The organism is Neisseria sp. HMSC068C04 (assembly GCF_001810105.1).
Classification (GTDB): Bacteria; Pseudomonadota; Gammaproteobacteria; order Burkholderiales; family Neisseriaceae; genus Neisseria; species Neisseria flavescens_B.
In genome coordinates this window covers 1-56824 of the sequence record NZ_KV799966.1, presented here as the reverse complement: position 1 = coordinate 56824, position 56824 = coordinate 1, and the positions used below count along the sequence as shown (strand labels likewise).

Annotated in this window: 54 protein-coding genes and 3 tRNA genes (1 of these 57 cut by a window edge); 24 read left to right on the top strand and 33 right to left on the bottom strand. The window is 48.0% G+C overall.

What is annotated here, in order from left to right:
- Positions 1-1719: the 5' portion of an ATP-dependent zinc metalloprotease FtsH gene (ftsH, locus tag HMPREF2700_RS07360; protein WP_070591271.1), read on the bottom strand. 243 nt of this gene lie to the left of the window's left edge; the window shows 1719 of its 1962 coding nt (coding positions 1-1719); it begins with the start codon at positions 1717-1719; the stop codon falls past the left edge of the window.
- A gap of 70 nt (positions 1720-1789) precedes the next feature.
- Positions 1790-2410, bottom strand: a complete 621-nt coding sequence (locus HMPREF2700_RS07355) for an RlmE family RNA methyltransferase (RefSeq protein ID WP_070591269.1) — start codon at positions 2408-2410, stop codon at positions 1790-1792.
- Positions 2411-2521: 111 nt separating this feature from the next.
- On the opposite strand from HMPREF2700_RS07355, the gene yhbY reads away from it, so the two are divergent.
- The 6 genes from yhbY (at position 2522) to HMPREF2700_RS07325 (ending at position 11773) form a co-directional block, all read left to right on the top strand.
- Positions 2522-2809: a ribosome assembly RNA-binding protein YhbY gene (gene yhbY, locus HMPREF2700_RS07350; protein ID WP_049333825.1), complete on the top strand. Its 288-nt coding sequence runs from the start codon at positions 2522-2524 to the stop codon at positions 2807-2809.
- 224 nt (positions 2810-3033) lie between these two features.
- Positions 3034-4461, top strand: coding sequence for a tetratricopeptide repeat protein (locus tag HMPREF2700_RS07345; RefSeq protein ID WP_070591268.1), 1428 nt, complete (start codon positions 3034-3036; stop codon positions 4459-4461).
- 599 nt (positions 4462-5060) lie between these two features.
- Positions 5061-7724: a pyruvate dehydrogenase (acetyl-transferring), homodimeric type gene (gene aceE / locus HMPREF2700_RS07340; protein WP_070591266.1), complete on the top strand. Its 2664-nt coding sequence runs from the start codon at positions 5061-5063 to the stop codon at positions 7722-7724.
- Between the two features lie 145 nt (positions 7725-7869).
- The gene (gene aceF / locus HMPREF2700_RS07335; RefSeq protein ID WP_070591265.1) at positions 7870-9483 is read left to right on the top strand and encodes a dihydrolipoyllysine-residue acetyltransferase; all 1614 of its coding nucleotides are present in this window, start codon (positions 7870-7872) and stop codon (positions 9481-9483) included.
- 77 nt (positions 9484-9560) lie between these two features.
- A complete protein-coding gene (lpdA, locus tag HMPREF2700_RS07330; RefSeq protein WP_070591263.1) occupies positions 9561-11345 on the top strand; it encodes a dihydrolipoyl dehydrogenase in 1785 nt (594 codons plus the stop codon).
- A gap of 89 nt (positions 11346-11434) precedes the next feature.
- Positions 11435-11773, top strand: coding sequence for a P-II family nitrogen regulator (locus HMPREF2700_RS07325; RefSeq protein ID WP_003683576.1), 339 nt, complete (start codon positions 11435-11437; stop codon positions 11771-11773).
- A 256-nt stretch (positions 11774-12029) separates the two neighbouring features.
- Here HMPREF2700_RS07325 and HMPREF2700_RS07320 read toward each other — a convergent pair whose 3' ends face one another.
- Positions 12030-12518: a choline/carnitine O-acyltransferase gene (locus HMPREF2700_RS07320; protein WP_283129693.1), complete on the bottom strand. Its 489-nt coding sequence runs from the start codon at positions 12516-12518 to the stop codon at positions 12030-12032.
- 118 nt (positions 12519-12636) lie between these two features.
- Here HMPREF2700_RS07320 and mpl point away from each other — a divergent pair, with 118 nt between their 5' ends.
- The 3 genes from mpl to HMPREF2700_RS07305 all read left to right on the top strand — a co-directional run bounded on the left by mpl (position 12637) and on the right by HMPREF2700_RS07305 (position 15721).
- A complete protein-coding gene (gene mpl / locus HMPREF2700_RS07315; protein WP_070591261.1) occupies positions 12637-14013 on the top strand; it encodes a UDP-N-acetylmuramate:L-alanyl-gamma-D-glutamyl-meso-diaminopimelate ligase in 1377 nt (458 codons plus the stop codon).
- A gap of 223 nt (positions 14014-14236) precedes the next feature.
- On the top strand, positions 14237-14890 hold the full coding sequence (locus HMPREF2700_RS07310) for a DUF1287 domain-containing protein (RefSeq protein ID WP_070591259.1): 654 nt from the start codon (positions 14237-14239) through the stop codon (positions 14888-14890).
- 225 nt (positions 14891-15115) lie between these two features.
- Positions 15116-15721 carry a phosphatase PAP2 family protein gene (locus HMPREF2700_RS07305; protein ID WP_070591258.1) on the top strand — a complete coding sequence of 202 codons (606 nt, stop codon included), beginning with the start codon at positions 15116-15118 and terminating at the stop codon, positions 15719-15721.
- 114 nt (positions 15722-15835) lie between these two features.
- Here HMPREF2700_RS07305 and HMPREF2700_RS11450 read toward each other — a convergent pair whose 3' ends face one another.
- From HMPREF2700_RS11450 to lon, 5 genes are all read right to left on the bottom strand, one after another.
- Positions 15836-15964 (bottom strand): FeoB-associated Cys-rich membrane protein, encoded by a 129-nt coding sequence (locus HMPREF2700_RS11450; protein ID WP_003683546.1) that lies wholly within the window; start codon positions 15962-15964, stop codon positions 15836-15838.
- Entirely contained in the window at positions 15961-17829 is a 1869-nt protein-coding gene (locus tag HMPREF2700_RS07300) for a ferrous iron transporter B (RefSeq protein WP_070591256.1), read from the bottom strand. Before HMPREF2700_RS07300 ends, HMPREF2700_RS11450 begins: the two co-directional genes overlap by 4 nt.
- Positions 17830-17856: 27 nt before the next feature.
- Positions 17857-18126 (bottom strand): FeoA family protein, encoded by a 270-nt coding sequence (locus HMPREF2700_RS07295; RefSeq protein WP_070591254.1) that lies wholly within the window; start codon positions 18124-18126, stop codon positions 17857-17859.
- A gap of 351 nt (positions 18127-18477) precedes the next feature.
- Positions 18478-18747, bottom strand: coding sequence for an HU family DNA-binding protein (locus HMPREF2700_RS07290; protein ID WP_003683413.1), 270 nt, complete (start codon positions 18745-18747; stop codon positions 18478-18480).
- Positions 18748-18932: 185 nt separating this feature from the next.
- Entirely contained in the window at positions 18933-21392 is a 2460-nt protein-coding gene (gene lon, locus HMPREF2700_RS07285) for an endopeptidase La (protein ID WP_070591252.1), read from the bottom strand.
- 213 nt (positions 21393-21605) lie between these two features.
- Here lon and HMPREF2700_RS07280 point away from each other — a divergent pair, with 213 nt between their 5' ends.
- The 3 genes from HMPREF2700_RS07280 to lipA all read left to right on the top strand — a co-directional run bounded on the left by HMPREF2700_RS07280 (position 21606) and on the right by lipA (position 23596).
- Positions 21606-21881 carry an HP0495 family protein gene (locus HMPREF2700_RS07280; protein ID WP_049328369.1) on the top strand — a complete coding sequence of 92 codons (276 nt, stop codon included), beginning with the start codon at positions 21606-21608 and terminating at the stop codon, positions 21879-21881.
- On the top strand, positions 21881-22483 hold the full coding sequence (gene lipB / locus HMPREF2700_RS07275; protein WP_070591251.1) for a lipoyl(octanoyl) transferase LipB: 603 nt from the start codon (positions 21881-21883) through the stop codon (positions 22481-22483). Before HMPREF2700_RS07280 ends, lipB begins: the two co-directional genes overlap by 1 nt.
- A gap of 129 nt (positions 22484-22612) precedes the next feature.
- On the top strand, positions 22613-23596 hold the full coding sequence (gene lipA, locus HMPREF2700_RS07270) for a lipoyl synthase (protein WP_070591250.1): 984 nt from the start codon (positions 22613-22615) through the stop codon (positions 23594-23596).
- Positions 23597-23798: 202 nt separating this feature from the next.
- Here lipA and hemB read toward each other — a convergent pair whose 3' ends face one another.
- From hemB to ybaK, 5 genes are all read right to left on the bottom strand, one after another.
- Positions 23799-24800, bottom strand: a complete 1002-nt coding sequence (gene hemB, locus HMPREF2700_RS07265) for a porphobilinogen synthase (protein WP_039863499.1) — start codon at positions 24798-24800, stop codon at positions 23799-23801.
- A 32-nt stretch (positions 24801-24832) separates the two neighbouring features.
- Positions 24833-25543 (bottom strand): DUF6973 domain-containing protein, encoded by a 711-nt coding sequence (locus HMPREF2700_RS07260; RefSeq protein ID WP_070591248.1) that lies wholly within the window; start codon positions 25541-25543, stop codon positions 24833-24835.
- 160 nt (positions 25544-25703) lie between these two features.
- Complete coding sequence (locus HMPREF2700_RS07255) at positions 25704-26576, bottom strand: DMT family transporter (RefSeq protein ID WP_070591247.1); 873 nt, start codon at positions 26574-26576, stop codon at positions 25704-25706.
- A 3-nt stretch (positions 26577-26579) separates the two neighbouring features.
- Complete coding sequence (locus HMPREF2700_RS07250; protein ID WP_070591246.1) at positions 26580-27167, bottom strand: DnaJ domain-containing protein; 588 nt, start codon at positions 27165-27167, stop codon at positions 26580-26582.
- Positions 27168-27181: 14 nt separating this feature from the next.
- Positions 27182-27667, bottom strand: coding sequence for a Cys-tRNA(Pro) deacylase (ybaK, locus tag HMPREF2700_RS07245; RefSeq protein WP_049349836.1), 486 nt, complete (start codon positions 27665-27667; stop codon positions 27182-27184).
- A 98-nt stretch (positions 27668-27765) separates the two neighbouring features.
- Between ybaK and HMPREF2700_RS07240 the strand changes: the two genes are divergently transcribed.
- Positions 27766-28119: a RidA family protein gene (locus HMPREF2700_RS07240; protein ID WP_070591244.1), complete on the top strand. Its 354-nt coding sequence runs from the start codon at positions 27766-27768 to the stop codon at positions 28117-28119.
- Between the two features lie 128 nt (positions 28120-28247).
- The gene (gene ttcA / locus HMPREF2700_RS07235) at positions 28248-29207 is read left to right on the top strand and encodes a tRNA 2-thiocytidine(32) synthetase TtcA (RefSeq protein ID WP_070591316.1); all 960 of its coding nucleotides are present in this window, start codon (positions 28248-28250) and stop codon (positions 29205-29207) included.
- A gap of 92 nt (positions 29208-29299) precedes the next feature.
- Here the strand turns inward: ttcA and HMPREF2700_RS07230 are convergent, their stop codons facing one another.
- On the bottom strand, positions 29300-29920 hold the full coding sequence (locus HMPREF2700_RS07230) for a TetR/AcrR family transcriptional regulator (RefSeq protein ID WP_070591243.1): 621 nt from the start codon (positions 29918-29920) through the stop codon (positions 29300-29302).
- A gap of 385 nt (positions 29921-30305) precedes the next feature.
- On the opposite strand from HMPREF2700_RS07230, the gene HMPREF2700_RS07225 reads away from it, so the two are divergent.
- Positions 30306-32351 (top strand): TonB-dependent receptor, encoded by a 2046-nt coding sequence (locus HMPREF2700_RS07225; protein ID WP_070591241.1) that lies wholly within the window; start codon positions 30306-30308, stop codon positions 32349-32351.
- Positions 32352-32667: 316 nt separating this feature from the next.
- A complete protein-coding gene (locus HMPREF2700_RS07220; protein ID WP_070591239.1) occupies positions 32668-33066 on the top strand; it encodes an extensin in 399 nt (132 codons plus the stop codon).
- A gap of 199 nt (positions 33067-33265) precedes the next feature.
- Here HMPREF2700_RS07220 and HMPREF2700_RS07215 read toward each other — a convergent pair whose 3' ends face one another.
- The 5 genes from HMPREF2700_RS07215 to ygiD form a co-directional block, all read right to left on the bottom strand.
- Positions 33266-33643 (bottom strand): hypothetical protein, encoded by a 378-nt coding sequence (locus HMPREF2700_RS07215; RefSeq protein WP_070591237.1) that lies wholly within the window; start codon positions 33641-33643, stop codon positions 33266-33268.
- 45 nt (positions 33644-33688) lie between these two features.
- Positions 33689-34012 carry a MoaF-related domain-containing protein gene (locus tag HMPREF2700_RS07210; protein ID WP_070591236.1) on the bottom strand — a complete coding sequence of 108 codons (324 nt, stop codon included), beginning with the start codon at positions 34010-34012 and terminating at the stop codon, positions 33689-33691.
- A gap of 39 nt (positions 34013-34051) precedes the next feature.
- A complete protein-coding gene (locus HMPREF2700_RS07205; protein ID WP_003710199.1) occupies positions 34052-34426 on the bottom strand; it encodes a nuclear transport factor 2 family protein in 375 nt (124 codons plus the stop codon).
- A gap of 117 nt (positions 34427-34543) precedes the next feature.
- Positions 34544-34963 (bottom strand): hypothetical protein, encoded by a 420-nt coding sequence (locus tag HMPREF2700_RS07200; RefSeq protein ID WP_070591235.1) that lies wholly within the window; start codon positions 34961-34963, stop codon positions 34544-34546.
- A gap of 82 nt (positions 34964-35045) precedes the next feature.
- Positions 35046-35831, bottom strand: coding sequence for a 4,5-DOPA-extradiol-dioxygenase (ygiD, locus tag HMPREF2700_RS07195; RefSeq protein WP_070591233.1), 786 nt, complete (start codon positions 35829-35831; stop codon positions 35046-35048).
- A 305-nt stretch (positions 35832-36136) separates the two neighbouring features.
- On the opposite strand from ygiD, the gene HMPREF2700_RS07190 reads away from it, so the two are divergent.
- The 3 genes from HMPREF2700_RS07190 to HMPREF2700_RS07180 all read left to right on the top strand — a co-directional run bounded on the left by HMPREF2700_RS07190 (position 36137) and on the right by HMPREF2700_RS07180 (position 38787).
- Positions 36137-36763 carry an alpha-ketoglutarate-dependent dioxygenase AlkB family protein gene (locus HMPREF2700_RS07190; protein WP_070591232.1) on the top strand — a complete coding sequence of 209 codons (627 nt, stop codon included), beginning with the start codon at positions 36137-36139 and terminating at the stop codon, positions 36761-36763.
- Between the two features lie 154 nt (positions 36764-36917).
- A complete protein-coding gene (locus tag HMPREF2700_RS07185) occupies positions 36918-38156 on the top strand; it encodes an MFS transporter (RefSeq protein ID WP_070591230.1) in 1239 nt (412 codons plus the stop codon).
- Positions 38157-38298: 142 nt separating this feature from the next.
- Positions 38299-38787, top strand: a complete 489-nt coding sequence (locus HMPREF2700_RS07180) for a DUF456 domain-containing protein (RefSeq protein ID WP_063075298.1) — start codon at positions 38299-38301, stop codon at positions 38785-38787.
- 61 nt (positions 38788-38848) lie between these two features.
- Here HMPREF2700_RS07180 and HMPREF2700_RS07175 read toward each other — a convergent pair whose 3' ends face one another.
- From HMPREF2700_RS07175 to HMPREF2700_RS07150, 6 genes are all read right to left on the bottom strand, one after another.
- Positions 38849-39508, bottom strand: coding sequence for a YecA family protein (locus tag HMPREF2700_RS07175; protein WP_070591228.1), 660 nt, complete (start codon positions 39506-39508; stop codon positions 38849-38851).
- A 34-nt stretch (positions 39509-39542) separates the two neighbouring features.
- The gene (locus HMPREF2700_RS07170) at positions 39543-40334 is read right to left on the bottom strand and encodes a TrmH family RNA methyltransferase (protein WP_070591315.1); all 792 of its coding nucleotides are present in this window, start codon (positions 40332-40334) and stop codon (positions 39543-39545) included.
- A 118-nt stretch (positions 40335-40452) separates the two neighbouring features.
- A complete protein-coding gene (locus HMPREF2700_RS07165; protein WP_070591227.1) occupies positions 40453-41001 on the bottom strand; it encodes a sigma-E factor negative regulatory protein in 549 nt (182 codons plus the stop codon).
- Positions 41002-41006: 5 nt separating this feature from the next.
- Positions 41007-41606 carry an RNA polymerase sigma factor RpoE gene (rpoE, locus tag HMPREF2700_RS07160; RefSeq protein ID WP_036493687.1) on the bottom strand — a complete coding sequence of 200 codons (600 nt, stop codon included), beginning with the start codon at positions 41604-41606 and terminating at the stop codon, positions 41007-41009.
- A 187-nt stretch (positions 41607-41793) separates the two neighbouring features.
- On the bottom strand, positions 41794-43149 hold the full coding sequence (tilS, locus tag HMPREF2700_RS07155) for a tRNA lysidine(34) synthetase TilS (RefSeq protein WP_070591225.1): 1356 nt from the start codon (positions 43147-43149) through the stop codon (positions 41794-41796).
- A gap of 88 nt (positions 43150-43237) precedes the next feature.
- Positions 43238-44197, bottom strand: a complete 960-nt coding sequence (locus HMPREF2700_RS07150; RefSeq protein WP_070591224.1) for an acetyl-CoA carboxylase carboxyltransferase subunit alpha — start codon at positions 44195-44197, stop codon at positions 43238-43240.
- A gap of 204 nt (positions 44198-44401) precedes the next feature.
- Between HMPREF2700_RS07150 and HMPREF2700_RS07145 the strand changes: the two genes are divergently transcribed.
- Positions 44402-44803: an RNA-binding S4 domain-containing protein gene (locus tag HMPREF2700_RS07145; protein ID WP_003679090.1), complete on the top strand. Its 402-nt coding sequence runs from the start codon at positions 44402-44404 to the stop codon at positions 44801-44803.
- Between the two features lie 94 nt (positions 44804-44897).
- Here the strand turns inward: HMPREF2700_RS07145 and HMPREF2700_RS07140 are convergent, their stop codons facing one another.
- From HMPREF2700_RS07140 to HMPREF2700_RS07125, 4 genes are all read right to left on the bottom strand, one after another.
- The gene (locus tag HMPREF2700_RS07140) at positions 44898-46097 is read right to left on the bottom strand and encodes a hypothetical protein (protein ID WP_070591222.1); all 1200 of its coding nucleotides are present in this window, start codon (positions 46095-46097) and stop codon (positions 44898-44900) included.
- Between the two features lie 96 nt (positions 46098-46193).
- Positions 46194-47957 (bottom strand): exodeoxyribonuclease V subunit alpha, encoded by a 1764-nt coding sequence (gene recD, locus HMPREF2700_RS07135; RefSeq protein WP_070591220.1) that lies wholly within the window; start codon positions 47955-47957, stop codon positions 46194-46196.
- A gap of 132 nt (positions 47958-48089) precedes the next feature.
- Positions 48090-48773, bottom strand: coding sequence for a lipoprotein-releasing ABC transporter ATP-binding protein LolD (gene lolD / locus HMPREF2700_RS07130; protein WP_070591218.1), 684 nt, complete (start codon positions 48771-48773; stop codon positions 48090-48092).
- Positions 48766-50016: a lipoprotein-releasing ABC transporter permease subunit gene (locus HMPREF2700_RS07125; protein ID WP_070591217.1), complete on the bottom strand. Its 1251-nt coding sequence runs from the start codon at positions 50014-50016 to the stop codon at positions 48766-48768. Before HMPREF2700_RS07125 ends, lolD begins: the two co-directional genes overlap by 8 nt.
- A 214-nt stretch (positions 50017-50230) precedes the next feature.
- Between HMPREF2700_RS07125 and HMPREF2700_RS07120 the strand changes: the two genes are divergently transcribed.
- The gene (locus HMPREF2700_RS07120; protein ID WP_070591216.1) at positions 50231-50518 is read left to right on the top strand and encodes a hypothetical protein; all 288 of its coding nucleotides are present in this window, start codon (positions 50231-50233) and stop codon (positions 50516-50518) included.
- A gap of 62 nt (positions 50519-50580) precedes the next feature.
- On the opposite strand, the gene recR is transcribed toward HMPREF2700_RS07120, so the two are convergent.
- The 4 genes from recR to rnr all read right to left on the bottom strand — a co-directional run bounded on the left by recR (position 50581) and on the right by rnr (position 56177).
- Complete coding sequence (gene recR / locus HMPREF2700_RS07115) at positions 50581-51186, bottom strand: recombination mediator RecR (protein WP_049329607.1); 606 nt, start codon at positions 51184-51186, stop codon at positions 50581-50583.
- Between the two features lie 82 nt (positions 51187-51268).
- Complete coding sequence (locus tag HMPREF2700_RS07110; protein WP_070591214.1) at positions 51269-53122, bottom strand: SurA N-terminal domain-containing protein; 1854 nt, start codon at positions 53120-53122, stop codon at positions 51269-51271.
- 145 nt (positions 53123-53267) lie between these two features.
- Positions 53268-53615 (bottom strand): ArsC family reductase, encoded by a 348-nt coding sequence (locus HMPREF2700_RS07105; protein WP_070591212.1) that lies wholly within the window; start codon positions 53613-53615, stop codon positions 53268-53270.
- Positions 53616-53696: 81 nt separating this feature from the next.
- Positions 53697-56177: a ribonuclease R gene (gene rnr / locus HMPREF2700_RS07100; protein WP_141745834.1), complete on the bottom strand. Its 2481-nt coding sequence runs from the start codon at positions 56175-56177 to the stop codon at positions 53697-53699.
- 94 nt (positions 56178-56271) lie between these two features.
- Here rnr and HMPREF2700_RS07095 point away from each other — a divergent pair.
- The 3 genes from HMPREF2700_RS07095 (at position 56272) to HMPREF2700_RS07085 (ending at position 56637) form a co-directional block, all read left to right on the top strand.
- Positions 56272-56358, top strand: a tRNA-Leu gene (locus HMPREF2700_RS07095).
- A 38-nt stretch (positions 56359-56396) separates the two neighbouring features.
- Positions 56397-56483 (top strand) — tRNA-Leu (locus tag HMPREF2700_RS07090).
- 63 nt (positions 56484-56546) lie between these two features.
- A tRNA-Ser gene (locus HMPREF2700_RS07085) sits at positions 56547-56637 on the top strand.
- Positions 56638-56824: the final 187 nt, after the last annotated feature.

Here is a 56824-nt window from a genome sequence, read left to right as displayed (position 1 = left end):
ATTTTCATCCAAGATTTTGTAAGCGACTTGGTATTGCTCATCCAAAATACGGCGGATTTCCGCATCGATATCTTGTTGGGTTTTCTCGGAAATATTTTGAGAACGGGTTACGCTGCGACCCAAGAATACTTCACCTTCGTTCTCAGCATAAACCATCACACCCATTTTGTCGCTCATACCATAACGCGTTACCATCTCGCGTGCCATTTGAGTTGCACGCTCAAAGTCGTTAGATGCGCCGGTAGAAATACGGCCGACAAAAATATCTTCAGCAATACGGCCACCAAACAAGATTGAGAGCTGGCTCAGCATTTGGTCTTTGTACATGCTGATACGGTCACGCTCAGGCAGCTGCCAAGTCAAACCCAATGCGCGGCCACGAGGCATAATGGTTACTTTGTGAACCGGATCGGTAAATGGCAGGCTTTCCGCTACGATGGCATGACCGGCCTCATGATAGGCCGTTGCACGTTTTTCATCTTCGTGCATCACCATGCTGCGACGCTCCGGACCCATATAAATTTTGTCTTTCGCATCTTCAAAGTCGCTTTGATCGACTTTAACTTTATTGCGACGACCGGCAAACAAAGCTGCTTCATTGACCAAGTTTGCCAAATCCGCACCTGAAAAACCAGGGGTACCGCGTGCTAAAGAAGTCAAATCTACGGATGCATCCAAAGGTACTTTTTTAGCGTGTACTTTCAAGATTTGCTCACGGCCACGGATATCAGGCAATGGAACAACGACTTGACGGTCAAAACGGCCCGGACGCTGCAACGCAGGGTCAAGCACATCAGGACGGTTGGTTGCTGCGATCACAATAACGGTTTGGTTGCTTTCAAAACCATCCATTTCAACCAACAATTGGTTCAATGTTTGCTCACGCTCGTCATTACCACCGCCCAAACCGGCACCGCGCTGACGACCGACCGCATCAATTTCATCAATAAAGATGATACATGGCGCATTTTTCTTGGCCTGCTCGAACATATCGCGGACACGGCTCGCACCGACACCGACAAACATTTCTACGAAATCAGAGCCTGAAATACTGAAGAATGGCACGCCTGCCTCACCAGCAATCGCTTTAGCCAGCAATGTTTTACCCGTACCAGGGCTACCGGCCAACAAAATACCGCGCGGTACACGACCACCCAGACTTTGGTAACGGTTAGGCGATTTCAGGTAATCCACGATTTCTTGTACTTCTTCTTTTGCCTCATCACAACCGGCAACATCGGCAAAAGTAACTTTATTGGAATCTTTGTCCAACAAACGTGCACGGCTCTTACCAAAAGAGAATGCGCCGCCTTTACCGCCACCGCCACTTTGCATGCGCATGAAGTAGAACCATGCGCCAATCAACAACAAAACAGGCAGCAGGCTGTAAAACAGACTGGCCAGCATGCTTGGTTTTTCTTCCGGAGTCACTTTGACGCGTACTTTGTTGTCCAACAGTGTTTTAACCAAGTTGTCATCCAAAGGCGCATTGGTATAGAAGGCAGTTTTATCGGTGCGCTCACCTTTAATCAGATAGCCGCTGACAACAGATCCTTCAATATTGACATTGGATACTTCGCCACTATTAACTTGCTGAATAAATTGAGAATATTCGATTTGCTGTTTATCTTCCTGCTTATCGCTGAGTGCATTGAATGCTGCTAAAAGCATAGCACCACCCACTACCCAGACTAATATGTTTTTAATGGTATTCCCCACTGAACAGGCTCCATGGTTACAAAATAAATAAAATCAAGGGAAAGAATTTTAAAGCACCCACCCTACATTGTCAGCGTTTATTTTTACCTAATAGGTAAATCTCACTGGAACGATTGCGGGAAGCATCCGGCTTTCGAGTTTGTACACTGGCAAAAATTTCACGCATAGCCGCCGTATACTCTTGATAACCCGCACCTTGAAACACCTTCACTAAAAAACTGCCTCCGGTTTTCAAATGTTGGGAGGCAAAATCCAAAGCCAGGTCACACAAATAAAAACTGCGTGCCTGGTCTGTTACGGCATTGCCTGACATATTGGGTGCCATATCACAGATTACAAGGTCTAACGGACGATTATCTAATAAGGCTTCAAACTGTTCCAAAACAGCATCTTCCCTAAAGTCGCCCTGAATAAACGACACGCCTTCAATAGCATCCATCGGCAAAATATCCAAAGCAAACACTGCCCCTGTTTTACCGACCAGCTTGGCCGCCACCTGTGACCAACTTCCCGGCGCGCTGCCCAAATCCGCCAAAACCGTACCTGGCTTGATTAATTTGTCTTTTTGATTGATTTCCAATAATTTATAAGCCGCTCTGGCACGATATCCGTCCTTTTGTGCCATATGGACATAATGATCGTTAACGTGCTCATGCAGCCATGCTTTTGAAGATTTTGAGCGTACAGCCATCTTGATTTGAAATGCTTAAGTTAAAATCAGCATTGTACGTTATTTCCCCCGTAAATGTTCTAAATCGCGTACAATATAGCCATTATTCTTTTTAATTGGATACTTATTGATATGAGCGACAACAAATTAAGCACCAAAGAAATTTTGGCCTTGAAAGCCCAAGCACACCACCTCCACCCTGTCGTTATGGTTGGCCAACAAGGCTTGACCGACTCGGTCATCAAAGAAACCGATGCCGCATTGACAGCGCACGAATTGATTAAAGTCCGTGTTTTTGGCGATGATCGTGCTGAACGTATTGAAATTTGTGATGCACTGTGTGAAACACTGGGTGCTCAACTGGTGCAACATATTGGCAAATTACTTGTTTTATGGCGTAAAAAACCGGACGATAAATAATTTAAACTGAATAAACAACAGAAGTATTTTCTCAACCCACTTTATCATATCCTTCTGTTGTATTTATGCAGCATAAAACAAATTATTCCATTATTCTAAGTATGAAAATACAAATACGGTTGCCTGTTTTTGTAAATAACCTCAAAATTACAAAATCATAACGGCCGCACCCTGTCGGCCGATTATTTTATTCTTAATCCTTCACAAAATATAAAAGCAAACCGATGAATGCTCAACAATATGAAGAATCTTTTCTGTTAGCAGAAAAATTAATCACTCAAGACCCACCTGACTTTGCACGAGCCATCCCTTTGCTCTGCGAAGCAGCAGAAGCCGGGCATGTTGAGGCTGCATTTCAGCTGGCAGGATGCCTGATCGAACACCACGAAAATGCGCAAGATTTAGCAATTGCTGTCTCATATCTCAAACAGGCTGCCCAAGCCGGTCACCCATACGCTCGTTACAACCTTCTGCAAATAGAAGAAAGCAGAGGGATTGCAATAGAAGACTTAGTTGATGCCTATCAAGAGCTTGCCGAAGAAGGATTAGCCCCTGCCCAGCTGCGCCTGATGCGTTTATACGCAGACAATGGCAATGACCAAGAAGCAGTCAAATGGGCATTGAAAGCCGCTGAACAGCAAAATCCTCAGGCACAATACTTCTTAGCCCAACATTACCAATATTCCAGCTCCCCTGATTTGGAATATTCCCATAAACTTTATCAGCAATCCGCTGCACAGGGATTTATTGCGGCACACTGGCAACTCGGCCTTCAATACAAATTGGGGCAAGGTGTTGCACAAAACCCTGAAAAAGCAATCGAACATTTGCGTATTGCCGCCGATTACGACATTGTTCCGGCGCAAACTTCCCTTGCAGAACTCTTAGCCGCATCAAATCCTACTGAAGCATTGGAATGGTTTGAAAAAGCTGCCGAACAAGGTGACAGCAACGCGCATGTAGCACTTGCCGAAATCTATCTATTGGGCAAAAACACCGAACGAGACCCTCAAAAGGCCTATCAGCATGCTAAATTTGCTGCGGATCAAAATGATCCGGAAGGTTTGCGTCTTTTAGGTGATATCCATCGCTACGGATTGGGACGAGCAGTTGATGCGGACACTGCGCGTCAATATTATCAACGCTCGGCTGATTTAGGTAATCTTGTCGCTTACCAAAAACTTCTGTCTGACAGCGCATTGAATAACCAGCAAAACTATGAGCTGACGAAAGAAATCGCCCTCCAACGTCAGGAAGCTGAACGTTTGTACAAGCTGGCATTTGCAGCGCACTATGGCTTAAAACGCCAACAGAATTACGCTGAAGCACTGGATCTATACCATCAATCCGCAGAACGTGGACACAGCAAATCCCAAACCAATCTTGGCATGATGTATTACAGCGGACAAGGCGTACCTGTCGACTACGCCCAAGCTGCAAAATGGTTTGAAGCAGCGGCCAAACAAAGAGACACGATGGCTCAATATAATCTTGCCTGTCTGTATTATCACGGTATGGGCGTAGAAAAAGACATCAACAATGCTTGTTTCTGGTTGCAAGAAGCCATCCAACATGGACATGAACAGCAAGACGTTCTTAAAGAGCTTTTGGCTCAATGGAAGCAATTCGCTCAAAAAGCCTCTGCTGCTTAAAGGCCGTCTGAAATTCTAACTTCCTACACAAATGACATGTCAGAACTAAACAGACTGTACATGTCATTTTTTCATTTATCCTTCCTCAATAATCTTCATTTCAAATCCCATTCTCTCTTAATCTCTTTTAAAGTCTTCAGACGGCCTATTCTATTTGTAAAAAATCAGATAATATAAATTTTCTCTTTCAAACCCTAAATCCAATCTGAACTTTCAATTTACAACAAAATTTGAAAAATATTTTTCGTATTCGAATCCATTTACTCAAATATCTGATACTTTTTACTGTATCACTAAAAACAAGCTCCATAACTCTTTTAAAAAGTCTTAATTTCAACCTCTACATCCTATCAATATCTACAGCATGATTTGCCAGTTTGCCCAATTACTGATAGCATTTGCAGATTAGCCTGTTCGCAAAAAGTTCAATTCTTTCTGATTTTTCATCAACGGTTATAACGTATTGAAAAAATTACAGTAATTAAGACTTTTCGAATTTGACTCTAGGAATTTTCGTTTTTAACTCACATTTGTTCACAAACGAAAATATCGGAGTAATACTCCGTCATTGAAAAACACTCAACACAAGGATAGATATTATGTCCACCCAATTACACGATGTTGACCCAATTGAAACCAAAGAATGGTTAGACGCGTTAAGCTCTGTTTTAGAATATGAAGGCAGTGAGCGCGCTCAATACCTGCTGGAAAGTTTGGTCAAATACAGCCGTGACAAAGGCATCCGTATGCCTCACGGCACCACTACTCCATACTTGAACACCGTTTCCGTTGAAGATGAAAAAGGCATCCCTGGCGACCAAAATATCGAACACCGCATCCGTGCATTCGTCCGTTGGAACGCTGCCGCTATTGTTTTGCGCGCGGGTAAAAAAGATTTGGAATTGGGTGGGCACATCGCATCTTTCCAGTCAGCCGCCACTATGTACGAAGTCGGCTTCAACCACTTCTGGAAAGCTAAAGGCGAAGGCGAAGAAGGCGATCTGGTATTCTTCCAAGGCCACGTTGCCCCTGGTATCTACGCACGCGCTTTTGTTGAAGGCCGTCTGACTGAAGACCAATTGAACAACTTCCGTCAAGAAGTTGACGGTAAAGGTCTGCCTTCTTACCCTCACCCTCACCTGTTGCCTGACTTCTGGCAATTCCCAACCGTATCTATGGGTCTTGGCCCATTAATGGCGATTTACCAAGCACGCTTCCTGAAATACTTGGAATCTCGCGGCCTGGCTAAAACCAAAGGCCGTAAAGTATGGGTATTCTGTGGCGACGGCGAAATGGACGAACCTGAAAGCCAAGGCGCTATTGCTCTGGCTTCACGCGAAGGCTTGGACAACTTGGTATTCGTCATCAACTGTAACCTGCAACGTTTGGACGGCCCAGTACGCGGTAACGGCAAAATCATTCAAGAGCTAGAAGGCAACTTTGCCGGCGCCGGCTGGAATGTTGTGAAAGTCATCTGGGGTCGTCGTTGGGACCGCCTCTTGGCAAAAGACAAAGACGGTATCCTGCGCAAACGCATGGAAGAATGTTTGGACGGTGACTACCAAACTTACAAATCCAAAGACGGTGCATACGTTCGCGAACACTTCTTCAATACGCCTGAACTGAAAGCATTGGTTGCCGATATGACCGATGAGCAAATTTGGGCATTGAACCGTGGTGGCCATGACCCTCAAAAAGTGTACAACGCTTACGACCGCGCTGTGAACCACGCAGACGGCAAACCTACTGTAATCTTGGCGAAAACCATTAAAGGTTACGGTATGGGTGCATCCGGCGAAGGTCAAAACGTTGCCCACCAAGCCAAAAAAATGGACAAAGCGTCTCTGAAACAATTCCGTGACCGCTTTGACATTCCGGTAACTGACGAGCAAATTGACAGTGGCGATCTGCCTTACCTGACTTTTGCTCCTGACAGCGAAGAGTACAAATACCTGCACGCCCGCCGCGAAGCCTTGGGCGGTTACCTGCCTCAACGTCATCCGACAAAAGAGGTATTGGAAGTGCCTGAGTTGTCCGCATTCGATGCTCAACTGAAATCCAGCGGTGATCGTGAATTCTCAACCACCATGGCTTTCGTACGCATCCTGTCTACTCTGCTGAAAGACAAAAAAATCGGCAAACGCGTTGTACCTATCGTTCCTGACGAAAGCCGTACTTTCGGGATGGAAGGTATGTTCCGCCAATATGGTATTTGGAACCCTAAAGGTCAACAATACACCCCTCAAGATAAAGACCAACTGATGTTCTACAAAGAATCTGTTGACGGTCAAATCTTGCAAGAAGGTATTAACGAGCCAGGCGCAATGGCTGACTGGATCGCGGCTGCAACCAGCTACGCCAACAACAACTTTGCGATGATTCCTTTCTACATTTACTACTCTATGTTCGGTTTCCAACGTGTCGGCGATTTGGCATGGGCTGCCGGCGATATGCACGCACGCGGCTTCCTGCTGGGCGGTACTGCCGGCCGTACGACGCTGAACGGTGAGGGTCTGCAACACGAAGACGGCCACAGCCACGTTCAAGCTGATTTGATCCCGAACTGTGTTTCTTACGATCCGACCTTCCAATACGAAGTAGCCGTTATCGTACAAGACGGTCTGCGCCGTATGTATGCCAACAACGAAGACGTGTTCTACTACATCACCCTGATGAACGAGAACTACGCTCATCCGGACATGCCTGAAGGCGTGGAACAAGACATCCTGAAAGGTATGTACTTGCTGAAAGCCGGTGGCAAAGGCGACAAGAAAGTTCAATTGATGGGTTCCGGCACCATCCTGCAAGAAGTCATTGCCGGTGCTGAATTGTTGAAAGCCGACTTCGGCGTGGAAGCAGACATCTGGTCTTGCCCATCTTTCAATCTGTTGCATCGCGACGCTATCGAAGTAGAACGTTTCAACCGCCTGAATCCGCTGGAAGCTGAAAAAGTGCCTTTCGTTACCTCACAACTGCAAGGTCATGACGGTCCGGTTATCGCCGCTACCGACTATATCCGCAGCTATGCCGACCGTATCCGCGCGTACATCCCGAACGACTACCATGTCTTGGGTACCGATGGTTTCGGCCGTTCCGACAGCCGTGCCAACCTGCGCAGCTTCTTCGAAGTTGACCGCTACAATGTTGCCGTTGCTGCATTGAGCGCATTGGCCGAGCAAGGCAAAGTCAGCAAAGAAACCGTTCAACAAGCTATTGAAAAATATGGTATCAAAGCCGATTCAGCTCCTAGCTGGAAACGCTAATTGATGTTTCAGACGGCCTGTTTGCTTTATTCAGACATCAGGCCGTCTGAAAACCGAATGCTTGAATGGCTTGAACAAACTGTACCGATGCCGTAAGAAACAGTTTTTCAGACGGCATCAAACTGAAAATATTAAAGGAACTCAAATGAGTATCGTAGAAATCAAAGTCCCTGATATCGGCGGTCATGAAAATGTCGACATCATCGCCGTAGAAGTCAAAGCGGGCGACACCATCGCCGTTGACGACACCCTGATTACGTTGGAAACCGATAAAGCCACTATGGATGTACCTGCTGATGCAGCCGGCGTCGTGAAAGAAGTTAAAGTTAAAGTGGGCGATAAAATCTCTGAAGGCGGCGTGATTCTGACCGTTGAAACCGGTGCTGCCGCTGCTGATGCCGCTCCGGCTCCTACAGCAGAAGCTCCTGCTGCTCCAGTTGCTGCGCCTGCAGCCGCTCCTGCCGGTGGCGCTACCGTACAAGTTGTTGTACCTGATATCGGTGGCCACTCTGACGTAGACGTTATTGCCGTTGAAGTTAAAGTCGGCGACACTGTTGCCGTTGACGACACCCTGATTACTTTGGAAACCGACAAAGCCACCATGGACGTACCATGTACCGAAGCCGGTGTGGTTAAAGCCGTATTCCTGAAAGTTGGCGACAAAGTATCCGAAGGCTCTGCCATTATCGAAGTAGAAACTGCCGGCTCTGCTGCTGCAGCTCCAGCTCCTGCCGCTCAAGCTGCCGCACCTGCACCGGCTGCCGCTCCGGCTCCTGCTGCACCAGCCGCTGCGCCTGCGCCTGCACCTGCTGCTCCTGCTGCTGCCAAAATTGACGAAGCTGCATTTGCCAAAGCGCATGCAGGTCCTTCTGCACGTAAACTGGCACGCGAATTGGGCGTAGATTTGGGTCAAGTCAAAGGTACCGGTCTGAAAGGCCGTATCATGGGCGAAGACGTTAAAGCTTTCGTTAAATCCGTTATGCAAAGTGGTGCAGGCAAACCTGCCGCTGCTTCTTTGGGCGGTGGTCTGGACTTGTTGCCATGGCCTAAAGTTGACTTCTCTAAATTCGGCAGCATCGAAGTTAAAGAATTGTCTCGCATTAAGAAAATCTCCGGTCAAAACCTGTCTCGCAACTGGGTTGTGATTCCTCACGTTACCGTACACGAAGAAGCGGACATGACCGAATTGGAAGAATTCCGCAAACAGCTGAACAAAGAATGGGAACGCGAAGGCGTGAAACTATCCCCATTGGCCTTCATCATTAAAGCCTCTGTTGCTGCGCTGAAAGCCTTCCCTGAATTCAACGCCTCTCTGGATGGCGACAACTTGGTGCTGAAAAACTACTTCAACATCGGTTTCGCAGCAGACACGCCAAACGGCTTGGTTGTTCCGGTCATCAAAGACGTGGATCAAAAAGGCTTGAAACAAATCAGCCAAGAGCTGACTGAATTGTCTAAAAAAGCCCGCGAAGGCAAGCTCAAACCACAAGAAATGCAAGGCGCATGCTTTACCATTTCCAGCTTGGGCGGTATCGGCGGTACAGGCTTCACACCAATCGTGAATGCTCCTGAAGTTGCTATCTTGGGCGTGTGCAAATCCCAAATCAAACCGGTTTGGAACGGCAAAGAATTTGCTCCTCGCCTGATGTGCCCATTGAGCCTGTCCTTTGACCACCGTGTCATCGACGGTGCCGCCGGTATGCGCTTCACCGTATTCCTGGCTAACCTATTGAAAGACTTCCGCCGCATTACTCTGTAATCCGAGCATTTTCAGACGGCCTGAATAGACAGGCCGTCTGAAAAAAGAAGTCCGAACATCATTCAGAAAGATTAGACATGAGCTTAGTTGAATTGAAAGTGCCCGACATTGGCGGTCACGAAAATGTAGATATTATTGCGGTTGAAGTAAATGTGGGCGATACCATTGCTGTGGACGATACCCTGATTACTTTGGAAACCGATAAAGCGACTATGGATGTACCTGCCGAAGTTGCAGGCGTAGTCAAAGAAGTTAAAGTTAAAGTTGGCGACAAAATCTCCGAAGGTGGCTTGATTGTTGTCGTAGAGGCAGAAGGTGCAGCTGCTGCTCCTCAAGCCGAAGCGCCTGCCGCGCCTGCACAAGAAGCACCTAAAGCAGCCGCTCCTGCTCCTCAAGCTGCTCAATTCGGCGGTTCTGCCGATGCCGAATACGACGTAGTCGTATTGGGTGGCGGCCCTGGCGGTTATTCTGCTGCATTTGCCGCTGCTGACGAAGGCTTGAAAGTTGCCATCGTTGAACGTTACAAAACTTTGGGCGGCGTTTGCTTGAACGTCGGCTGTATCCCTTCCAAAGCGCTGTTGCACAATGCTGCCGTTATCGATGAAGTACGCCACTTGGCTGCCAACGGTATCAAATACCCAGAGCCAGAACTCGACATCGATATGCTTCGTGCCTACAAAGACGGCGTAGTTTCCCGTCTGACCACTGGTTTGGCAGGTATGGCCAAAGGCCGTAAAGTAGACGTTATCCAAGGCGACGGCCAATTCTTAGATCCGCACCACTTGGAAGTGTCGCTGACTACCGGCGACGTGTACGAGCAAGCGACTCCTACTGGCGAGAAAAAAATCGTTGCCTTCAAAAACTGTATCATCGCAGCAGGCAGCCGCGTAACCAAACTGCCTTTCATCCCTGAAGATCCACGCATCATCGATTCCAGCGGCGCTTTGGCTCTGAAAGAAGTACCGGGCAAACTGCTGATTATCGGCGGCGGTATTATCGGTCTCGAAATGGGTACGGTTTACAGCACTCTGGGTTCTCGCCTGGATGTGGTTGAAATGATGGACGGCCTGATGCAAGGCGCAGACCGCGACTTGGTTAAAGTATGGCAAAAACAAAACGAATACCGTTTTGACAACATCATGATCAACACCAAAACTGTTGCTGTCGAGCCTAAAGAAGACGGCGTTTACGTTACCTTCGAAGGTGCAAATGCGCCTAAAGAACCACAACGTTACGATGCCGTACTGGTAGCTGCCGGTCGTGCGCCTAACGGCAAACTCATCAGCGCTGAAAAAGCCGGTGTTGCTGTAGCTGATCGCGGCTTTATCGAAGTGGACAAACAAATGCGCACTAATGTGCCACACATCTACGCTATCGGCGATATTGTCGGTCAACCGATGTTGGCACACAAAGCCGTTCACGAAGGCCACGTTGCCGCTGAAAACTGTGCCGGCCACAAAGCCTACTTCGACGCACGCGTAATCCCGGGCGTGGCTTACACTGCTCCCGAAGTCGCATGGGTTGGCGAAACCGAGTTGTCTGCCAAAGCCTCCGGCCGCAAAATCACCAAAGCCAACTTCCCATGGGCTGCTTCCGGCCGTGCGATTGCCAACGGTTGCGACAATGGTTTCACTAAGCTGATTTTTGATGCTGAAACCGGCCGCATCATCGGTGGCGGTATCGTTGGTCCTAACGGCGGCGATATGATCGGCGAAATCTGCTTGGCCATCGAAATGGGCTGTGATGCAGCCGATATCGGTAAAACCATCCACCCACACCCAACCCTGGGCGAATCCATCGGTATGGCTGCGGAAGTGGCATTGGGCGTATGTACCGACCTGCCTGCTCAGAAAAAGAAATAAGTTCACTCAAATAAAATTTGAACGAACTTGATGGAACAAAGGCCGTCTGAATGTTTCAGACGGCCTTTTCGCAAACAAGGAGACTCAATATGAAGAAAATCGAAGCTATTATCAAACCTTTCAAACTCGACGATGTACGCGAAATCCTGACTGAAATCGGCATTACCGGCATGACTGTCAGCGAAGTTAAAGGCTTCGGTCGCCAAAAAGGCCATACGGAAATTTATCGCGGCGCAGAATACGCGGTCGATTTTCTGCCTAAAGTGAAAATCGAATTGGTATTGGCTGACGATAAAGTCGATCAGGCTGTGGATGCCATTTTGGAAACCGCACATTCCGGCAAAATCGGCGACGGTAAAATTTTCATTTATCCGGTTGAAGAGGCTATCCGTATCCGTACCGGAGAACGCTCGGAAGCAGCACTTTAATAGAAATCCTAAAATACAGAAGACAAATGCCGTCTGAAAATAAGTCGTAGCGTGGTTTGCTCAGAACTTATTTTTCAGACGGCATTATTTTTACAATTACAGCCACAGCTTTTCCGAGACCGCAAACCATCACTGCCAGCCTAAATAAATATAGAAACCCATAGACAATAAAAATGCCGCTTATCACTCAAGCGGCATTTTATGTATCAGTTTACTATGATTGAGTCAGGCTCAATCTGCGGAAAATTTCACGCTATCAAGCATTAAGAAATTCGAGCAGATTTTTTCCGCCTACTTTCAGAGCATCTACGAATGTGTTGACTTTCTCTTGTTGCTCTTGAGTATGGCTTACCGTATACAGCCAGCCTTCCGACGTGATTGTGTAGTTGATGCCCAAGCCACCCACTGAAGTCGGTACAAAAGCAAAATTTACTACCGCTCTGTTGTCGCCTACGATTGAAGTAAAAAGGAAATCGGTAGTAAAGGTTTGGTAGCCTTCATCTTTATAGAATTCAGGAAGCTCACCGCCTTCTTTAGCCGCCATCAATTTGAGGCCCAGCAAGTGACGATTTAGACCTTGACCGAGTTTGCAAGCTTTAATGCGTGCTTTATGTTCGGCCAATGCGGCATCCAATGCTTCACGAGATGGATTTTCCTGCAACAAAGTACCAACAAATGCCAGCGATTCTTCAGAAACAGGACGGACACATTCAGTACGGCCGTTTTTAAAGTGGCTGACATCCACGGCTTCGTATGCATCATCCCCTATTCTTATTGCCGCTTTACTTTTCAGACGACCCCTTTATCCAAACTCCGTTATAATGACGGCTTTAAAATTAATTCATTTCCAAGACGGTCTTATCATGAAACACATCCACATTATCGGTATCGGCGGCACATTTATGGGCGGCGTAGCGGCTATTGCCAAAGAAGCAGGTTTTAAAGTCAGCGGTTGCGACGCAAAGATGTATCCGCCGATGAGCACTCAGCTTGAAGCCTTGGGCATTGACGTACACGAAGGTTTTGATGCTGCTCAATTAGACGAATTTAAAGCTGATATTTACGTTATCGGTAATGTTGCCAAACGCGGCATGGATGTGATTGAAGCCATTTTGAACAAAGGCCTGCCTTATATTTCCGGCCCACAATGGCTTGCTGAAAACGTATTGCACCAGCACTGGGTACTCGGCGTAGCCGGAACACACGGCAAAACGACCACAGCCTCCATGCTGGCATGGGTCTTGGAATATGCCGGTCTCGCACCGGGCTTCCTGATTGGCGGCGTACCGGAAAACTTCAGCGTTTCCGCACGTCTGCCGCAAACTCCGCGTCAAGACCCTAACTCAAAATCGCCATTCTTCGTTATCGAAGCCGACGAATACGATACCGCCTTTTTTGACAAACGCTCCAAATTCGTACATTACCGTCCGCGTACCGCCATTTTGAACAATCTGGAATTCGACCACGCCGACATTTTTGCCGATTTGGGCGCCATTCAAACCCAATTCCATCATTTGGTACGTACCGTGCCGTCTGAAGGCTTAATCGTCTGCAACGGCCAACAGCAAAGCCTGCAAGATACTTTGGACAAAGGCTGCTGGACACCCGTAGAAAAATTCGGTACCGAACAAGGCTGGCAGGTCGGTACTGCCCATGCCGACGGCTCGTTTGACGTCCTCCATCATGGCGAGACGGTCGGACACGTCGCTTGGGAACTGATGGGCGAACACAACCGCATGAATGCGCTCGCCGTTATCGCTGCCGCACGTCATGCCGGCGTTGACATTCAGACGGCCTGCGAAGCCTTGAGCGCGTTTAAAAACGTCAAACGCCGTATGGAAATCAAAGGCACGGTAAACGGTATCACTGTTTACGACGACTTCGCCCACCACCCGACCGCCATCGAAACCACCATCGAAGGCCTGCGTCAGCGTGTCGGTAACACACGCATCCTCGCTGTCCTCGAGCCGCGTTCCAACACCATGAAACTCGGCACCATGAAAGCTGCGCTGCCCGAAAGCCTCAAAGATGCCGACCAAGTATTCTGCTACGCCGGCGGCGTGGACTGGAACGTCGCCGAAGCCCTCGCGCCTTTAGGCGGCAAGCTGCACGTCGGCAAAGACTTCGATACTTTTGTAGCCGAAATCGTGAAAAATGCCGAAGCAGGCGACCATATTTTGGTCATGAGCAACGGCGGTTTCGGCGGAATACACGGGAAGCTGCTAGAAGCGTTGAAATAAGCCTTTTCCAATAACTAAGGCCGTCTGAAACTGTTTCAGACGGCCTTTTACCATGTGCCAATTTAAAATCTATATTTACAAAAAATGTTTTAGTAATACTCAAATAACACTCATCCATTATTTGCCCATACATACTTGCTCAAGACCATTTTTCCATTATGCATTGCCAACCCACCCAAAAATCTGATAATAATGCAGACAACATCTAAGCCGTGCATATATCATGAAACACAAAACTACCTTTAAACCCATAGTTCTCAGTATTGCGCTTTCCATCCTTCTGATTACAACAGCTGTATTTTTTGCCCGTCATCACAACTCTATCTCAAGTATTACTACCGATTTCTTTCAACAAGAGATTACCGAACCCGAAGGACCATCACCGCAAATTGTACAATCTGCGCGCAACCAAATTGGCAAAACCCTTCGTTACGACCCGGCTTACACTAAGCTCAAATATCCAATGGGCGATGTACCAATGGAAAAAGGCGTTTGCACAGACGTGGTCATTCGTGCATTGCGTGAACAAAATATAGATTTGCAAGAGCTTGTTCATCAAGACATGAGTCGTAACTTTTCCGTCTATCCGAAACGCTGGGGTTTGAAACAACCCGATACCAATATCGACCACCGCCGCGTCCCTAACCTAATGACTTATTTCACGCGTCAAGGCTGGGCCGTTCAAGATACAAACTATCAGGCTGGCGATATTGTAACTTGGGAACTAAAAGGCAACCGTCCCCATATCGGCATTGTCTCCGATCGAAAAATCGGCGACAGACCTCTGATTATCCATAATATCGGTTCGGGAACCCGTGAAGACGATATTCTCTATCGCTACACCATTACCGGACATTTCAGACTTCCCGTTCAATAAATCATGAGGCCACTGAAAGATTCACTTCAATATCATACCCAATCTGTAGTTTTGCGCTTTTTTTGCAATCCACCTTTCGAGGCCGTCTGAAACCATAGGTGGGATAACCATCCGACAAAATATTAGAGACAGTGCGACATATTCCATATCACTGATATATATGATAGTGTGATGAACTTTTACGATTTTAATTATATTGGAATCATGGATGGAGAGAACCGGTAAGTGGATAAGCTATCGAAACTAAAGATTAAATATACAATTTTTATATCAATATTTTTTGTCGTTTTTTACAAGGGAGCTGAGTTTTATACATATACAGTCGATAATGTGCCTTCATATTTTATAGACTGGGAAAGGAATATTCCTTTCTTGCCCATATTTATGTTGCCTTATATGACGTCACCGTTTTTCTTCTTGGTCACTATATTTTTGGAAAAGAACGAAAACAGTCTGAAATTACTGATAAAAAGAGCAACCTTTTTAATCGGAGTTTCTACTGCTCTATTTGTAATATTTCCTATGAAATTTTATTTTCCCAAGCCTGAAGTCGATAACCAAATTTTAAAATCCTTCTTTTATATTTTGGGAAAATTGGACAGTAGTTTTAATCAATGCCCGTCATTACATGTGAGTTTCGCTTTTCTTTCAGCTGAGGTTTATTGTAGAGAATTCAAATCCAAATTCTTAAAATCATTTTTTGGTATATGGGGATTTTTACTCGCTATTTCGGTCTTATTTGTCTATCAGCACCATTTGATTGATTTCGTAGGGGGAACATTGATATTTTTAATCACTTGTATCCTTTTCCCAAGAAAAAAGACAGTTTAAGCATTTTGTCACAGAATCTTAGAAAGCACTACAACAACGATTGAAGCATAGTTCAAACATACAAAAAGGCCGTCTGAAAGAGTTTCAGACGGCCTTTTACCTAACCCTCTTTATTTAACCGCAACCGCCGCATTTGCCGCAGCCGCTGCTGCAGTCGCGTTTTTTCGGTTTGAACACGAATTTTCGCAAGAGGAAGAATACGCAGGCGAGCATAATCAAGCCGACGATAATATATTGAGTCATGACGATAGTATCCTTGAAGAAAGTTGGTAAACCACGAATGCGGCAAAATAAGCCATCAGGAACAAATAGCCTGTAATCATAAGCATATTTTTCGTGGATTTGGTTTCGCGTCTAATCACGGTCAAAGTCGCGGCACACATCGGAGCATACACATACCAAGCCAAGAAGGCAAAGGCGGTCGGCAAGCCCCAGTTGTTGTGTATGATAGGAATCAGTGCGTTTTGTACTGCATCTTCAGACGACGCGCTGACGGCATAAACGGTACCCAAAGCGGCAACGACCACTTCGCGCGCGGCAATACCCGGAATCATGGCGATACACATTTCCCAAGTAAAGCCCAAAGGTGCAAACAACGGCTGAATAGCATGACCAAGCGTACCTGCCAAGCTGTAATCGATGGCTGCACCGGTTGCGCCTTCAGGCGGTTGCGGCCAGCTTACCAAGCCCCACAGAACCACGGCCAACGCAAAAATGATGGTACCCGCGCGTTTCAGGAAGGCTTTTACCCTATCCCACAGGCTGGTCATAATGTGTTTAAAGTTAGGCGTACGGAAAGTCGGCAATTCCATCAAAAGCGGGAATTGTTGCACGTTGCCTTTCATTCGCGCCAAGCGTTTCATGATATACGCCGCCAATGCAGCCGACAGGATGCCTGCGATATAAAGAATAAACAATGTCAGGCCTTGCAGGTTGAAAATACCGCCCACTGTACGGTTAGGAATGACGGCGGCGATAATCAGCGCATACACCGGCAAACGTGCGGAACAGGTCAGCAACGGCGCAACCGCGATGGTAACAAGGCGTTCGCGCGGGTCGTTAATGGTTCGCGCCGACATCACGGCAGGAACGGCACAGGCAAAGCTGGACAAAAGGGGAATAAACGAACGGCCGGACAAACCGCTTTTCGCCATGATGTTATCCAACAGGAAGGCTGCACGCGGCAGATAGCCCGAGTCTTCCAAAAGCAGGATAAAGGCAAACAAAATCGTAATCTGAGGCAGGAACACCAACACGCTGCCCAAACCGGCAATGACGCCGTTGACGAGCAAGTCGTTGAGGATGCCCGGCTCCATGTTGGCGCCTATCCATTCGCCCAGCGCGGCAAAGCCGCCTTCGATGGCTTCCATAATCGGTGCCGCCCAAGTGTAAACCGCTTGGAACACCATAAACAGGATCACCAGCAGCATAATCATGCCCCAGACGGGGTGCAGCACGATGTCGTCGAGTTTTTTGTGCCATGCGGGCAGCGTCATCTGGGTGCGTACCACTTGTGCCAAAATCGATTCGACTTCTTGATAAAGTTTGTCGCTATCCAGCGCATCGAGCGTGCGTTCGGCAGAGGCGGGGTTTGCGGGGAAAGAGCGTTTGCGCGGCAGCTTCGCCACGGCTTCGCGTACAGCCTGTACGCCCGACGCGCTCACTGCAACTGTTTCCAAAACAGGTGCATCCAACAACTCGCTCAGTTTGGCCGCGTCGATATTCAAGCCCCGATTGCGCGCAACGTCGCTCAGGTTTAGCGAAACGACCATCGGCAAGCCCAAGGTTTTCAGTTCTAAAACCATGCGCAGGGTCATACGCAAGTTGGTCGCATCGGCAACGGCAATAATGGCATCGGGCGGAATGCCCATCTTGCCTACCATTACATCTTTCGCCACCGCTTCGTCGGGGCTGGTCGTGCGTAGGCTGTATGTGCCCGGCAGGTCGATAATGCGGACGGCCTCGTCGTCGAGGAAGGCGCCCTCGCGCTTATCGACAGTTACGCCCGGATAATTGGCAACCTTGGCATGTGAGCCGGTCAAACCGTTGAACAAAACGGTTTTGCCGCAGTTTGGCGCGCCAATCAAGGCAAAATAGCTTAGTTCCATCATTTTTCCTTATTCTTTCAGACGGCCTTAAACGGCCTCAACGATACGACACATAATCTTCCCGGCCTCTTCCAAACGCAGGGAAAATTGAGATTGGTTACCCAAACGTACCGCAAACGGGCCTCTCCCAAAACCACCCACTGCAATCACTTGCAACGGCATTCCGCTGGAAAAACCCAAATCTGCAAGGCGACGGGTTACCAAGGTATCCAAATCACCAAAAACAGGATTGGAAACGATGGAATCAATATGTACGACTGCGCCTTTTTTCAGGCGCGACAAAGGAACAGCAGACATAAGCCTCTCTTTTCTTTTTGTTTTAAAAATAGATTATTGAAAAAACGTGAGAAGTATGACGAGTGCGTGGCACATTTGAAAGGTTGGTTATGAGTGGCTATTCGCTACTTCTTTCAATAAGTGCGGTTTGTTTTGAGTATTGTTATTTTCTTTGCTAATGATAAATCTTATTAATGTAAAAATCAAATGTAACAAGATAAACTAAAAAGGCTGAAATCCTTTTATCATTAGGATTTCAGCCTTTTTATACACTCAACAAACCAAAGGCCGTCTGAAAACTTTCAGACGGCCTTCAAAATAAAAAACCGAATCAAATCGGTTTTTTATTCCCATTCAGGGAAAGACTCTAAATTACAGAGCGTCTTTCAATGCTTTACCGGCACGGAATTTAGGAGTTTTAGCAGCAGCAATAGTCAAAGGCTCGCCAGTTTTAGGGTTGCGGCCTTGACGTTCGGCGCGTTCGCCGACGTAGAAAGTACCGAAACCGACCAGAGTAACAGTGTCGCCGTTTTTCAACGCGTTGGTTACGGCATTAGTAGTAGCATCCAAAGCTTTTTGCGCAGCAGATTTGGAAATGCCGGCTTCTTGAGCAATTGCTTCGATCAATTCAGACTTGTTCACAATTAGTCCCTTCCTATCGTAAAAAATGATGAAATGCCCGAATACTCGGGGCTTAAGCACTTTTAAAGCACATACGCACTTTATAGCAATTCTGAAATTATCATGTCAAGTAAAAAATGTGGAATTGCCCTATTTTTGGGGCATTCAGGGCAAAACCACATTTTTTGCAACATCAGACGGCCAACTTAATGCTTGGTTGCTTTTGTTCTTGACTTCGCCTTAGAAGTTTGCGGGGTCTCGGCAACCGTCAATTCAGCCGCCCATTGCTCAGGCTGAGCTTCCAAGCCCAAAGCCAACACTTCATCAATCCATTTTACCGGATGAATAGTCAGACCGGTTTTGACATTTTCAGGGATTTCTTCCAAATCTTTGACGTTGTCTTTTGGAATCAATACATGCTTGATCCCGCCGCGCAAAGCAGCCAGCAGTTTTTCTTTCAAACCGCCGATAGGCAAGACTTCGCCACGCAAAGTGATTTCGCCGGTCATCGCCACGTCTGCACGCACCGGAATTTTGGTAAAGGCAGAAACCATCGCCAAAGTCATGGCGATACCTGCACTCGGACCGTCTTTCGGCGTCGCACCTTCAGGTACATGGATGTGAATGTCTTTCTTCTCGTAAAAATCAGGAGCCAGACCCACTGATTCAGCACGTGAACGGACAACCGACCATGCGGCCGATACCGATTCTTTCATGACATCGCCCAGTTGGCCGGTACATTGAATCGTACCTTTGCCCGGCAAGGCAACCGCCTCAACGGTCAACAACTCGCCACCGACTTCGGTCCAAGCCAGACCGGTTACCTGACCGATGCGATTTTCGCTTTCGGCCACACCATAGTCGAAACGGCGCACGCCCAGATAGTCATGCAGATTTTTCTCAGTAACTTTAATCGCTTTAGGCTTGGCCTTGCTTACTGTTTTGGATTTGGACGCTTTTTTCTTGTCCTCATTCAAAGTAACCTGCATCACTACTTTGCGGCAGATTTTGGCAATTTCGCGATCCAACGAACGGACACCGGCCTCGCGGGTGTAGTAACGGATAATATCGCGCACCGCACTTTCATCAACCACCAACTCGCCTTCTTTCACACCATTGCGCTTCATTTGTTTCGGCACAAGGTATTGCATGGCGATATTGATTTTTTCGTCTTCTGTATAACCGGACAGACGGATGATTTCCATACGGTCAAGCAGCGGAGTCGGGATATTCAAGCTGTTTGAAGTGGCAATAAACATCACATCGCTCAAATCATAATCGACTTCGGCATAGTGGTCGGCAAACTTGTTGTTTTGCTCAGGATCCAGCACCTCAAGCAATGCACTGGCCGGATCGCCACGGAAATCGCTGCCCATCTTGTCGATTTCATCAAGCAGGAACAATGGATTTTTCACACCCGCTTTCGCCATGTTTTGCAGGATTTTGCCTGGCATAGAGCCGATATAGGTACGGCGGTGGCCTCGGATTTCGCTTTCATCACGCACGCCGCCCAACGCCATACGCACATATTGTCGGCCTGTGGCTTTGGCAATCGACTCACCCAAGGAAGTTTTACCCACCCCCGGAGGACCAACCAGACACAAAATCGGGCCTTTGAGCTTGTCCATACGTTTTTGAACAGCCAAATATTCCAAAATGCGCTCTTTGACTTTTTCCAAACCATAGTGGTCGGCATTCAAAATCAAATCAGCCTTGGCAATATCTTTGCTGACACGGGATTTTTTCTTCCACGGCAGCTCAAGCAAAGTATCAATATAGTTGCGCACGACAGTAGATTCCGCAGACATCGGCGGCATCATTTTCAGTTTTTTCAATTCAGACAGACATTTTTCTTCAGCCTCTTTGCTCATGCCTGCTTCTTTGATTTTGTTTTCCAGCGCATCCAGCTCGTCGCGCTCGTCTTCTTCGCCCAATTCTTTCTGAATCGCTTTTACTTGCTCATTCAAGTAATACTCACGTTGGGATTTTTCCATTTGACGTTTTACACGGCCACGGATGCGCTTCTCGACCTGCATGATGTCGAGTTCGGCTTCCAACTGCGCCAGCAGAAATTCCAAACGATCAACAATGCCGGCAGTCTCCAGTACATATTGACGCTGCTCTAATTTCAGCTGCAAATGCGCGGCAATAGTATCGGCAAGACGGCTGTTGTCATCGATACTACTGATGGTACTGATAACTTCGGCAGGGATTTTTTTGTTCAATTTCGCATATTGCTCAAATTGAGTCAGCAAGGTACGACGCAAGGCTTCAATTTCGGGATTGTCCTTGTCGCTGTTTTCATCAATCGCCTCAACATGGGATAAAAACAGTCCGCCTGTTTCGTCAACCGTCAATGCGCGCGCACGACGGATACCTTCTACCAATACTTTAACGGTACCGTCAGGCAGTTTCAAAACCTGCAAAACTTGGGCGACTGTGCCAGTTTGGTGCAAGTCTTCAGCTTTAGGGTCTTCTGTATTAGGGTCAAGCTGGGCCAACAGAAAAACCGGATCATCATTGGCCATTGCCGCCTCAAGGGCTGCAATCGATTTAGGACGACCGACGAACAGCGGCAATACCATATGCGGATACACCACGACATCGCGTAAAGGCAAGGTAGCCAGCGCACTGTACTCCTCGAAATATTTGTCTTTTGTCGGCATAGTTAGAAATCTCAATCATTGTTAAATCAGAATGTAGCTCAAAATTGGGCTGAAGCGCTGCATTTCAAGACTTGAAAACAGCTTATCCGCACCTATTTTCGAAAACATCATTTTTAATAGCCCGATATGAACGTTTACGATAAAATATATCGGATTTCGGGCCGTCTGAAAACTTTTCAGACGGCCCTGGCAAACCAAACAAGGTAGTAAACCATGACAGACTCAACTGAAAAAAAATCACTGATTGAATTCCCTTGCACCTTTCCTGTAAAAGTCATGGGCGCAGTTCATCCGGAATTTGAATCCGCCATCTTGGAAACCGTGCGCAAACATGCTCCCGATACCGAGCCGCACCACATTACTACGCGCCCAAGCAGCAAAGGCAACTACACCAGCGCAACCGTCAAAGTAAATGTCGACAACCAAGAGCAGCTCGACAATATCTACCGCGACCTGACTTCACACGAATTGGTAAAAGTGGTGCTGTAATGAAAATCGTGCACAAAGGCTTGGTCGATTACCTGCCGACTTTCGAAGCCATGAAAGCATTTAATGCCTCGCGTGACGAAAATACCGAAGACGAATTATGGGTGGTCGAACATCCGCCCGTATTTACCCAAGGCTTGGCCGGCAAGCCCGAACACCTCCTCATCCGCGACGATATTCCCGTTGTCCAAATCGACAGAGGCGGTCAAATTACCTATCACGGCCCAGGTCAATTGGTCATCTATACGATGATCAATTTCAAACGCCGTAAAACCAGCGTCCGCCATATCGTTTCCGCACTTGAAAACAGCATCATCGCCACCTTGGCAGAATACGGCATCGAAGCAGCCGCCGACCCCAAACGTCCCGGCGTTTATGTCGGTGAGCGTAAAATCGCTTCCCTGGGCCTGCGTATCAAAGACGGCTCCGTTTACCACGGTTTGGCCCTCAACGTGAACATGGATTTAAGTCCGTTTACCCATATCAACCCCTGCGGTTATGCCGGTATGGAAATGACCCAAATTGCCGACTATGTCTCTCCGGCACCCAGTTTGGCAGAGGTTGCAGACAAACTGACCAAGCATTTACAAAAAGAGCTGGCATAAGGCCGTCTGAAAATATTCAGCTCCAACGCCATCCTTTAACAGTCCCTCTGAACCCACAAGCCCTTAGGTCATAAAGACTACGATAAGCTTTTCAGACGGCCTTTATAACGACAGAAAGAACACATCACCATGAGTGAAGAAGTAAAACACGACCCCAAACGCGGCATCAAACTAAAAGGTGCAGACAAAACTGCACGTATTCCGATTAAAGTTGTTCCATTGGAACAAAAATTGAAAAAGCCCGAATGGATCCGTGCCAAATTACCGGGCAAGAAATTCTTTGAAATCAAAAACATTCTTCGCGAACAAAAAATGCATACCGTGTGCGAAGAAGCATCTTGTCCAAATATCAGCGAATGCTTTACCAAGGGTACGGCCACATTCATGATCATGGGCGATATTTGTACCCGCCGTTGCCCGTTCTGCGACGTTGGCCATGGCCGCCCCAATATGTTGGACCCTGACGAGCCTAAACACTTGGCCGAATCCGTCAAGTCCATGAACTTGCGCTATGTCGTGATTACTTCCGTCGACCGTGACGACCTGCGTGACGGCGGCGCTCAACACTTCGCCGACTGCATCAAAGCCATCCGCGAAACCAGCCCGAATACCAAAATTGAAATCCTCGTTCCCGATTTCCGCGGCCGTCTGGACATCGCACTGGAAATCTTGGCAGAAACACCGCCCGACGTGATGAACCACAACTTGGAAACCCATCCAAGCCTGTATAAAAAAGCCCGTCCGGGTGCCAACTACCAACATTCCCTCGAGCTTCTGCGCCGTTACAAAGAAATGATGCCCCATATCCCGACCAAGTCCGGCATCATGGTCGGCTTGGGCGAAACAGACGAGGACGTGCGCGAAATCATGCGCGATATGCGTGCCAACAATATCGAGATGATTACCATCGGCCAATATCTGCAACCTTCAGACGGCCACTTGCCCGTCTTGCGCTATGTAACGCCCGACCAATTCAAAGTTTTTGAAAAAGAAGCATACGAATTGGGCTTTACCAATGCCGCCATTGGCGCAATGGTTCGCTCCAGCTACCACGCAGACGAGCAAGCAGCCGAAGCTTTGCGTGAAACCCACGGCGGGTGTAGCCACCACTAAGGTTTAATCATATAAGGCCGTCTGAAAAATCAGAGAACTGTTTTTCAGACGGCCTTTATTTGGTCAAAATGACTATACAAGATTTTTTAGATTTTAAAAAATGAACTTTAGTCGGTTCTTATAGAGCCAATCTTAAGTAATATAAAAAAGCGGCAAAACAGGATAAACACTGTTTGCCGTTTTTTTAATTTATTTCTTTATTTTACTTCTTCAACAATTTTGCCGCTTCAATCGCATAGTAAGTCAAAATACCATCGGCACCGGCGCGTTTGAATGCCAACAGGCTTTCCAAAATGGTTTTTTCGCCATCCAGCCAACCGTTTTGAATGGCTGCCTGAAGCATGGCATATTCGCCAGAAACTTGATAAGCATAAGTCGGTACGCCAAATTCGTCTTTGACTCGACGGACGACATCCAGATACGGCAGACCCGGTTTTACCATTACCATATCTGCGCCCTCTTGAATATCCAATGCTACTTCATGCAAGGCTTCGTTAGTGTTTGCAGGATCCATTTGGTAGGTTTTCTTGTCTGCCTTACCCAAATTACCGGAGCTGCCGACGGCATCACGGAACGGACCGTAAAAAGCTGAAGCATATTTTGCAGAATATGCCATGATGCGTGTATGGATATGTCCGGCATCTTCTAAGGCTTCGCGGATGGCAAGAATACGTCCGTCCATCATGTCGGATGGTGCAATAACTTGTGCGCCTGCATCAGCATGACACAAAGCCTGTTTTACCAAAACTTCAATGGTTTCATCGTTGAGGACATAGCCATTTTCATCGGTTAAACCGTCTTGGCCGTGAATGGTATAAGGGTCCAAGGCAACGTCGGTCATGATACCCAGCTCTGGGAATTTCTCGCGCAGGGTTCGTACCACTGTCGGCACCAAGCCTTCAGGGTTATAAGCTTCCTCCGCAAACTCGGTTTTATTTTGCGTTACCACGGGAAACAAAGCCAGCATAGGAATACCGAGATTCAGTGCTTCTTCAGCGGTAAACAACAATTTGTCCAAACTTTGGCGTTTGACGCCGGGCATGGATGGCACTGCCTCTTCCTGATTCTGGCCTTCCAATACAAAAACCGGATAGATCAAATCATCTGCCGTCAAAGTATGCTCGCGCATCAGGCGACGTGAAAAATCGTCTTTACGCATACGGCGCATACGGGTGTTTGAGACATAACGCGGAGGAAAATTCATAATAATTGCCTTTAAATGATGAAGTCTTAAAATCAGTCTTCGACTTGACGCATGGCCTTAACCGAACGCTTGATTTCGCTGAGCGTATTGGTTTTATAACCGCTACGTTCCTGTTCGGTCATGCCGTTTTGATCCAATTTGGCGATATTTTTCAATGCCTCGGCATACTGGCCGTCTGAAAGTTTTTCCTGTTTGATGTGCCAACGGTTGTTCACTTCGGAAGCCGTCCACAAGCCTACTTTGTTGTAGTAGAACAAAATGCTTGCCGCCAGCGTTTTCATATCGCTGTCGGGCTTGGCACTGCCGATACTGCGGCCGATACGGTTGTTGCGCTGATCGACCGCTTGGTCGGCAAGGTAACGGCTGAAGTAGTCGTCTTTACCTTCACGCAATTCCATATCCGTCAGACGCGCATTACCTGCTTTTTCTGCAATAATGCTGTCGAATTTGGAAGCAATCGCCGCCTGCCACAATGCTTGGCGTACGGCATTGACTTGTGTCCCCCTGCTGTCGCCGTTTGCTTTGTCATCCAAACCTGAACGCTCGGCAAAACGTGCGGCATTGCTGGTCATATTGATTAAGCCTTCGTCTTCCATGCCGATAACTTGGGCGGCTACGGGATGGTTAAGCGCGAATTGAGCCATTTTACTGCGGCGGCTTTGATCTTCCTGATACGATTGGCAGCCGGACAATACCAGTATGCCGAGAACGGCGCATTGAATGTGTTTTTGAATATGTTTCATGATGTAACTATCGATATTATTGTGTGAGTTCAACTTCTTTGTTTAACATAGAAACGCCCGTAAGCGCAAAATAATTTCCATACGGCCAAATCGGCGCATGAATGGCTATTTTATAATAAAAATAAGGCCGTCTGAAAATTTTCAGACGGCATAAGTATTTTTAGCCTACCAAGCTGCGAATCTGCGGCCAGTAAAACAGGCAGGCTATCGAGCAAATAGCAATGCTGATACCGGCTGCGTTAATGCTGCTGATTTTTTCTTTAAATATTGCCGCACCAATCAGCGTACCCAAAACAATCACGCCAATATTCATACCGGCAAATACCAAGGTCGGATTATCCTTCATGATTTGGTGTGCCGAAATGTAGGTAACAATATTCAAAAAGTTCAGGCAGCCTAAAATCATTCCGCCCACTATGCCCTCTTTAGTCCATTTGCTTCCTTTGGCAAACAGGTAGCCAAACATCAAGACACCGGCCAAACAAAACGCCACCAGCAAATTACCGGCAAACGCGGTACCGCTTTTGGCCACTTGTTTGAACAAAATATCAATGACACCGTAGCCGCACCAGACTCCTAAAAGCAGCATCACTTGCGTGTTGAAGCCGCCGGATTTCTTGCCGCCATCGCTTTTCCAAAGCAAGAAAAACAGTGCCGTAAATGCCAATACCAAACCGATCAGACGGCCTTCAGTCAATTGCTCATGGAAAAGCGTAAATGAAGCGACAATCGGCAGAAACAGCGATAAGCGTTGCGCTGCATCCGATTTGACGATACCTGCCGCATCTACCGATTTGCCCATAATGACAAACACGCTTGGCAGCAATATACCCAAGGCCGCAAAAAGCCACCAAGTCGGTAAAAATACCTGCGGATTGCTCAAATCAGGCTTTAACACCAGCATGGTCAAAGTGACGGCAACGATATAGTTCACCGCCACCGCCTGCTCGATATTGATTTTTTGCTTGCACGCCACTTTCAGCAGTACTGAAACCAACACGCTGCAAACGATACTTGCCAATAAATATGCCATGCTTTAGAACCATCCTTGAGTGGAGACGGGCTTATCTTCATTCAGTTTAATCAGTCCAATGACTACACGGTAAATAAACCAAATGGCAGTTACCAACAGAATCAACCAACCAATTAAGATCAGTGTAGTAAAAGTTCCCAAAACTGTGCCTACCAAAGACACCCAAAATGTCTTAATCAAATAATCGATATGGCTGGCGTAAATACTGCCTTGAGCCTCATCGCGTTTAACATACGCCATAATCACACCGACAACGGGGGTAAACAAAATTAATAAGCCCACAGCGTATGTAACATAAGCAATAAAAACATAGTTTTTCACGTCAGAGTTGGGCGTATTGACCACATTTGTCGCCATATTAGTGAAGTTGTCGGTATTGGTTTCCTGACGCTCGTACTGCATAGCCGCATCATAAGCCAAACGTTTTTCCGGATGAGACAATACTTCAAACGCCTGTCCGATGGCTTTAAACCGCTCCGCATCTTTCTGAATATCCGGGTTGGACACCAATTTGCCGTAAGCCTCGCGGATAACGCTGATATCAGCATCCTGAGACACGCCCAAAACTTCGTATAAATTCACTTGTTCCATCCGTATTCCCTCCTTTACGCGTCCACTGCAACATGAACATTTTGCGGATTGAGCGTCCGCAGGTTTTCAGGCTTCATGCCCACGATAAACCCACGTTTGCCGCCATTGATAAAAATCTCGTCCAAAGCCCAAATGCTTTCTTCCACATAAACCGGCAATGCGGTTTTCATACCGAATGGCGACGTACCGCCGACCAAATAGCCTGTCCATTTCGCCGCCTGATCCGCCGTTGCCGGCTCGATGTGTTTCAAGCCCAGTTCACGCGCCAGATTGCGGGTGGAAATATGTTTGTCGCCGTGCATTAAAACAACCAAGCCTTTTTTATGCTCATCCTGCAAAACGATCGTTTTGATGACTTGATGCTCGGGCTTGCCCGTACATTCGGCAAAACGCGCCGTACCGCCATGTTCTTCATACGCGTAAACATAAGGGACAAAATCGATTTTCTTACTACGTAAAAAGCGCACTGCCTGCGTAACCGGATATTCTGCTTTACTCATGGTTGTTTTCCGCCACCCTTTTCAGACGGCCCCTCTTAAATGTGGAACGTAAACAACTGCAATGTTACCATACCTTCTTTTTGAAATCAGGAGACAACATGGACATCCGCTATCTTGGTGCAAGTAAACGCTATTCGGAAGCCGTCGTAGCCAACGGCTTAGTTTTCCTCTCCGGCATGGTTCCCGAAAATCCTGAAGCCGATGCCAAAGCGCAAACTGAAAATGTTTTGGCACAAATCGATTCATGGCTCGCCCAATGCCAATCCGACAAAGCCCATATTTTGGAGGCCACCATCTATCTGCCCGATATGAACGACTACGCCGCCATGAACGAAGCCTGGGACGCATGGACAGCCCTTGAACGCGCTCCGGTCCGCGCCTGCGTGGAGGCGAAACTGGCTTCGCCCGACTGGAAGGTTGAAATCAAAATTACCGCCCTTCAAATCAAATAAAACACAATCCTCAGGCCGTCTGAAAACGCCGCTTCAACCAAGCAAGTACAGTTTTTCAGACGGCCTTTATTCTTTTGCGGTACAATACCGCCCTTAAATTTTTCTATTATTTCAAAGCACAAACAGCCATGTCCAAAAAAACCAAGCAAGAATTAGAAAACAACAAACTCAGCAAACGTCTGCGCCACGCCGTTGGCGATGCCATTAACGATTTCAATATGATCGAGCCGGGCGACAAAATCATGGTCTGCCTCTCAGGTGGCAAAGACAGCTACGCCCTTTTAGATATTCTGCGCCAGCTTCAAGCCAGCGCACCGATTGATTTTGAACTGGTCGCCGTCAATCTCGACCAAAAACAGCCGGGCTTCCCTGAAGAAGTATTACCGACCTATCTCGAAAGCATCGGCGTTCCCTACAAAATCGTTGAAGAAGACACCTACTCGACAGTCAAACGCGTGTTGGACGAAGGTAAAACGACTTGCTCACTGTGCAGCCGTTTGCGCCGAGGCATCCTCTATCGCACTGCAAAAGAATTGGGCTGCACCAAAATCGCCTTGGGACACCACCGCGACGATATCCTCGCCACCATGTTCCTGAATATGTTTTACGGCGGCAAACTCAAAGCCATGCCACCCAAATTGGTGAGCGATAACGGCGAACACATCGTCATCCGTCCTCTGGCGTATGTTAAAGAGAAGGACTTGATCAAATACGCCGAGCTGAAGCAATTCCCGATTATCCCATGCAACCTCTGCGGCTCTCAGCCCAACCTGCAACGCCAAGTCATCGGCGATATGCTGCGCGACTGGGACAAACGCTTCCCTGGCCGTATTGAGTCTATGTTCTCCGCCCTGCAAAACGTCGTTCCATCGCATTTGGCCGATACCGAACTTTTCGACTTTGTCGGCTTGGAGCGCGGTCAAAGCCTGAAACACGGCGGCGACTTGGCGTTTGACAGCGAAAAAATGCCGGAACGTTTCTCCGACGGCAGCGAAGAAGACGAAAGCGAAATCAAAATCGAACCTCAAAAAGCCGAACGCAAAGTCATCAATATTTTGGCAAACAAACCCAAAACCTGCGGTATGTAAACGCGTTGAAACGTTCAGACGGCCTTTCGGTAGCTATTTACTGAAAGGCCGTCTGAATATTCATATTTGAAATTTTTTCTATTCTTTTTTATCTATTCTTTCCCTGACAAACCGTGCAGCAGCAATCCTAATATATCCTGCGGTAGCTTTTGCGGCGCAGCGGCATAAAGCGCGGCCAATTGCGGATGGTACATCAATATATCTGCCTGACGGATAAACAGGTCGATGAGCTCCACCGGCAAATCGGGCTGAATCAGGCGGCGTTGTTGTAGAGTATGGAAGAAGCCGCGCATAAAAGCGTATTTTTCTTCGTTCAATTCGTGGAAAAATCGCTCCAGCTCCAAATCGGTATTCTCCTCAATGTCGCGCAGGAAGGCGGAGGAATAGAGTTCCTCAAACGATTGTTTTTGCAGGGCGAACACGGCTTCGGCGGCTTCGCGCAGGCTGCATTGCCGTGCAAGCAGATTTTCAAATTCGGCACGGACTCGGTTTTTCTGCTCGGTAACGATTTCCTGCAAGAGCGCGTTTTTACCGCTGTAATATTTGTAAAAGGTAACGCGGCTGACGGCGGCCTCGGCGCAGATGCTGCCCACAGATACGGCGGAAAAACCTTGTTCGCGAAACAGTCGGTAGGCAACATCGATGATGATTTGTTGTTTGCTGGCGTTCATAACATTAAGAAGATTTTGATTTTGTTCATAAAGGGCTTTCATTAAATTTATCCGTAAGCAGGATACTCATCATATTTCCCCACAGCGTCAATGGCAATACGGCGGCGTTTCAGACGGCCTCTTTCCTTGTTCCTTCACTGCGCTACTGAATAGAGGCTGCCAGATACTTAGTAGGCCAAATTCATAAAGGTTACAGAATCACTCTCCTCCCTAAAATAGGAGAAGGAATTTTTTTAGACAATTTATTATAAGAGAGGAATTAAAGTGAATGATAAACACTTGCATTCCTGTTTTTTATTTCTTATACTTTACATTAATAGTTTGTTTTATGTAAATGTGTAAACACAAATATTTGCATACTGCCGAAGCGGTTGGATTATCTGATGTTCAATCAGCTCCGACGTATGCCGTCTAAAAGGATAAGGAAATGCAGAAACCCTCCCTCCGCCGCCTGCCTCTATTGATTGCCGCCGCCTTTGCTTCCGAATGGATTTATGCCGCCGATGCGGCGCAAGATGCGGAACAGGTGCAGTTAGAAGAAGTCGTCGTCACCGGCGAACGCACCAACCGCAGCGGCTTTGAAACCGCCACATCCAACCGCGTTTTCACCACGCCGAACATCGACCGCAGCGGCCACAACCTTTCTGCGACCGACCTGCTCAAACAGACTGTGAACACGGTGGACTTGGGCAGCGGCAACGATTTGCCGACCGTGCGCGGCGTGGACGGCTCGGGACCCGCCGTCGGCGCGGTGGCGTTTTTCGCGGGCACTAGGCCGCGCCTGAACCTCTCTATAGACGGCCGCTCCGCCACTTACAATGAATACGCCTTCGGCACGCAGTCGCTGTGGGACATGCAGCAGGTGGAAGTCTTGCGCGGACCGCAAAGCCATGTGCGCGGGCAGAACGCGGTGGCGGGCGCTGTGGTGATGCGCTCCAAAGACCCGACCGACGAATGGGAAGGCGCGCTGCGCTTGGGTTTGGGCAACCAGAAAACGCGCAATGTCGCCGGCGTCGTGTCCGGCCCGATTGTAAAAAACAACCTTGCCTTCCGCCTGAGCGCGGAGCGGCAGCAGCGCGAAAGCTACGAACCGTTCGTGTCCTACGAACCGACCGGCAACCCGCGCCGCGTGGAAAACACCAACGTGCGCTTCAAACTCCTGCTCACGCCCGAAAACCATCCCGATTTTTACAGTCGTCTGACACTGAACCACATCCGTTCGCGCGCGCCGCAAAACGAAATCATGGGCAACACCGCCAGCCGCCGTTTTTTAAAAGAAAAGCCCGTGTTCGTAACCGGCTCGACATCGGGCATCTGGGACGTATCGTGGCAGCTTAACGATTATCTGAAACTGGAAAACAAACTGGTTTACGGCCGCTACCACAACGAGCGGCTGCACCTACCGATGACCGTCAGCCCGCAAGGCGTGCCCGCCGAACTCAAAGGCCGCGAATTGCAATGGGAACCGGTACTGCATTTTTCCAACAAAGGCCGTCTGAAAGGCCTTGCCGGACTGCACTACTTCCGCAGCAAACAAGACGAATGGGTAGATATCCGCAGCGTCGGCGGCCGCAACACCTTTGACGACCGCAACAGCGTGCGCGCCCTGTTTGCCGAAACCACATACAGCCCCAGCGAAAAATGGGACATCACGGCCGCCGCCCGCATTGAAAAAGAAACGCACAAACGAAGCGGCGGCAGCGGCGCACTGCACCTTGATTTAGACAAAGGCCAGACCGTGTTCCTGCCCAAAATCGACATCGCCTTCAAACCCACCGACCAATGGGTCAGCGGCATCAAAGCCGCGCGCGGCTACAACCCCGGCGGAGCGGGCATCACCTTCGGCCGCCCTGTCGTAACCTACACTTATGAACCCGAATATGTGAACAACTACGAGTGGTACACCCGCTGGCGCAGCGCAGACCGCCGCTTGCAACTCTCCGGCAACCTGTTCCTGAACCACTACCGCGACATGCAGCTCCCCTTCTATCTGGGCACCAACTCCGTCGTCATCCGCAACGCCAAAAAAGTCCACACCTACGGCGCGGAACTTGCCGCCGACTGGCAGGCGACCGACAGCCTGAAACTCACCACCGGACTGGGGCTGCTCAACACCAAAATCAAAAGCTATCCCGACAGCGGCATCGAAGGCAACAAACTCGGCCGCGCACCCAAATACACCGCCAACATCGGCATGAAATACCTGAACGACAAAGGCTGGGAAGCCGGCGGCGACGTGCGCTTCTACGGCGGCTACTACTCCGCCGCCGACAATGCCGAATCAGGCAAAATCGGCGCATACAACCAAGTCAACCTCTACACCGCCTACAACTTCAAACAAGGCCGCATCTCGCTCTACGCCGACAACGTGTTCAACCGCCGCCGACCCATATTCATTTCCAGCGCCGACCGCCAAGACGCACTCTACCAACGCCCCAGAAGCGTAGGCGTGAGCGCGGAATGGAAGTTTTAGGCGTGGCTGAAATGATGGAGGCCGTCTGAAAAAAACGTAGATCGGGCATCAATGCCCTACCTACGGTTACTGGAATAACGAAGGTCGTCTGAAACGGCCGTAACAACCGACTGCCGTCATTAGCTTACGCAAGTCCGCTTCGCTACCCCCGCGCAGGCGGGAATCCAGAATGGAGACTCGAAGACACTTCTTTATCCGATAAGTTTCTGTGCGGATGGGTCTGGATTCCCGCATGCGCGGGAATGACGGCACAAGAAGTCTAATCATCAACAATATCCAACCTGCACCCAACCCCAAAAACACCCAAAGGAACCCCATGCACTACTTCACCCCCGCCCAAACCCTGCCCGAAGGCACCATCTACCTGACCGACCTGACCCACGTCGCCGACTTCGCCGACTGGCTGACCGAATTCGAAACCCTGTTAAATCAAAACACCCGCTTCGCCACCGTCTGCACCCCCATGCGTCGGCAGGTGAGCGACGAACAGCGCATTGCCGACCGCAAAACCTACATCGAATGGATAAAGGCACACCGGCCGCAACTCGCCGAACGCTGCGCCGCCATGCTCCTCATCGAACCCGACGCGGCGCAACTGGCGTTCTTCCGCGAACAATCGTCCAAACTCGCCCCCGCGCTGGGCGTGAACTACATCGTCGAAGCCGACGAGCAAACCGCCCTGCAAAAAGCGGAAGAAGCGTTGAAGGTCGTCTGAAAACTGGAACGGCGTGCGTGCGTTCCGCACACACCCTACTACGCAGGCGGGCTACGCTTGCTGCAACGCGTTACCGATGAATTGTTGAGATAAAGTTTGAATGGGAATAAGCGTTTGGATAAATAAAAAGGCCGTCTGACAGTTTCAGACGACCTTAAATTTTGCCAAAACAGAGGCACGTTCTACGTTTTAAAACCGCTCAAATCCCTTTTGTCAGTTGCTCAAATTCAGCGATGCTCATGGGCGTGTGGCTTTTAATCAGCACGATTTTATCCACGCGGCGGACGAGTTGCAGGGTGCAATCGGAAAAGCGCAGGGTTGTATCCGTCCAATCCAGATAACTGTATTTGGTTTCCAGCAGGTCTTTTCGGTCGGAAAATTGGGGAATCAGGTAGAAATAATGGTGCAATGCCTGATGATAATCGGCGAAGGCAACCTCTTCAAAATAAAACCATTTCCCTTTTATTTCAATTTGTCGGGCGCGTACGAATTGACCGCGCTTGAGCAGGCGGGCAGGACGTTTGCCGACAAAACAGAAGATGAGGACGGCGAAGACAAAAGCAAAAAGAAACCACATTGTTTTAAAAAACCGTCTGAAACAGACGTTCAGACGGCATATCGATTATTTCACTTCGGTAAACGTGCCTTTGTAATTCAGGAACGTATGGTCGGGCAAAGTGATGTTGGTGTAAACGACGGCGTTGTTGAAATCTTCGACGTGGGTTACGGTCGAGCCGTCAGGCTCTGTCCAGGTAACCATAAACACCATGTCGGCGACTTCGGTTGCGGTGTAGTTTACTTTGACCTCGGGTTCGGCAACGGGTTTTGCCGTGCCGATGCTGGTAAAGGTCATGGTTTTGCCGTCTGCGTCAAAATTCAGGTGGTAAGCCAGCTCGCCGAATTTTGCTTGGTAGATTTTGCCGACGGGGGGAAATTTATTTGCCATGATAGGCTCCTTCTTCGTTAAAATTTCGTTGTCAAACAATTATTTCACAGGGAACATCGCGTTGCCGTTTACAGCTTTATCCGCAGGCACTTCTTCCTGCATCACGTCCCAATGTTCCACTACTTTGCCGTTTTCCAAGCGGAAAATATCGACGGCAAGCATAGTTTTACCGCCCCAGTTGTTGTAGCGGCCGTGAACCATCACATAATCGCCGTCTTCCATAATGATGCCTTGTTCATAGCTCATCGCTTGTGCATCCGGCGATTGGATAAACCCGCGCAATACGTCCAAACCGTTGGGCATACTTGGGTTATGTTGGATCATATCGCCCGCCCAGTAGGTTTCGGCTTTTGCCACGTCTTTTTGGTTGAAAACAACATCTAAATAATCGCTCACGATTTTTGCATTAGACATAAAAATTCCTCTTAAAATGATAGTAAAAACAGCTAATTGCCGAAGCAAAAAGCGTGTAAAGATAGCACGTTGGTTGCGTGCCGTAAACCTGCTGACAAACAAGCAGGAAACTTTTGATTAATCGGCAATCGCCGCCGCCTCAAAGCCCAAATGGTGCATCCATTCGCGCATCACCAATACAAACGCTGCCGATACCGCATGATGGGCAAGTTTTGGCAAATCGTGGGTTGGGCGGTAGCCTGCTAATACAGCGAATGCCGTTTCAAAAATCTCGGTAGAAATCTGCCGATTTTCATCCGCCAATATTTGCAACGGTTCGGCGTGATAAAGTTCAATCACACGATAATCTTTTAAAACGTCGCGGTAAGGCGAAATCAAATCTTCCACCTGCATAATGGCTTCTTCCCACGCCATTTCGCTTGGCGGATAGGGCGTGAATCGGGCTTGCAGCTTTGCAACGGAAAGCAGAATGTCAATGGTTTGTCCGCCGAATTGCAGCACTAATTTTTCCGATTCAAAATAAAGTTTGGCGTTCATTTTGCTTCCTATTTTAGTAGGCGGGCATTCTTGCCCACCGTTTTCAGACGACCTTAAATTTTGGCGGGCAGAAAGGCACACCTTACCCGATTAAAACCGAAGTCATGCTTAACGATCCTGCCATCAATTCGTCGTTGAAAAATGCGACCTTATCATTCGGCTCACGCAATGCCATCACATAAAGCAGCGGCAGATAATGGTCGGGCGTCGGCACGGCAAGTTCGGCATTTTCGCCCAATTGCCCGTAATGCACCAGCAAATCATCGTTTTGCGCGTCAATGGCTTGGTTGATTTCATTACGGAAGGCAAACGCCCAATCGTAGCCCGCCCCGATTTGATTGATGTGTTCCCAACTGATCGCGCGCAAATTATGCACGATGTTGCCGCTGCCGATAATCAGCACGCCTTCATCACGCAGCGGGGCAAGTTTTTTCGCCAGCTCAAAATGCCACTTGGCAGGCTGCAAGCGGTTAATGCTCAACTGCACCACAGGCACATCGGCATCGGGATACAGATATTTCAACACCGTCCACGCGCCGTGGTCGAAACCGCGCGTCGGGTTCATCTCCACCGATTCCGGCGCCAATAATGACCGCACTTTTTCCGCCAATTCGGGCGAACCTTGCGCGGGATATTGCACTTGGCTGAGTTCTTCGGGAAAGCCGTGGAAATCGTAAATCATCGGCGGACTTTCGCCTGACGTAACCTGCAAACGGCTGCTGTACCAATGCGCCGAAATCATCAAAATGGCTTTGGGTTTTTCAAAGGTTTGCGTCGTTTGGCGGAAGTTTTGGTTAAACGGACTATTTTTGTCCAATGCATTCATCGGATTGCCATGACCGACAAACAAAACAGGCATTTTTTTCATGATTGTTCTCCTGTGGGTTTTCAATGGTCGGTATTATAACTGTATTCAGATAAGAAATGAATAATCATTTTTGAATAGATATGTTTACTATGAGTTAATAATCAAACGGGCAAACGGATATAAAGATAAATGTAGAGTGCGCCTGTCAAAAAACGTCGTCTGAAAAACAAAGCAATGTTAAGATAAACCGCACTTTTCAGACGACCATCAAGGAGAAAACATGAAAACCATCGGCATCATCGGCGGCTACCGCTGGCAACGCGGGCGCAAAATGGCGATATTGGCGCACGAATTGGGAGACGCTGATGACGCTTGACCTCTTCCCAGAAACCGCCAACCCGCACGCCAACCTCCTGCCCTACGACGGCATCGTCAGCAATTTCGGACGGATTTTCACCATCGCCGAAGCCGACCGTTATTTTGAAATTTTGCAGCGTGATATTCCCTGGCGGCACGACGAAGCCGTGATATTCGGCAAGCACATCATCACTGACCGCGAAGTTGCGTGGTACGGCGACACGTCCTACAACTACGGTTATTCCGGCGCAAACCGCATCGCCCTGCCGTGGGACGGCGTCTTGCCCGAACTCAAAAACCGCGTGGAAGCCGCCATCACCGACATCTGCCCCACCCGCTTCAACTCCTGCCTGCTCAACCGCTACAACAACGGCAACGAAGGCATGGCGTGGCACAGCGACGAAGGACAAGGTCTAGCCAAAGACAGTGCCATCGCCTCCCTCAGCCTCGGCGCAACGCGCAAATTTGCCTTCAAACACAAAGAAAGCAAGGAAAAACGCGAAATGTGGCTGGAACACGGCCAGCTCATTTTGATGCATGGCGAAACGCAGAAACACTGGCTGCACACCATCCTGAAAAGCACCCGCATCCAAGAGCCGCGGATTAATCTGACGTTTCGGGTGATGAAAGAATAAAAAGGGGCTGCTTTTTTCCATTTCAGACAGCCCCCGAAAGTCGTCTGAAAAACTGCTTGAAAATGTAGAACAGAGCCGTAGGTCGTCTGAAACGTTTTTCAGACGACCTACCGCACCCACATCATTCCCGTACACTCGCAATAGGGAGTCATCCATGTCCCAACAAACCCCGACATCCCCTGCCCCGCGCGACTGGCTGCTGCTTATCGGTGGCAGCACCTACAAATTCACGCTGACCGGTTTTTATCTGGTCGCGCTGGTCGCTATTTTGAAAAACCACGGTTACAGCCTGAACCAACTGAGCTGGATACATTTAATCGGCGGCATCGAAGCGGCGAAGGTGTTGTTTGCCGCGCTGATGGAGCGGCGGCCGGCGGGGCGGTTCGGACGGTTTCGCGGCTGGCTGCTGGCGGCGACGCTGGGGCTTTCGGCGGTGTTCGGGCTGATGGCCTGCACCGACATGACACGGAATTTCCCGCTGCTTCTGGCCTGCTGCGTTTTGCTCTCGGCCATGTCGGCGGTGTACGGCTGCGCGATGCTGGGCTTGTCATGCATCGTCTTGCCGCACCGCGAACGCGGTTTCGGCGGTGTGATCCAGACGATGGCGGCGCGCGGCGGCAAGATGATCGGCGGCGCGCTGGTGTTGTGGCTGTATCAGGAATACGGGCAGACGGCGGCGGCGGGCTTTATGCTGGCGTTCAGCCTGCTGATGTTACTGCAACTCTTGTGCTACCGCGAGCCGGAAAGCCCGACGGCACAAGGCGGTTTGATCGCGTTGGCGGCGCGGCTGGTCTCCTTTTGGCGGCAGCCTGAAACGGGCTGGCGGTGGCTGGTTTTGCTGTTTGCCGTTGCCGCGCCGTATGCGTTTGCGGCGGCGACTTTTGTGCCCAAGCTGGCGGATTTGGGCTTCACTCCAAAACAGACGGGTGGAATTCTAGCGGTGGGTATTCCTGTTGCCTGTCTGATTGTGACGCCGTTATCGGGCTGGTTTTCGCGCAATTATCCACGCCGCAAACTCGTGTTCCTGCTCTACACGTTGCAACTGCCGCTTTTGGCGTCCATGACCGCCATCGACGTGCTCGCCCGCGTCCACTCTTGGCTGCCGCCCGTGCAAATCATTGCCCTGAGCCTAAGCTACACGCTGCTGCTGCCGGTAATACTGGCATTGGTAATGGACAAATCCGACCGCGCCACCGCCGCACTCGACAGCAGCCTGCAATTCTCCGTGGTTCTGCTCGGCAGTTACGCGGCCGGTTTCTCCGCCCTGCGGCTGGCCAAGGCTATTGGTTATACGGATGCGTATTGGGTTGCAGTGTACTTAGCTATATTGGTAGGCCTGCTTTTATATTTGAATAAAAATTTATTTAATTATCCACAGCGTGATTCACAATAATGAGTTCAGATATTTACCCATCAATTTTAATTGAATGCTCCTCCGGATAATTTTTCATTTTATTGCACAATCTCTCAAAAAATATAACAAAAAGTGCCCATAATACTGCCGTTATTACACTCTTAAATTCAAAAGGAACCTCATGACTGCTGTTCTCATAGTTCTCGGCTTGATCGCCATTGTTGTCGGTATTTTGGGAACGATTTACCCTGCCTTACCCGGATTGGGTTTGATGTTTGGCGGCGCATGGTTGTTGGGTTATGCCGGCGATTATCAAGTGTTTGGCTCGGGTACGCTGACCTTTTTGGCCATCGTTGCCGTATTCGGTACTGCGATGGACTATGTGGCGGGTGCGTTGGGTGCAAAATATACCGGCGCAAGTAAAACCGCGGTTTGGGGTGCATTTATCGGCGGCATCGTCGGCGCATTCTTCTCCATTCCCGGCTTGTTGCTCGGCCCGTTGACCGGCGCGGCCATCGGCGAATTTATCGCACGCAAAGACACATGGCAGGCAGGCAAAGTCGGTATCGGTACGTTTATCGGCTTCATCATCGGTACCGTAGCTAAAATCGGCTGCGCATTAACTATTGCACTGACTATCCTGTTTGTTTGGTTAGCCTCATTCTTCTAAACAAAAAACATTAAAGGCCGTCTGAATTTCAAGCATTCAGACGGCCTTTTTATTTCATGGTTTATTTACCGCAGCAGGCTTTGTATTTTTTACCGTTGCCACACGGACAAGGATCGTTGCGACCTACTTTTTCGCCTTCACGGCGTACGGTTTGCGGTTTATTGATGATGGCCTGCCAGTACCAGTAAATATCAAGCAGGACATGCGGCAAGTCAGATTCCAGCTGGGTCAGCTCTTTTTCATTCAGATGCAAGATGACTTCGCCGTTTTCCTCATCGTCATAGATACCGCCCAAAGCCATAATCGGATAGAACAAATCTTCAAATTCTTCCTGATCGACTGCTTCAAACCAATCGGTAGGCACAATATCCAGTGCGTAAAGATAGGCGTTACACCAAGTGTAGAAATCCGGATTGCCGGCTTCATCTTCATAAAACCACAAATCAGGCAGAATTTTTTCATTGAGCTTCATGCGCATATCGGCGGCCATTGCCATGACCAAACGTTCGATTTCAGTGCGCTCTTTTGCATCAAACAAAGATTCCTCACCTAAAATCTCAGGCAGCCAGTTGGTTGGATTCAAAGCATCCGGACCGCTCAATAAAGCCATCATAAAACCTTGAACTTCATCACAACGCATGGTGTTGTGGGCTTCAGATTTGGCATCCAACAATTCCATCAATCGGCTGCGTGCCGCTTCATCAAAAGTCAGTATTTGCATTTTTGTTCCTTAAAATAAAATCGTATTATTGTTTTCAGACGGCCTGGGCATGGATACGCTGCCGCATTTGTTCAAACAGACAAACCGTTGCCGCCATCGCGACATTCAAGGATTCGGTTTGCCCCAACATGGGAATTTTGACACAGGCATCGGCCTTTTCTTTTGTCGTTTCGCTCACGCCGCTGCCTTCGTTGCCAAACACCCAAGCACAAGGTTGACCGAGGTCCATTTCATACAAACCGATATTGCGACCGCCCAAGGCGGTTGCCCAAATTTGATGCTGATACGTTTCCATCCAAGCGGATAATTCCACTCGGCTGAAAATAGACAGCAGAAAATGCGCGCCCATCCCCGCTCGCAACACTTTAGGCGACCAGATATCCACGGAATCATTGCTGCACACGATTTGCCTGACTCCGGCTGCCGCCGCACTGCGCAAAATCGTCCCTGCATTGCCGGGGTCTTGTACCCGCTCCAATACCACGCAATCGCCGTCTGAAGGCAAGTCTGCCTGCTGCGGAATATCAATCCAAGTCATCACATCATCGGCATCGGTCAGACTGGTGATTTTAGACAGTGCTTCGTTACCGACCCAAGTAATCAATCCCTCGTCCAACTGCGCCGTAATTTCTTGAATTTCAAGATGTTGCTGTTTCTTTTCAGGCAGATACACCTGTTTGGGCGTACCGCCGCTTTGCAAATAAGTTTGCAGCAGATGTACGCCTTCCAATACGGTTTCACCGCTTTCGCGCCTTGCTTTGGCCTGCGTCAGCAGACGGAATAAATGTTTGAGCTGTTCGTTTTGAGCAGAGGTAATCAGTTTCATGGAGCGCATTATAACTGTTTTGACTTCGTTGAAGCTATGCTTTCAGACGGCCTGACGGTTTTACTTCGGAAATAAAAAACCCTTGCAATGAAGCAAGGGTTTTACATGATTTCATTTTTTACTGTACAACAGTCTGTTGATCATTTTGCTGCTCGGTGCGAACAGTCGGACGATTTTCAAGTTTGCCGTCTTTTGCCGCATTCGGCACAACAGTCTCGCCAGGTTCGGAAGCTGCTTTTTCAACAGGCGTACCGCTTACCGGAATGATATTTTGGGCAGGCTGAACATTAGGCTTCTCTGCAACCGGCATAGACTCACGAGAAGTTTGCGGTGTAAATTGCCATACTGCAACAGCAATCGCACACACGCTGGCAGCGGCTGCGAAGAATTTGAAGAAGCCGCTATTGGCCGCTTCACGCTGAGCATATTTTTCCTGTTTGCCTTCAGCTTCGGCTTGAGGCACTGTAAATGCTTTGCTTTGCATGGTTTCACCTGCAACACTCGCCGCCGCACCCTGACGGATACAGTCGCCGATAATGTGGTACTCATGCCAAGCGCGCAAGGCCTCCTCGTCTGCCAATACGGCATCCAGCATTTCATCAGTCAATGCTTCGCCGTCCATCAATGCAGACACATACTCCAATGCTTTATTTGTTTTGTCGTTCATTTTTATTACCACCTTTGATCTTCAGAAGTATCCAACAGCGGCCGCAAATCTTTTGCAATCAGTTCACGCGCTCTGAAAATACGCGAACGTACAGTACCTATCGGACAATCCACTACCCGAGCTATTTCTTCATAAGACAAGCCATCCATTTCCCTAAGCGTAATGGCTTGACGCATATCGTCTGGCAGTTGCGCGATGCTTGCTTCGACGGTCTGCAAGATTTCCCGATTCATCATTTCAGCTTCCGGCGTATGGTAATCCGCAATCTGATCGGTTAAATCAAGAACATCTCCCTCCTCATTGGCTGCTTCCGAGCTGACAAAAAACTGGCGACCCGAAGTAGTCAGAAAATTCTTTGCCGTATTGATACCGATACGGTACAGCCACGTATAAAATGCACTTTCTCCACGAAAATTTGCCAATGCACGATAAGCCCTAATCATTGCCTCTTGGGTTACATCGTGTACTTCGTGCTCATCCTGAATAAAACGGGAAATCAGTCTGTTTAGCCGACGCTGATACTTGGACATCAGCATCTCGAATGCCTTATGGTCACCTTTCTGTGCGCGCTCCACCAAAACTTGATCTATTTGGCGATCGTTCATATTCAACCTTTAATCGTTTTACTGCTTTAAACCAAAAATAGTAAAGCGTGCTGTGCACAGTAAAGACAGCAACGCTTTGAAATAGTTCCACGAGATTACACTCAATTGCCAAAGTTTATTCGTATAGATACTCTAACACTGACTATATTTCTTGATATACATGGACTTAATAAAAGTAGTTTAATTACTAATAGTTACTAAACTTAGAGTCAACCACTTTGTCTTTTGCTATATATTTGGCTAACTTTTCATGAACAGGCAGATAGCCTTCCCCTATTTGAACATCGCTTCCCACCCGAAGATTAACAACAGCAAGGCACTTGTTGCCCATACTTAAGACAATCGGCCAATATTTACGGACGAGTGGCACAATATGACACTCTTGCAATAGTTTTTCGACTGATTTTCCTCTCTCCCCCGAATAAATCACATCACCTTTGACCACATTTCGGAGTACCGCCGGCTTCTCCAACTCATCTTCTGACAAACCTCCCTTAAACGGTAATAAAACGAAACCATTTTCGAGCAAAATATCTTTCAGACGGCCTCGAACTTCCCTGCCATTACACCAAGGCAGTTTTTGAAACTCACTTTCCTGACAAACAAACAGCTGATTCCGATATGCGACTAGTTCCCCGTCTGGCAAATTCAACTGCGCCTGATCAGCGGTTTCCAATACTCGGGTAAAATCGGCAATGCTGTGATAAGAAGGCAATGATTCCGTTTGCTTTCGCAAAAAATACCAAAGCAGCCGACGACGCAAAAGCGGCGTACATTGCCGCCACGGACTGATGCTTAATATCCCGTTTGGACTAATGCGCTGGTATTCAGACTCAATTAATTCATCTAAAAGCTGCAAATCTTCCTGCAATAATCGAACATTGGCACAAATTTGCTGCTCAAAATTCGGAATACGCTGCTGCCATTGCGGCAAAGCCTGATTTCTCATCCAATTGCGTAAATAGCCGGAGTCCTCATTACTTTCGTCTTCAACAAAAGACAATCCCCATTGTTGTGCATACTCAGCCAGTTCCTGACGGGAAAATGCCAAAAGCGGCCGCCAGATTTGAATATCTTCATTCAAATCACGCCATACCGGCATGGCCGCCATACCGCGCAATCCCCCCCCGCGCACAGCCGACAACATAAATGTTTCGATTTGATCATTACGGTGATGTGCCAAAACAATAATTTTCTTCAGGCCGTCTGAAAATACCTGATATCGGGCAGTCCTGGCCGCTGCTTCCAAACCTTTTCCTTGTTTTTCCACATTGACACGGCACACCCGCAAGGCAACATTCAGACGCTGACAATAATCCTGACAAAATTTTGCCCAACTGTCGGCATTGGTACTTAAACCATGATGAACATGGACGGCACGCAAATCAAAATGACGAAATTCGCGCATCCGGTGCAAAAGATGCAGCAGGACAACAGAATCCAATCCGCCACTCAAGCCAACCTCAACAACAGTATGGCTCGGCAAATCAGGAAAAGCTGTTTGAAAATTTTTAAATAGGGAATCAGGGGATACTTGTGACATTTCAGACGGCCTGAAATTGTGAATTACTCAAAAATAGAATACAAAAAAAGCAAGCAGCGGCTTCTGCTTGCTTTTTCAGTAGTCAAACTTATTTATCGGTAAATTTACCGTAAGCCATGATGCGGTCAAAACGGCGAGAAAGCAAGTCAGGCATGGTCATGCTTTGCGCTTCGCTTAATTGCTGTTCCAAAACGGTTTTAACGTTTTTCATCGTGGTTTCAAAATCACGGTGTGCGCCGCCCAAAGGCTCATCAATCACTTTATCGATGACATCCAATTCTTGCAGGCGTTTGGCGGTAATACCCAATGCTTGCGCGGCATCTGCTGCTTTTTCAGCAGTTTTCCAAAGAATAGAGGCGCAACCTTCAGGAGAAATCACCGAATAAGTCGAGTATTGCAGCATATTGACGTAGTCGCCGACAGCCACTGCCAACGCCCCACCCGAACCGCCTTCGCCAATGATGGTGCACAATACCGGCACATGCAGGCGGGTCAGTTCGTACAAATTACGGCCGATAGCTTCAGACTGACCGCGTTCTTCCGCGCCGATGCCCGGATACGCGCCCGGGGTATCAACAAAGGTCATGACCGGAATATTGAATTTTTCGGCAGTCTTCATCAAGCGCAGTGCTTTACGGTAACCCTCAGGACGCGGCATACCGAAATTACGGCGGATTTTTTCTTTGGTATCGCGGCCTTTCTGATGACCGATAACCATCACACTTTGGCCGTTGAAACGTGCCAAACCGCCGACAATGGCATGATCGTCAGAATAATGGCGGTCGCCGTGCAACTCCTCAAAATCGGTAAAAATACCGTTGATATAGTCCAAAGTATAAGGACGTTGCGGATGGCGGGACACTTGTGAAATTTGAGCCGGAGTCAGCTTGCTGAAAATCGACTTGGTCAACTCGTTGCTTTTCTTTTGCAGTCTGGCAATCTCGTCGGAAATATCGACGGCAGATTCGTCTTGTACGAATCGCAACTCGTCAATTTTGTTGGTTAATTCGGCGATGGGTTGTTCGAAGTCCAAAAAAACGGGTTTCATAAAACAAAGCTCTCGGTAACGGTTGCTGACATGATACGCTAATCAGACGTATTTGACAGCATTTCTCAAAGGGAAACTGCCATCTTTTGCAATAAAAAATCTTTCAGACGGCCTTTAACAAAGAAATAGTATAGCTGCACTAAACGCATGAAGTGCCGTATCTTATGATAAACTTCAATCCAGTTCAATCATTTCAAACAGGCTATGAAAAACGATCATGACAATTCGTCCATGCGCTTGGACAAATGGCTGTGGGCCGCGCGCTTTTTCAAGACCCGCGCGCTGGCACAAAAACATATTGAGCTGGGCAGGGTTTTGGTAAACGGCTCGAAGGTGAAAAACAGCAAAAATATTTCCGCCGGCGACACCATCGACATGACTTTGAACTCCCTTCCCTACAAATTCAAAGTTGCCGCACTCAATCATCAACGCCGCCCGGCACCGGAAGCGCGTTTACTCTACGAAGAAGACATGAAAACGGCTGCCGAACGCGAAGCTCAAAAACAACTTGACCAAGCGAGCCGCATCAGTGCTGCTTATCCGGACGGACGCCCAACCAAACGCGACCGCCGCCAGCTTGACCGTATGAAGCGCGATAGCTGGTAAAGTGTTTCATCCATTGTTTCAGACGGCCCTATATCCATGCCGTCTGAAAACCAAAAACAGGCAGGACACCCTGCCTGTTTTTTATTTGTGATGATTAAAACTTATATTCTAACTGACCACGAATAACGTTTACGTCCTGCTTATCTGTGCCGACGGTAGGCGTAACCTGTTTGCCGGCCAAATAGAAACCTTTGAGTTTCCAGTTTTTCCAAGGAATATAGGTCGCACCGATTTGTACGCCTTGGACGTTTTTGCTGTAATCCTCAACAGAAGAGACACCGGACAACGAACCGACACGGCGGTAGTTCAAGAATACGTCGTAAGAATTACGGACATTCCAGTCGGCCAATTTATAGCGTACTTCAGTGAACACGCCATCATTTTTGATTTTTTGTCCGGCATCATTATAGGCCTTGATATTGGACTTGCTGACTGCGGCCATCCAATGCCAATCGTCATTAAACTTGATGTCCGTACCGATTTCTCCGAAGACCGCATTTTTCTTCGCACCGCGTACATCGATGTCTTTCATGTAGCTGACGGTTGCGCCGACGTTGATATTCTCATTCACAGGCAACATGCTTTGCACCGCGGCAAAATGTCTACGGCGGCCGCCAATGCCCCATGCGTTGTCGTTCAGATTGCCAGTACGGCGGCCTGCATAAATTTTGGTCGGCAGGGTTTTATTGTCGAAGAAGATTTCGCCGCCGGTTACTTCGGCATCCCATACGCGGCCGTATGAAGAGAACGCGCCAAATTTACCGACACGCGCTTTAATGTTGTTGTACAAGGTGCCTTCGGCATACAGTTTATTAACCGGCACATCATGATCGCCGTTGAATTTACCGGTTTCCAAATCGATATTCGGCTCGATTTGCGCCACCAATTTCCAATCTTTATACAGTTTTGCGCGTAACCAAAACTCCGCATTGAAGTTGGCATTGGTATCTTCAGGCGTAGGATTGATGCTGCTGTTGTTGGCATTGATGTCTTTGGTATCCGCACGTACGCGCAGGCCACCATTCACAGTCAACAAATCATTGAAAATGCTGATTTTATCGTCATCTTTGCGAATGATACTGCCGGAATTGACGTAATCGTTGGTGGTAGCCAAAGCCGCCGCATCACGTCCGCCATCAGCATTTTCTGCCAATGAATAAGACGCTGATGCCAATAAAATACAGGTTGCAATCAGTTTGGTTTGAGATTTCATGCCGACTCTCCAAAAGAAGGTATTGAAAGTGAAGTATTCGATAAAGCGTACAACATTATGAATTTTGTATAAATTATTCATTTTATTTACTAATTATTTTTATCGTATGTAAATTAGTGTAATCAGTCAAGCAGATTTAAACGCTTTATCCTCTTTCAGACGGCCTCTTGATTCAGGTCAAACGGAAGCCTGCTCATCAGGCTGTTCAAACTGCCATTTCAAGGCATCGGCCAATGCCGTCCTGCGTTTTTGGTGGCATCCCACAGCCTGACACAATTCCTCCGCATTTCCCCAAAATACGAAACGTTCACGCGCACGGGTAATGGCTGTGTAAAGCAAAGCCTTATCCAAACCTCGGGCTTCCTCTTCACTTTCCGTCGTTGCAGGCACTGACGGGGGCAACAGCCATACTTCCCGATATTCCGAACCTTGGCTCTTATGCACCGTCATGGCAAAAGCCGATTCAAAATCGGGCAAACGGCTGATGGCAATTTTTTTGAATCCATCTTTCTCAGGAAAATATGCGGACAAGCCATTCAACGATTCTTCATCTTTCATAATCAGCCCGATGTCGCCGTTAAACACTTCCAGCATGTAATCATTGTGCGTAATCATGATGATTTGTCCGGCAAACCAAGGCGTTTCGCCCGAGGCCTTGCCTTGTCGTTGCAAGTATTCTTGATAAGCCTGATTCAAATTATCCGCATCCTGCCGCCAAGCCGCCAATACCACCACATCGGCCGCATGACCATAGGCGAGTGCAACATTATTCTCTGCTACAGTCTGCCAATAATCCTGTTGCTTTTGATACAGTAAGGCGACCTGCTCTTTCAGACAACCTGATTTCATTTCCAATTCTTTGGGGAATTTGTCAAACTGTTCGACCGCAGTTTGCTTTTCCCCGGACACCACCGCCCTTGCCAAACAGCCGATACCGCTGTCTGCACCAAAACGGTGGCTGAACGTCAATTTGGCATTGTTTTGCGATAAAGCCTGTGGCTGCTCTTTAATTTCAAAGCCATGATTAGGCAGGTACACTTCCAGCTTTTCAGCGGTTGCTTTATCCAAAGCCGTCGGACGCGACAATGCCGCCAATACGGCTCCCAAACCAACCGATGGTAACTGGTTTTCATCGCCAAGCAACACCAAACGACAACCGGTCGGCACGGCGCGCAACAAATCCAACACCAGCGGCAAATCCAACATCGAAGCCTCATCCACCACCAAAACATCCAAAGCAAGCGGATATTCATGATTGAACGCAGGGCGCATTTTCGGCGGACGCAGTTTCAACAATCGATGGACGGTCTGCCCTTCCAAATTTTCCAAATGCGCTTTAATGCTCGGAGACAAATCAAAACCGTCCAAAGCACGCTGCAAAGCCCGTGCCATATGCGCAGCCGCTTTACCCGTTGGTGCCGCCAAAGCGATACGTGGCAGCTTCGTACTGTTATTGCAAATCAGACCCAAAAGCTTTGCTACGGTCGTCGTCTTACCCGTACCCGGCCCGCCGGTAATCAGCATAAAGTTTTGCAGCAAAGCCAAAGCCGCAGCATCCCGTTGCTCTTTACTGTCTTTAGTATCAAACCAGTCGCTCAGGCTTTTTGAAGCCGCCATGAAATTCACTTCTTCCGCCTCGGCACTGGCCAACCGTTTGATTTCAACAGCCAAATCATGCTCCAACTGCCACATCCGCCCCAAAAACAATTTCCAGCCTTGCAGGATAAGCGGTTTATCCGCATTACCTACCAAATTCGGCAAGTTGCTTAAGGCATCGACATCCGCTTTATCCAAGTAAATAAACGAATGTCCGTTTTGCAAGGCTGCAAACAGTCGAACCACATAAGGCTCAATAACGGATGCGCCCTGTACTTCGTGGCGGCGGAAAAACGCTATAGCCGCATCTGCGGCAGAGGAAAGGATAGAGTCGGTCGGATTCATGGCTCAGGCTTAATTGATACGGAAAAAAGAAAGGCCGTCTGAAAAACAGCGTTTCCATAAATGAAAACCTATTTTTCAGACGGCCTCTATTATACCGTTCAAAGCATAAAATATTTGCCTGAAATAATAACCTTATTGCAGCACTTGCAGGCTACCGTCTTTCATGGTCATTACCCGGTCAAAACGCTCAGCCAGCTCGTCATCATGGGTCACTACAATCAGGCTGGTGTTCAATTCGCGTTTCAAATCCAGCATCATGTCCAGCACATTTTGCGCATTTTTACGGTCAAGGTTCCCCGTCGGCTCATCTGCCAATAAGCATTTCGGCTCATTAACCAAAGCACGGGCAATCGCCGCACGCTGACGCTCGCCGCCGGAAAGTTCGCTCGGACGGTGCAGCATACGCTTATCCAAGCCAACCTTTTTCAGCATCTTAACAGCCTTCTCCTCAGCCATCGCTTTGGGCATTTTGCCGATTAAAAGCGGCATCATGACATTTTCCAAAGCAGAAAACTCAGGCAATAGATGGTGGAACTGATACACAAAGCCCAAATAACGGTTGCGTAATTCGCCCAACTGTTTTTGGCTTAAACCGCCCAAATTCTGATCCATCAGTATTACCTTGCCTTCAGACGGCATATCCAAACCGCCAAGAAGATGCAGCAACGTAGATTTACCACTGCCTGACGAACCGATGATACTCACGCTTTCCGCTTCGGCAACTTCAAAATCTAAATGATTCAACACTTGTACATTCAATGCGCCGTCATTATAGCTTTTGCCAACGCCGGTACATTTCAAAATTGTCTTACTCATAACGCAAAGCCTCCGCAGGTTGGGTTTTTGCTGCACGCCAGCTCGGATACAGTGTGGCAATAAATGCTAAGCCAAGCGAAATACAGGCAATAACGGCAACATCCTTCAAATTCACATCGCTAGGTAGGTAATCGATGAAATAAACTTGAGAGTTAATCAAATGCACGCCAAACAGGTCTTCAAAAAACGCGACAATTTTGCCGACATTCCAACCCAGCAATACACCGCATACCACGCCCACAAGCGTACCGAAGAACCCCGCAAATGCCCCCTGCACCAAGAAAATCTTCATGACGCCGCCCGGGGACAAACCCAAAGTGCGCAAAATCGCAATATCGGCTTGTTTTTCCGTTACCGCCATTACTAAGGAAGAGACGAGGTTAAACGCAGCAACCGCGATAATCAGTGTCAAAATGATGAACATCATGCGTTTTTCCAACTCAACGGCTTCAAAATAGCTGCGGTTGTTAAACGTCCAGTCGCGCACCCATACCTCATCTTTTTTAGCATCAGGAATCAACTTGGCAATGAAAGAGGGTGCATTCTGAGGATCAGCCAATCGCAAACGCAGCCCACCGACATTTTCTCCCAGCCGATACAAGACTTGTGCATCCTTGATATGCGTCATGGCCAATGTATTATCGACTTCATAAACACCTGTTTTTACCACACCGACCACATTAAACTGCTTCAAGCGCGGTACCACGCCGGCAGGGGTAACGTTACCCTCTGGCGTAATCACTGTAACCTTGCCGCCAATCTCCGTGCCCAATGCCTCAGCAAGCCCTTGACCCAAAATAATATCAAATTCACCCGGCTTCAAATCGTCAAAACTGCCGGCCGGCATATCCTTGCCGTAATCAACGACATTTTTTTCTTCAGACGGCAAAATACCGCGTATCTGCACACCGCGTACTTCCCCGGCATTAGCAAGCAAAGCCTGATCGGAAACATAAGGTGCGCTGGCCAATACTTCTTTTTTGCCTTTTACAAATTCGCGTAAATTCTGCCAACTCGGCGCACTGCCGACATCGTAATAGCCGATTTCTGCATGAGGTGCGACGTTCAACAATTGACCGCGTATCTCTTTCTGAAATCCGTTCATTACAGATAACACCACAATCAGCGCCGTTACACCCAAGGCGATACCTACGATTGAAATAATGGTAATAAATGACATAAAGCCATTGCGTTTTTTCGCACGTAAATAGCGCAGGCCTATCCAAGTTTCTAAAGAAGCCATTCAAAAATGCCTCATTCGTTTGTCAAAAATGACTTATTGTACCGTAAAACCGACAGGTCGTCCGATTGCCCGACTGATGTAGCATTCAGGAATAAAGCGTGTGTAAAACCATGTATCTTCCCGTAAATTCCGCCGAAAAACTTGCGCAATCGGCCAATCGCCCTTATTCTGAAGCTGTGACACACTTTGTCACCATCAAAAAGGAAATACACTAATGAACAGCAAAAAATTCTTGGCCCTCGTATCCGTAGCTGTAGGTTTGTCATTCAGCTTCAATGCACATGCTGCCAAAGAAATCAAAATCAGTTCAAACAATACCGCTTACTCCGACGCCGATGTTCAAAAACTGGCAGCCACTGCTGTCGGCATGGGCGTAAAAGAACCTGTCAGCCTCAACAGCGGAAACGGTGTTGTTACCGTATCCGGCAGCAGTGCAACCAAATGCGCATTTAAAGTCGGCAACGGCGATACGCCTCAAATTCAAGGCGTCAGCTGCAAATAATCTGATTTAATCAATGAAAAGGCCGTCTGAAAGACTTTCAGACGGCCTTTTTGTATTGGCATTTAAGATTGGATATTTCTTCTATCGTAAACAGCCTGAGCCAACGTACCGGCATCCACATATTCCATCTCGCCGCCCAAAGGGATTCCCCTCGCCAATCGGCTGACTTTATAAGGAAGATTTTTAAACAATTCCGCCAATACATACGCTGTCGCATCGCCTTCGGCTGTGAAGTTGGTTGCAATGATAATTTCCTCAATATCACTCGCCTGCAAACGGGCAACCAGCTTATCTAATGCCACTGCCGAAATATCCATGCCCTGCGCCGGACTGACTTGCCCCATCAAAACAAAATACAGGCCATCATGGCAATTAGCCGCCTCCATACTGGAGACATCCGCCGGCATATGCACAATCATCAAGCGGCTTTTCTCGCGTTTTTCATCCGCGCAAATTTCACACAAATCGCCTTCGCAAAAGGTATTACACATCCGACAATGTTGCACCTGTTTCAAGGCAAATTGCAAAGCATCCACCAACTCCTGCGCTTCTTCGCGTTTATACTGTAAAAGCTGGTAAGCCATACGTTGAGCGGATTTCGGGCCGACATTGGGTAGGATTTTTAAGGCATTAATCAAGCGGACAAAGGCATCAGGGTTTTTACTCATGATTTCAGACGGCCTTTTAAAAGATAGCTAAAAATAAGAAAACAGCCGGAATTTATCCGGCTGCCCTACTCAAATACTCTGCTTATTCGGCAGCATTATTAACTTGCTGTGCACCTTGCGTACGATCGATTTTCTTACCCAAATACTGGAGTAAATTATCGAACACATTGGCAGAAAGCTGCTGAACCAAAGCCTGTTTGGCAGCCGGAATCTGTGAATCGGCATTTTCAGGAGCAGAAACACTCTGAACTTCCATAATCACCGGTGCAGGCATACCTTCCAACAATGCGTACGCAGGTTTACCGCCGACAGGGCGCGCTTTCAGCAAAGCCGCATAAGCCTCCGGAGACATGGTTCTACGCGCATCTTGCGCGCTCAATTGCGAAACAGGCGACCATTGAACGTCGGCAGCTTTACCAGCTTTCAACGCCGCCAAAGTTTCTTGGGCTTTCTTCTCTGCCAGTTTGGCGGCTTCAGAACGCAGATATGCTGCACGGACAGTATCTTTGACTTCTGCAAATGGTGCAATTTTCTCTTCGCGCACTTCTTTCGCACGAATAACCCAAACGGTTTCGTTGTTGATGGCAATGACTTCAGAATTGTGTTTTTTCTTCAGTACATCATCACTAAACGCTGCATTAATCAACGCTTCAGGCAAACCGGCTTCTTTCGCACCCGCTTTGGTTACCCATTCATCCAAGTTTTCTACTTTCAAACCTGAATTGGCGGCTGCTTTTGCCAAAGAAGATGGATCATTGAAGGCATCTTCACCCAATTTTTCTTTAGCGGCATTAAAGGCAGAAGCTGCTTTTTTCAGTTTCAAGGCTGCTTCGATACGCGCTTTGGCTTGTTCCAAAGTCGGCTCAGCTTCGACATTCAAAACTTTGATAATGTGATAACCCAAAGATGATTTAACGGTATTGCTCACTTCGCCTTTGCCCAATGCAAATGCCGCTTTATCGAATTCAGGTCCAAAGCCACTGCCGCCGCTTTTGCTCAGGTAGCCCAAATTGCCGCCTTTATTGCTGCTAGACAAATCTTTGGAGTACTTGGCCGCCAGCTCGGCAAAGGCATCTGGGTGCGCTTTGAGCTCTGCAGCCATTTTGTCCACTTCTGCTTTAATTTCCGCATTGCTTGCTTCATCTCCGTTAGGCATAACAGGAATGAAAATATGCGCAATTTCGGCTCTTGGCGACAAATCTACGCTTTTACTTTCGTAAGCTTTTTGTACTTCTTCCGCACTGACGGTTTGCTTGTCAGCCAAATCTTTGATGTTCAAAGCCACATATTCCAGCTTAACGGCTTGAGGAATCAAGTAATCTTTCTTATGCGCTTCATAATACTTTTGCAAAGCCGCATCATCTACTTTTACTTGTGCCGCAAATGCTTCAGGGCTGAACGTAAATGAACGGATGGTACGGGTGGCTTGGGTCAGGTTAATCAACTGACGCGCTTGCGCATCGCTGACCAACGCACCGTTTTGCACCAAATTCAACAGATTTTGCAACTGAAACTGTTCGCGGATATCTTCAACAAACTGATCCTCTGTCATTTTGCGCTGATCCAAATACTTCTTGAGCAAATCCTGACTGAATTTTCCGGAAGCATCATGGAAATTCGGATCATCCACGATAACTTGTTTGATTTGTTCCTGAGATACAGCGATGCCCATCAGCTTGGCACCCTGCTTCAGATAAGCTCTTTGCAATAAAGATTGGAATATCGCATCACGCGAAGGCGCAGTATTGCCGGCAGCTTGCTCATTTTGTATCGCAATCTGTAAAGCATGCTCGCTGACCTTCTCATCCCCGACTTTGACAATGTAATCAGAACCCGGCGAAGACAAGTTATTGGCACCGAATCCGATAAAGGTCAGACCGATGACACCTAAAACAATCTGGGCGGGTGTTTTATATTTTTCAACAATATGGAACATATTTATCCGAAAGAAAAGTTTGGCGCGGCAGCCGGAAAATGCTGCCGCAAAAATCTTAAAATCCTGAAAACAGGCTCAAAGCGCGTATTGTAACGTATTTTTTCGAGGCTTGCTTTTTCAGACGGCCTAAAAACCTAAAAATGCCTTATCCGAAAATTTCCTGATACGCTTCTACTGAAAATCCGACATGAACCTGTCCTTCTTTGACCAATACAGGCCGCTTGATGATGCTGGGATTTTCCATCATCAAAGCAATCGCACCTTCTTTTGTTGCGGCAGATTCTTGCGCATCTTTATCCAACTTGCGCCAAGTCGTGCCTCTTTTATTGAGCAAAATTTCCAAAGCTGCCTGCTCCAGCCAGCCATCAAGCAATTCGGCAGTTGGGGCGTTTTTCTTAAAATCTACAAACTCAAACTCGATGCCGTTTTCTGCCAACCAACTGCGCGCTTTTTTAACCGTATCGCAATTGGGAATACCGTATAGTTTTATCATCTTATTTATCCTTGGTTTTATTTATAAAATCACAAATTCAGGCCGTCTGAAAATTTTCAGACGGCCTGAATTGAATGCCGCTTATTTCTTAGCAGCTTTCTTCACTTTAATCTTCACGCTTTTGCCTTGAGCATTATTTTTACCTCCGGCTTTGACGGAAGCTGTTTTCGCCTGCACTTTTTTCTTGCTTGCAGCTTTAGGTTTGCTTGGCTTAGCGGGCTTGGAGGCAGGTTTACTTTTCACCTTGCTCTTCTTTGCTTTCACGGGAGCAGCCAACGCTTCATCAATTTCTTTAGCTGAAAGTTTACGCTTACGTTTCTCTACAGGTTTGTCAGCAGCTATTGGCTTGCTTACAGGTTTTGCTTTTCTACTGCCGCGTTTCTTACCGACTGAACCGCCGCTGATTAAGGTCAAATCAATCTTGCTGGTATCCAAATCGGCACGTGCGACTTTTACAGTAACCGTATCGCCCATGTTGAAACGGACACCGCTACGTTCGCCTTCAATCGCCATAATTTCAGGACGGAAGTTGAAATAATCTTCTCCCAAATCGCTGATGTGTACCAAGCCGTCGATATGAATGTCGTCCAAGGTTACAAAAATACCGAAGCTGGTCATACCCGAAATCTTGCCACTGAAGACTTCGCCGACTTTGTCGCGCATATAATAAGTTTTCAGCCAGTTTTCCACATCGCGGCTGGCATCATCGGCTCGGCGTTCGCAGAAAGAGGTATGCACGCCCAAAGCCTCCCAGGTTTTATTGGGCTGGTAAGTTTGTCCGTTCAACACAGCCTTAATGGCACGATGTACCGTTAAATCCGGATAACGGCGGATAGGCGAAGTAAAGTGTGCATATGCACTATAAGCCAGACCAAAGTGACCGTCGCAATGCGGCTCATAAACCGCCTGCTGCATAGAACGCAACATCATCACTTGCAACAACTCCGCGTCCGGACGGTTTTTAAATTGCTCGGCAAGCGCAGCATAGTCTTTCGGCGTCGGATTATCGCCGCCACCCAAACTCAGCCCCAGCAAACCAAGCTGCTCGCGTAAAGTGGCCAGTTTTTCGGGAGTCGGACCCAAGTGATTGCGGAATAAAGCCGTATGTTTGTTCTTCAGCAAAAATTCTGCTGCGCAAACATTCGCCGCCAACATACATTCTTCAATCAATTTGTGCGCATCATTGCGGACAACGGGAACGATCTTGTCGATTTTACCGTTGTCGTCGAAAATCATCTGAGTCTCAACGCTCTCAAACTCAACCGCGCCACGCTCGAAACGTTTTTTCTGCAAGATTTTAAATAACTGATACAGAGTATCGATTTGCTGCTTAAACGGATGATCCCGGCCGTCTGAAATCCAATCCCAAACTTGATTGTAAGTCAGTCGCGCATGAGAACGCATTACTGCCGGATAGAAACGGTATTCCTTGATATTGCCGGCATAGGTAATCACCATATCGCACACCATACACAGGCGTTCAACATCAGGATTGAGCGAGCAGATACCGTTGGACAACTTCTCCGGCAACATCGGAATCACACGGCGTGGAAAATACACGCTGGTACTGCGTTCTTGAGCATCTACATCAATTCCGTCATCAGGACGGACATAATGGCTGACATCGGCAATCGCCACCACCAAACGGTAATTGCGGCCGACTTTTTCAGCAAAAACCGCATCGTCAAAGTCCCGTGCAGTTTCGCCGTCAATAGTTACCAGAGGCAAATCGCGTAAGTCTACGCGTCCTTTCAAGTCGGTTTTACGCACATGATCGGGAATTTTCTTCGCAGCTTTGACACATGCTTCGCTGAATTGATGAGGCAAATGGTGCTTGCGTACAGCGATTTCGATTTCCATACCGCTGTCGGCATAATTACCCAACACTTCAATCAGCTTAGCCACAGCAGGACGATGTGCTTCAGGATACGTCTCAATTTCAGCCACAATCACTTGGCCGGATTGCGGTTTAAATTGCGCCACGCTTTCAGGTTCCAACACGATACTTTGGCTCAAACGCTTGTCTTCCGCTTCCAAAATAGCCACGCCGCGATCCATATAAAAACGGCCGACCACTTTAGACTGCGCACGCTCCACCACATCCAAAACCGTACCTTCACGACGGCCTCTGCGGTCGACACCGGCAGGACGAACGGTAACAATATCCCCGTGCATCACGCCGCGCATCTGACGCTCATACAAAACAAAATCGCCCTCGCCTGTCGGCGTTAGCGGCACGGCAAAACCAAAGCCGTCTTTATGCGCCTCGACACGGCATTTAACCAATGCCAATTTTTCTGCCGCACACACCGCGCCACGTCGATTGATTAACACCTGACCATCGCGTGCCATCGCTTTCAGACGGCGCTCAAAGAATTCATATTCATCTTCTGTAATCGACAATTCATGTGCCAAAGCTTCGATTTTTGTCGGCACACCTTTTTGTTCCAATAATTCAATAACCCATTCACGGCTGGGCAGCGGATGAGCGTAACGTTGTTTCTCCCGCTCCAAGTACGGGTCTTTTTCTCGTAAATTTAAAGATTTAGTATTTTTGTTCATTTTGATAGTTGACATTCTTTTTTTAAAATATATAATAGCTGCTTCTTCGCAGTTCAGGTAGTCAACTCTACCTTAAATTGAAGAATAAAGCAAAGCCCAGGTGGCGGAATTGGTAGACGCGCTAGCTTCAGGTGCTAGTGTCCTCACGGGCGTGGAAGTTCGAGTCTTCTCCTGGGCACCAAATAATTTGGTGCTTCTTTGCTTAAGAAAATTTAAATTGCCCAGGTGGCGGAATTGGTAGACGCGCTAGCTTCAGGTGCTAGTATCCTCACGGGTGTGGAAGTTCGAGTCTTCTCCTGGGCACCACTGATAAATCAATCAGTCAAGTTTTCATATTATTCTGAATAACAACTCAGGATAATAGTCCACAGAGAGGTGGATGAGTGGTTTAAGTCGCACGCCTGGAAAGCGTGTATACGTGAATAGCGTATCGAGGGTTCGAATCCCTTCCTCTCTGCCAGATACTAAAGACACCAGCTAACGGTGTCTTTTTTCATATCTACTCTTCTTAAAAATATTACATTACACTTTTCTTTCTCTTACCTTCTAATCAGAAACCTGCCACTCATTCTTATCTTATACTAAATTGTAATGATTAAAGGCCGTCTGAAAGTTTTCAGACGGCCTTAGATTCGGATTTCAAGTGC

What these genes read in the sequence shown, in the direction of transcription:
- HMPREF2700_RS07180 (WP_063075298.1), top strand. Translation starts at nt 38,299, where the DNA reads ATGACTGCTGTTCTCATAGTTCTCGGCTTGATCGCCATTGTTGTCGGT.
- lon (WP_070591252.1), bottom strand. Translation starts at nt 21,392, where the DNA reads ATGCCGACAAAAGACAAATATTTCGAGGAGTACAGTGCGCTGGCTACC.
- HMPREF2700_RS07125 (WP_070591217.1), bottom strand. Translation starts at nt 50,016, where the DNA reads ATGGCTTCTTTAGAAACTTGGATAGGCCTGCGCTATTTACGTGCGAAA.
- HMPREF2700_RS07255 (WP_070591247.1), bottom strand. Translation starts at nt 26,576, where the DNA reads ATGGCATATTTATTGGCAAGTATCGTTTGCAGCGTGTTGGTTTCAGTA.
- ygiD (WP_070591233.1), bottom strand. Translation starts at nt 35,831, where the DNA reads ATGAAAAAAATGCCTGTTTTGTTTGTCGGTCATGGCAATCCGATGAAT.
- rpoE (WP_036493687.1), bottom strand. Translation starts at nt 41,606, where the DNA reads ATGAACGATCGCCAAATAGATCAAGTTTTGGTGGAGCGCGCACAGAAA.
- HMPREF2700_RS07355 (WP_070591269.1), bottom strand. Translation starts at nt 2,410, where the DNA reads ATGGCTGTACGCTCAAAATCTTCAAAAGCATGGCTGCATGAGCACGTT.
- lpdA (WP_070591263.1), top strand. Translation starts at nt 9,561, where the DNA reads ATGAGCTTAGTTGAATTGAAAGTGCCCGACATTGGCGGTCACGAAAAT.
- HMPREF2700_RS07140 (WP_070591222.1), bottom strand. Translation starts at nt 46,097, where the DNA reads ATGAATAATTTATACAAAATTCATAATGTTGTACGCTTTATCGAATAC.
- HMPREF2700_RS07230 (WP_070591243.1), bottom strand. Translation starts at nt 29,920, where the DNA reads ATGAAAGCCCTTTATGAACAAAATCAAAATCTTCTTAATGTTATGAAC.
- lipB (WP_070591251.1), top strand. Translation starts at nt 21,881, where the DNA reads ATGAAAATCGTGCACAAAGGCTTGGTCGATTACCTGCCGACTTTCGAA.
- HMPREF2700_RS07205 (WP_003710199.1), bottom strand. Translation starts at nt 34,426, where the DNA reads ATGTCTAATGCAAAAATCGTGAGCGATTATTTAGATGTTGTTTTCAAC.
- ttcA (WP_070591316.1), top strand. Translation starts at nt 28,248, where the DNA reads ATGTCCAAAAAAACCAAGCAAGAATTAGAAAACAACAAACTCAGCAAA.
- HMPREF2700_RS07295 (WP_070591254.1), bottom strand. Translation starts at nt 18,126, where the DNA reads ATGTCTGCTGTTCCTTTGTCGCGCCTGAAAAAAGGCGCAGTCGTACAT.
- HMPREF2700_RS07110 (WP_070591214.1), bottom strand. Translation starts at nt 53,122, where the DNA reads ATGTTCCATATTGTTGAAAAATATAAAACACCCGCCCAGATTGTTTTA.
- rnr (WP_141745834.1), bottom strand. Translation starts at nt 56,177, where the DNA reads ATGAACAAAAATACTAAATCTTTAAATTTACGAGAAAAAGACCCGTAC.
- HMPREF2700_RS07210 (WP_070591236.1), bottom strand. Translation starts at nt 34,012, where the DNA reads ATGGCAAATAAATTTCCCCCCGTCGGCAAAATCTACCAAGCAAAATTC.
- HMPREF2700_RS07165 (WP_070591227.1), bottom strand. Translation starts at nt 41,001, where the DNA reads ATGAACGACAAAACAAATAAAGCATTGGAGTATGTGTCTGCATTGATG.
- HMPREF2700_RS07185 (WP_070591230.1), top strand. Translation starts at nt 36,918, where the DNA reads ATGTCCCAACAAACCCCGACATCCCCTGCCCCGCGCGACTGGCTGCTG.
- mpl (WP_070591261.1), top strand. Translation starts at nt 12,637, where the DNA reads ATGAAACACATCCACATTATCGGTATCGGCGGCACATTTATGGGCGGC.
- HMPREF2700_RS07280 (WP_049328369.1), top strand. Translation starts at nt 21,606, where the DNA reads ATGACAGACTCAACTGAAAAAAAATCACTGATTGAATTCCCTTGCACC.
- tilS (WP_070591225.1), bottom strand. Translation starts at nt 43,149, where the DNA reads ATGTCACAAGTATCCCCTGATTCCCTATTTAAAAATTTTCAAACAGCT.
- HMPREF2700_RS07175 (WP_070591228.1), bottom strand. Translation starts at nt 39,508, where the DNA reads ATGCAAATACTGACTTTTGATGAAGCGGCACGCAGCCGATTGATGGAA.
- HMPREF2700_RS07150 (WP_070591224.1), bottom strand. Translation starts at nt 44,197, where the DNA reads ATGAAACCCGTTTTTTTGGACTTCGAACAACCCATCGCCGAATTAACC.
- HMPREF2700_RS07105 (WP_070591212.1), bottom strand. Translation starts at nt 53,615, where the DNA reads ATGATAAAACTATACGGTATTCCCAATTGCGATACGGTTAAAAAAGCG.
- aceE (WP_070591266.1), top strand. Translation starts at nt 5,061, where the DNA reads ATGTCCACCCAATTACACGATGTTGACCCAATTGAAACCAAAGAATGG.
- HMPREF2700_RS07250 (WP_070591246.1), bottom strand. Translation starts at nt 27,167, where the DNA reads ATGGAACAAGTGAATTTATACGAAGTTTTGGGCGTGTCTCAGGATGCT.
- aceF (WP_070591265.1), top strand. Translation starts at nt 7,870, where the DNA reads ATGAGTATCGTAGAAATCAAAGTCCCTGATATCGGCGGTCATGAAAAT.
- HMPREF2700_RS07220 (WP_070591239.1), top strand. Translation starts at nt 32,668, where the DNA reads ATGCACTACTTCACCCCCGCCCAAACCCTGCCCGAAGGCACCATCTAC.
- lipA (WP_070591250.1), top strand. Translation starts at nt 22,613, where the DNA reads ATGAGTGAAGAAGTAAAACACGACCCCAAACGCGGCATCAAACTAAAA.
- hemB (WP_039863499.1), bottom strand. Translation starts at nt 24,800, where the DNA reads ATGAATTTTCCTCCGCGTTATGTCTCAAACACCCGTATGCGCCGTATG.
- HMPREF2700_RS07225 (WP_070591241.1), top strand. Translation starts at nt 30,306, where the DNA reads ATGCAGAAACCCTCCCTCCGCCGCCTGCCTCTATTGATTGCCGCCGCC.
- HMPREF2700_RS07200 (WP_070591235.1), bottom strand. Translation starts at nt 34,963, where the DNA reads ATGAACGCCAAACTTTATTTTGAATCGGAAAAATTAGTGCTGCAATTC.
- HMPREF2700_RS07190 (WP_070591232.1), top strand. Translation starts at nt 36,137, where the DNA reads ATGACGCTTGACCTCTTCCCAGAAACCGCCAACCCGCACGCCAACCTC.
- recD (WP_070591220.1), bottom strand. Translation starts at nt 47,957, where the DNA reads ATGAATCCGACCGACTCTATCCTTTCCTCTGCCGCAGATGCGGCTATA.
- yhbY (WP_049333825.1), top strand. Translation starts at nt 2,522, where the DNA reads ATGAGCGACAACAAATTAAGCACCAAAGAAATTTTGGCCTTGAAAGCC.
- HMPREF2700_RS11450 (WP_003683546.1), bottom strand. Translation starts at nt 15,964, where the DNA reads ATGACTCAATATATTATCGTCGGCTTGATTATGCTCGCCTGCGTATTC.
- HMPREF2700_RS07145 (WP_003679090.1), top strand. Translation starts at nt 44,402, where the DNA reads ATGAAAAACGATCATGACAATTCGTCCATGCGCTTGGACAAATGGCTG.
- HMPREF2700_RS07170 (WP_070591315.1), bottom strand. Translation starts at nt 40,334, where the DNA reads ATGAAACTGATTACCTCTGCTCAAAACGAACAGCTCAAACATTTATTC.
- HMPREF2700_RS07300 (WP_070591256.1), bottom strand. Translation starts at nt 17,829, where the DNA reads ATGGAACTAAGCTATTTTGCCTTGATTGGCGCGCCAAACTGCGGCAAA.
- recR (WP_049329607.1), bottom strand. Translation starts at nt 51,186, where the DNA reads ATGAGTAAAAACCCTGATGCCTTTGTCCGCTTGATTAATGCCTTAAAA.
- HMPREF2700_RS07120 (WP_070591216.1), top strand. Translation starts at nt 50,231, where the DNA reads ATGAACAGCAAAAAATTCTTGGCCCTCGTATCCGTAGCTGTAGGTTTG.
- lolD (WP_070591218.1), bottom strand. Translation starts at nt 48,773, where the DNA reads ATGAGTAAGACAATTTTGAAATGTACCGGCGTTGGCAAAAGCTATAAT.
- HMPREF2700_RS07240 (WP_070591244.1), top strand. Translation starts at nt 27,766, where the DNA reads ATGGACATCCGCTATCTTGGTGCAAGTAAACGCTATTCGGAAGCCGTC.
- HMPREF2700_RS07345 (WP_070591268.1), top strand. Translation starts at nt 3,034, where the DNA reads ATGAATGCTCAACAATATGAAGAATCTTTTCTGTTAGCAGAAAAATTA.
- HMPREF2700_RS07215 (WP_070591237.1), bottom strand. Translation starts at nt 33,643, where the DNA reads ATGTGGTTTCTTTTTGCTTTTGTCTTCGCCGTCCTCATCTTCTGTTTT.
- HMPREF2700_RS07310 (WP_070591259.1), top strand. Translation starts at nt 14,237, where the DNA reads ATGAAACACAAAACTACCTTTAAACCCATAGTTCTCAGTATTGCGCTT.
- HMPREF2700_RS07260 (WP_070591248.1), bottom strand. Translation starts at nt 25,543, where the DNA reads ATGAAACATATTCAAAAACACATTCAATGCGCCGTTCTCGGCATACTG.
- ybaK (WP_049349836.1), bottom strand. Translation starts at nt 27,667, where the DNA reads ATGAGTAAAGCAGAATATCCGGTTACGCAGGCAGTGCGCTTTTTACGT.
- HMPREF2700_RS07325 (WP_003683576.1), top strand. Translation starts at nt 11,435, where the DNA reads ATGAAGAAAATCGAAGCTATTATCAAACCTTTCAAACTCGACGATGTA.